43 protein-coding genes (1 of these 43 only partly in view) are annotated in these 45080 nt (G+C 72.7%); 21 read left to right on the top strand and 22 right to left on the bottom strand.

Features of this window, described 5'->3' with window-relative positions; genetic code table 11:
- Positions 1-132: 132 nt before the first annotated feature.
- On the bottom strand, positions 133-1230 hold the full coding sequence (locus tag ACZ7LY_RS26200) for a DUF5925 domain-containing protein (protein WP_471627161.1): 1098 nt from the start codon (positions 1228-1230) through the stop codon (positions 133-135).
- A 247-nt stretch (positions 1231-1477) separates the two neighbouring features.
- On the opposite strand from ACZ7LY_RS26200, the gene ACZ7LY_RS26195 reads away from it, so the two are divergent.
- Together ACZ7LY_RS26195 and ACZ7LY_RS26190 are read left to right on the top strand one after the other, a co-directional pair.
- A complete protein-coding gene (locus tag ACZ7LY_RS26195; RefSeq protein ID WP_471627160.1) occupies positions 1478-2287 on the top strand; it encodes an SGNH/GDSL hydrolase family protein in 810 nt (269 codons plus the stop codon).
- 692 nt (positions 2288-2979) lie between these two features.
- Positions 2980-3249 (top strand): hypothetical protein, encoded by a 270-nt coding sequence (locus ACZ7LY_RS26190; protein WP_471627159.1) that lies wholly within the window; start codon positions 2980-2982, stop codon positions 3247-3249.
- 452 nt (positions 3250-3701) lie between these two features.
- Here the strand turns inward: ACZ7LY_RS26190 and ACZ7LY_RS26185 are convergent, their stop codons facing one another.
- Together ACZ7LY_RS26185 and ACZ7LY_RS26180 are read right to left on the bottom strand one after the other, a co-directional pair.
- Entirely contained in the window at positions 3702-4484 is a 783-nt protein-coding gene (locus ACZ7LY_RS26185) for an ABC transporter permease (RefSeq protein WP_471627158.1), read from the bottom strand.
- Positions 4481-5464 (bottom strand): ATP-binding cassette domain-containing protein, encoded by a 984-nt coding sequence (locus ACZ7LY_RS26180; protein ID WP_471627157.1) that lies wholly within the window; start codon positions 5462-5464, stop codon positions 4481-4483. Before ACZ7LY_RS26180 ends, ACZ7LY_RS26185 begins: the two co-directional genes overlap by 4 nt.
- Before the next feature lie 63 nt (positions 5465-5527).
- On the opposite strand from ACZ7LY_RS26180, the gene ACZ7LY_RS26175 reads away from it, so the two are divergent.
- A complete protein-coding gene (locus ACZ7LY_RS26175) occupies positions 5528-6253 on the top strand; it encodes a TetR/AcrR family transcriptional regulator (protein ID WP_471627156.1) in 726 nt (241 codons plus the stop codon).
- Between the two features lie 12 nt (positions 6254-6265).
- Here the strand turns inward: ACZ7LY_RS26175 and ACZ7LY_RS26170 are convergent, their stop codons facing one another.
- The 3 genes from ACZ7LY_RS26170 to hmgA form a co-directional block, all read right to left on the bottom strand.
- Complete coding sequence (locus ACZ7LY_RS26170; RefSeq protein WP_471627155.1) at positions 6266-7480, bottom strand: type ISP restriction/modification enzyme; 1215 nt, start codon at positions 7478-7480, stop codon at positions 6266-6268.
- Positions 7481-7501: 21 nt separating this feature from the next.
- Positions 7502-8251 (bottom strand): GntR family transcriptional regulator, encoded by a 750-nt coding sequence (locus ACZ7LY_RS26165; protein WP_471627154.1) that lies wholly within the window; start codon positions 8249-8251, stop codon positions 7502-7504.
- Positions 8252-8595: 344 nt separating this feature from the next.
- A complete protein-coding gene (gene hmgA, locus ACZ7LY_RS26160; protein ID WP_471627153.1) occupies positions 8596-9921 on the bottom strand; it encodes a homogentisate 1,2-dioxygenase in 1326 nt (441 codons plus the stop codon).
- A 151-nt stretch (positions 9922-10072) separates the two neighbouring features.
- Here hmgA and ACZ7LY_RS26155 point away from each other — a divergent pair, with 151 nt between their 5' ends.
- The 5 genes from ACZ7LY_RS26155 to ACZ7LY_RS26135 all read left to right on the top strand — a co-directional run bounded on the left by ACZ7LY_RS26155 (position 10073) and on the right by ACZ7LY_RS26135 (position 16073).
- Positions 10073-10576, top strand: coding sequence for a hypothetical protein (locus ACZ7LY_RS26155; RefSeq protein WP_471627152.1), 504 nt, complete (start codon positions 10073-10075; stop codon positions 10574-10576).
- Between the two features lie 9 nt (positions 10577-10585).
- On the top strand, positions 10586-11203 hold the full coding sequence (locus ACZ7LY_RS26150; RefSeq protein WP_471627151.1) for a TetR/AcrR family transcriptional regulator: 618 nt from the start codon (positions 10586-10588) through the stop codon (positions 11201-11203).
- A gap of 153 nt (positions 11204-11356) precedes the next feature.
- On the top strand, positions 11357-12817 hold the full coding sequence (locus tag ACZ7LY_RS26145; protein WP_471627150.1) for a CitMHS family transporter: 1461 nt from the start codon (positions 11357-11359) through the stop codon (positions 12815-12817).
- A gap of 690 nt (positions 12818-13507) precedes the next feature.
- On the top strand, positions 13508-14896 hold the full coding sequence (locus tag ACZ7LY_RS26140; protein WP_471627149.1) for an aldehyde dehydrogenase family protein: 1389 nt from the start codon (positions 13508-13510) through the stop codon (positions 14894-14896).
- A gap of 94 nt (positions 14897-14990) precedes the next feature.
- Positions 14991-16073, top strand: coding sequence for a Zn-dependent alcohol dehydrogenase (locus ACZ7LY_RS26135; protein ID WP_471627148.1), 1083 nt, complete (start codon positions 14991-14993; stop codon positions 16071-16073).
- Between the two features lie 131 nt (positions 16074-16204).
- Here the strand turns inward: ACZ7LY_RS26135 and ACZ7LY_RS26130 are convergent, their stop codons facing one another.
- The gene (locus tag ACZ7LY_RS26130) at positions 16205-17182 is read right to left on the bottom strand and encodes an urea transporter (RefSeq protein WP_471627147.1); all 978 of its coding nucleotides are present in this window, start codon (positions 17180-17182) and stop codon (positions 16205-16207) included.
- 158 nt (positions 17183-17340) lie between these two features.
- Between ACZ7LY_RS26130 and ACZ7LY_RS26125 the strand changes: the two genes are divergently transcribed.
- Positions 17341-17838: a VOC family protein gene (locus ACZ7LY_RS26125; RefSeq protein WP_471627146.1), complete on the top strand. Its 498-nt coding sequence runs from the start codon at positions 17341-17343 to the stop codon at positions 17836-17838.
- Between the two features lie 25 nt (positions 17839-17863).
- On the opposite strand, the gene ACZ7LY_RS26120 is transcribed toward ACZ7LY_RS26125, so the two are convergent.
- The 3 genes from ACZ7LY_RS26120 to ACZ7LY_RS26110 all read right to left on the bottom strand — a co-directional run bounded on the left by ACZ7LY_RS26120 (position 17864) and on the right by ACZ7LY_RS26110 (position 20462).
- Positions 17864-18907, bottom strand: a complete 1044-nt coding sequence (locus ACZ7LY_RS26120) for a DMT family transporter (protein WP_471627145.1) — start codon at positions 18905-18907, stop codon at positions 17864-17866.
- 105 nt (positions 18908-19012) lie between these two features.
- Positions 19013-19765 carry an ArsR/SmtB family transcription factor gene (locus tag ACZ7LY_RS26115; protein ID WP_471627144.1) on the bottom strand — a complete coding sequence of 251 codons (753 nt, stop codon included), beginning with the start codon at positions 19763-19765 and terminating at the stop codon, positions 19013-19015.
- Between the two features lie 40 nt (positions 19766-19805).
- A complete protein-coding gene (locus ACZ7LY_RS26110) occupies positions 19806-20462 on the bottom strand; it encodes a TetR/AcrR family transcriptional regulator (RefSeq protein ID WP_471627143.1) in 657 nt (218 codons plus the stop codon).
- 63 nt (positions 20463-20525) lie between these two features.
- On the opposite strand from ACZ7LY_RS26110, the gene ACZ7LY_RS26105 reads away from it, so the two are divergent.
- The 3 genes from ACZ7LY_RS26105 (at position 20526) to ACZ7LY_RS26095 (ending at position 22795) form a co-directional block, all read left to right on the top strand.
- Positions 20526-21677, top strand: coding sequence for an acyl-CoA dehydrogenase family protein (locus ACZ7LY_RS26105; RefSeq protein WP_471627142.1), 1152 nt, complete (start codon positions 20526-20528; stop codon positions 21675-21677).
- Between the two features lie 68 nt (positions 21678-21745).
- A complete protein-coding gene (locus ACZ7LY_RS26100; protein ID WP_471627141.1) occupies positions 21746-22036 on the top strand; it encodes a YiaA/YiaB family inner membrane protein in 291 nt (96 codons plus the stop codon).
- 132 nt (positions 22037-22168) lie between these two features.
- A complete protein-coding gene (locus tag ACZ7LY_RS26095; protein ID WP_471627140.1) occupies positions 22169-22795 on the top strand; it encodes a TetR/AcrR family transcriptional regulator in 627 nt (208 codons plus the stop codon).
- A gap of 10 nt (positions 22796-22805) precedes the next feature.
- Here ACZ7LY_RS26095 and ACZ7LY_RS26090 read toward each other — a convergent pair whose 3' ends face one another.
- Complete coding sequence (locus tag ACZ7LY_RS26090; protein ID WP_471627139.1) at positions 22806-23267, bottom strand: MaoC family dehydratase; 462 nt, start codon at positions 23265-23267, stop codon at positions 22806-22808.
- 90 nt (positions 23268-23357) lie between these two features.
- Here ACZ7LY_RS26090 and soxR point away from each other — a divergent pair, with 90 nt between their 5' ends.
- Genes soxR through ACZ7LY_RS26075 form a run of 3 tightly spaced genes read left to right on the top strand, consistent with a single transcriptional unit; the run spans position 23358 to position 24749 of the window.
- On the top strand, positions 23358-23831 hold the full coding sequence (gene soxR / locus ACZ7LY_RS26085; RefSeq protein ID WP_471627138.1) for a redox-sensitive transcriptional activator SoxR: 474 nt from the start codon (positions 23358-23360) through the stop codon (positions 23829-23831).
- A gap of 58 nt (positions 23832-23889) precedes the next feature.
- Entirely contained in the window at positions 23890-24324 is a 435-nt protein-coding gene (locus ACZ7LY_RS26080; protein WP_471627137.1) for a helix-turn-helix domain-containing protein, read from the top strand.
- A complete protein-coding gene (locus ACZ7LY_RS26075) occupies positions 24321-24749 on the top strand; it encodes a DUF4180 domain-containing protein (protein ID WP_471627136.1) in 429 nt (142 codons plus the stop codon). The genes ACZ7LY_RS26080 and ACZ7LY_RS26075 overlap by 4 nt, the downstream gene beginning before the upstream one ends.
- A gap of 189 nt (positions 24750-24938) precedes the next feature.
- Here the strand turns inward: ACZ7LY_RS26075 and ACZ7LY_RS26070 are convergent, their stop codons facing one another.
- Positions 24939-25541, bottom strand: a complete 603-nt coding sequence (locus ACZ7LY_RS26070; protein ID WP_471627135.1) for a hypothetical protein — start codon at positions 25539-25541, stop codon at positions 24939-24941.
- A gap of 266 nt (positions 25542-25807) precedes the next feature.
- On the opposite strand from ACZ7LY_RS26070, the gene ACZ7LY_RS26065 reads away from it, so the two are divergent.
- Positions 25808-28663, top strand: coding sequence for a penicillin acylase family protein (locus ACZ7LY_RS26065; RefSeq protein WP_471627134.1), 2856 nt, complete (start codon positions 25808-25810; stop codon positions 28661-28663).
- An 83-nt stretch (positions 28664-28746) separates the two neighbouring features.
- Here ACZ7LY_RS26065 and ACZ7LY_RS26060 read toward each other — a convergent pair whose 3' ends face one another.
- Positions 28747-30072, bottom strand: coding sequence for an MFS transporter (locus ACZ7LY_RS26060; RefSeq protein WP_471627133.1), 1326 nt, complete (start codon positions 30070-30072; stop codon positions 28747-28749).
- A 128-nt stretch (positions 30073-30200) separates the two neighbouring features.
- The gene (locus ACZ7LY_RS26055) at positions 30201-31496 is read right to left on the bottom strand and encodes an exo-beta-N-acetylmuramidase NamZ family protein (protein WP_471627132.1); all 1296 of its coding nucleotides are present in this window, start codon (positions 31494-31496) and stop codon (positions 30201-30203) included.
- Between the two features lie 171 nt (positions 31497-31667).
- On the opposite strand from ACZ7LY_RS26055, the gene ACZ7LY_RS26050 reads away from it, so the two are divergent.
- From ACZ7LY_RS26050 to ACZ7LY_RS26040, 3 genes are read left to right on the top strand one after another with little or no spacing between them, the layout of a single operon-like run.
- Positions 31668-32441, top strand: a complete 774-nt coding sequence (locus ACZ7LY_RS26050) for an SDR family oxidoreductase (RefSeq protein ID WP_471627131.1) — start codon at positions 31668-31670, stop codon at positions 32439-32441.
- Positions 32438-34099: a class I adenylate-forming enzyme family protein gene (locus ACZ7LY_RS26045; RefSeq protein WP_471627130.1), complete on the top strand. Its 1662-nt coding sequence runs from the start codon at positions 32438-32440 to the stop codon at positions 34097-34099. The genes ACZ7LY_RS26050 and ACZ7LY_RS26045 overlap by 4 nt, the downstream gene beginning before the upstream one ends.
- Before the next feature lie 51 nt (positions 34100-34150).
- Positions 34151-34744: a TetR/AcrR family transcriptional regulator gene (locus ACZ7LY_RS26040; RefSeq protein ID WP_471627129.1), complete on the top strand. Its 594-nt coding sequence runs from the start codon at positions 34151-34153 to the stop codon at positions 34742-34744.
- Positions 34745-34763: 19 nt separating this feature from the next.
- On the opposite strand, the gene ACZ7LY_RS26035 is transcribed toward ACZ7LY_RS26040, so the two are convergent.
- The 7 genes from ACZ7LY_RS26035 to ACZ7LY_RS26005 all read right to left on the bottom strand — a co-directional run bounded on the left by ACZ7LY_RS26035 (position 34764) and on the right by ACZ7LY_RS26005 (position 40910).
- The gene (locus ACZ7LY_RS26035) at positions 34764-35489 is read right to left on the bottom strand and encodes a dienelactone hydrolase family protein (protein WP_471627128.1); all 726 of its coding nucleotides are present in this window, start codon (positions 35487-35489) and stop codon (positions 34764-34766) included.
- Positions 35490-36117: 628 nt separating this feature from the next.
- Positions 36118-37332, bottom strand: coding sequence for an acyl-CoA dehydrogenase family protein (locus ACZ7LY_RS26030; RefSeq protein WP_471627127.1), 1215 nt, complete (start codon positions 37330-37332; stop codon positions 36118-36120).
- 6 nt (positions 37333-37338) lie between these two features.
- Positions 37339-38385 carry a phosphotransferase family protein gene (locus ACZ7LY_RS26025; RefSeq protein ID WP_471627126.1) on the bottom strand — a complete coding sequence of 349 codons (1047 nt, stop codon included), beginning with the start codon at positions 38383-38385 and terminating at the stop codon, positions 37339-37341.
- A gap of 177 nt (positions 38386-38562) precedes the next feature.
- Positions 38563-38889, bottom strand: a complete 327-nt coding sequence (locus ACZ7LY_RS26020) for a DUF202 domain-containing protein (RefSeq protein ID WP_471627163.1) — start codon at positions 38887-38889, stop codon at positions 38563-38565.
- A complete protein-coding gene (locus tag ACZ7LY_RS26015; protein WP_471627125.1) occupies positions 38877-39269 on the bottom strand; it encodes a YidH family protein in 393 nt (130 codons plus the stop codon). Before ACZ7LY_RS26015 ends, ACZ7LY_RS26020 begins: the two co-directional genes overlap by 13 nt.
- Before the next feature lie 10 nt (positions 39270-39279).
- Entirely contained in the window at positions 39280-39783 is a 504-nt protein-coding gene (locus tag ACZ7LY_RS26010; protein ID WP_471627124.1) for an NUDIX hydrolase, read from the bottom strand.
- A 233-nt stretch (positions 39784-40016) separates the two neighbouring features.
- Positions 40017-40910, bottom strand: a complete 894-nt coding sequence (locus tag ACZ7LY_RS26005; RefSeq protein ID WP_471627123.1) for a DMT family transporter — start codon at positions 40908-40910, stop codon at positions 40017-40019.
- 505 nt (positions 40911-41415) lie between these two features.
- On the opposite strand from ACZ7LY_RS26005, the gene ACZ7LY_RS26000 reads away from it, so the two are divergent.
- Both ACZ7LY_RS26000 and ACZ7LY_RS25995 read left to right on the top strand, forming a co-directional pair.
- A complete protein-coding gene (locus ACZ7LY_RS26000) occupies positions 41416-42384 on the top strand; it encodes a hypothetical protein (RefSeq protein WP_471627122.1) in 969 nt (322 codons plus the stop codon).
- Between the two features lie 47 nt (positions 42385-42431).
- The gene (locus ACZ7LY_RS25995) at positions 42432-43979 is read left to right on the top strand and encodes an APC family permease (RefSeq protein ID WP_471627121.1); all 1548 of its coding nucleotides are present in this window, start codon (positions 42432-42434) and stop codon (positions 43977-43979) included.
- 102 nt (positions 43980-44081) lie between these two features.
- Here ACZ7LY_RS25995 and ACZ7LY_RS25990 read toward each other — a convergent pair whose 3' ends face one another.
- Positions 44082-45080 carry the 3' portion of an aldo/keto reductase gene (locus ACZ7LY_RS25990; protein ID WP_471627120.1) on the bottom strand. It continues 9 nt past the right edge of the window, so only the last 999 of its 1008 coding nucleotides appear in the window; its start codon lies beyond the right edge, outside the window; the stop codon is at positions 44082-44084.

Below are 45080 nucleotides of genomic sequence, written 5' to 3'. Positions count from 1 at the left end.
GGAGGTGGCGACGCAGTCGCCCCTCCAGGGGCGCGGGGAACTGCGCGACCAGCCACGACGAAAGTCGAGGAAACCCACCGGCCGGAGCCACCCACTTACCTAGGGGCGCGGGGAGAGCCGGGAAGGGCGTTCTCAGAGGTACAGGCCCGCCTCTGGGGAGGCCGTTCGAGGATCCGGCACTGCTGTCGGCGAGACCCCGCGGCGCAAGGCGTACAACTCCGCCAGAGTACAACCGTCCCGCCCGACCCCCTCCTCCGTGCCGAGCCACCCCACCGCCTCCCGCCGGGTAAGCGCCCCCACCTCGATCCGCGCAAGACACCGCCCGGGCCGCACCACCGCAGGATGCAACCGCTCAAGGTCCTCATTGGTGGTGACCCCGACGAGCACGTTGCGCCCCTGCCCGAGCAGCCCGTCCGTCAGATTGAGCAGCCGCGACAACGCCTGCCCGGCGGTGTGCTTCGCCTCCCCGCGGATCAGCTCGTCGCAGTCCTCCAGGAGCAGCAGCCGCCATCGCCCCTTGGCCGTGCCGTCGTCCTCCCCGATGGCGATGTCCATGAGGTAGCCGACGTCGGAGAACAGCCGCTCGGGGTCGAGGACGCAGTCCACCTGGCACCAGTCCCGCCAGGACCGCGCGAGCGTACGCAGCGCGGAGGTCTTGCCGGTGCCGGGCGGCCCGTGCAGCAGGAGCAGCCGCCCGGCGATGTCCTCGGGCCGGGTCTTCATCAGCCGGTCCATCGCGTCGGCGACCGGGGCCGTGTAGTTGCCCCGCACCTCCTCCCACGTACCGGCCGAGATCTGCCGCGTGGTGCGGTGCGGGCCCCGGCGCGGGGAGACGTACCAGAAGCCCATCGACACGTTCTCCGGCTGCGGTTCGGGCTCGTCGGCGGCGCCCTCGGTCGCGGCGGCGAGGACGCGCTCGGCGAGTTCGGCGCTGGTCGCGGTGACGGTGACGTCGGCGCCCCGGTTCCACCGGGAGACCAGGAGCGTCCAGCCGTCGCCCTCGGCGAGCGTCGCGCTGCGGTCGTCGTCGCGGGCGCTGCGCAGGACGCGCGCCTGGGGCGGCAGCAGCGTCGCGCCGGCCCGCACCCGGTCGATGTTGGCGGCGTGCGAGAACGGCTGCTCGCCCGTGGCGAAGCGGCCGAGGAACAGCGCGTCCACGACGTCGGAGGGCGAGTCGCTGTCGTCGACACCCAGCCGGACCTGCAACGCGTCGAAGGGGTTGGCAGACATGCCGCCATGATCCGGCACACGGGCGCCGCCCGCACGGCATTTGCGCAGCGCGCCCCCGGCGCCCGTACGGCGGGGAGCGCGCGTCTACGGGCGTAGCGCACGGCAGTTGGGGGTATGACCCGTCCGGGCGTCGCTCTGACATGTACCTGTAATCGAACGGCAGACGAATGTCAGGCGTGAGTACTTCCCGGTAACTGGGCTCCGTGGTACCACGGTTGCGGCAGAGATCCTGCTAAAAGGAGGTTCCATGAGACGTTCCCGATTTACGGCATACGTGACCTCGTTCCTCTTCGCCGCCACGGTCGCCCTCACCGGCGCGGGCGTGGCGCACGCGGCCGGCAGCGCCGCCCCCACCGGCTACGTCGCCCTCGGCGACTCCTACTCGTCCGGCGTCGGCTCCGGCAGCTACGACAGTGCGAGCGGCGACTGCAAGCGCTCCACCAAGGCGTATCCGGCCCTGTGGGCGGCGGCCCACTCACCCTCCAGCTTCGCCTTCACGGCGTGCGCGGGCGCTCGTACGGGTGATGTCCTCGCCAACCAGCTCGGCCCGCTCGGAGCCGGCACCGGCACCGTCTCGATCACCATCGGCGGCAACGACGCCGGCTTCTCCGACGTCATGACCACCTGCGTCCTCAACTCCGAGAGCACCTGTCTCGACCGGATCAACCAGGCACGCGCCTACGTCACTTCGACCCTGCCCGCCAAGCTCGACCAGGTGTACCAGGCGATCAAGGCCAAGGCTCCGAACGCCCGCGTCGTCGTTCTCGGCTACCCCCGCTTCTACAAGCTCGGCGGGTCCTGCATCGCGGGCCTGTCCGACACCAAGCGCTCCGCCATCAACAGCGCGGCCGACCTGCTCAACTCCACCACCGCCAAGCGTGCGGCCGACAATGGCGTCGCCTTCGCGGATGTCACCCCGGCCTTCACCGGGCATGAGATCTGCTCCGGTTCCGCCTGGCTGCACAGCGTCAACTGGACCAACATCGGCGAGTCGTACCATCCGACGGCCGCCGGGCAGTCGGGCGGCTATCTGCCCGTCTTCACGTCAGCGGCCTGACGGCCTGTCTTTGCGGCGCCGGTGAACGGTGGTGGCCCCCCGCCCGGGACTGAGGGTCACCACCGCGTGCCCTGGGGTCGTCGTTCACCTGCGGCCCGGTGGGTGGCTGGTCGCGCAGTTCCCCGCGCCCCTGGAGGGGCGGGGCTTCGCCACCTCCTCCCCTGGGGAGCTGGGGCGAAGCCCCGCTCCTCAGGGGCGCGGGGAACTGCGCAACGTTCAGGGCAGCGGGCCTCACCTCGATGACTCCCCAGGGGCGCGGGGAACTGCGCGCTCAGCCACGACGAGAGTCGAGGATGGCCACCGGGCGGGGCCGCCCACCCAAGCTGCTGGCGACCCCCGCCGCTGGACTCCCTGTCCCCTAAACACCCATCCGTACTGATGATCACGAGCCACGCGTGAGATCACCCACGTTCCCCGAACCCCCCGACACGCCGTCCAGGCCCCCGGCTTGACCTCACCCCACTCCTCACTCACCGTCACAGGCCCCCCGAAGCGCGCCGCATTCCGGACGGAAAGACGCCCAGCTTGTCCAACTCACCCTGAATTCAATCGAATTCGGAGAGTGACCGACAAGGGGGCGTCAACCCCAGGGCGGGGGAGGTGAATCCTGCGCCCGGGATACACGGGGGTGGCGATGGGGCGATAGGGTTAACCTGCCCGGGCCGGGTGCCCTCGTACGGGTGGGGAGTGACATGGAACAGATAACAGTGCGCAGCAGGCCACGAGTGCCTGCGATCACCTGCGGAAGCAGCGCGACCAGCTCGCGGCTCGACCGCCATCTCTCGGTGCTCGGCGGCCCCGCCGTCCCGCAGCGCGAGACGGTCGAGGCGACGACGCTGATGCGTGAGCTGACCGCGCGTGACGTCGCGCACGAGCGCAGTGGACGTCGCGCACGGGTGCGCCGCGTCTCGCTGTTCGCGCCCCTGCGGCGACTGCGCCGCTCGCTGTTCGGCGGCCACTAGGCGCTTCCCTTCGGATCAGGCCGGGCTCACGGATTCCGTGACCGGCCCGATCCGAAGGGCAGGCTCCAGGCCGCCCGACCGGCAGGGCCGAGGCCCGCGTCCCACCGCGCGCCACCAGGCGTACCGCCGCGCATCTTCGTGACCGTCATCCCCACGGCATGCGGCGGACGCCCCGGCGCGGGACAGGGCCGCGGGCCTCGGCCGTCTCCGGCCCCCCGACCCACCCCCATACGGCGCCGTACGGCTCACCCACACCCAGCGCCATCCGGCTCACCGGCAGCGCCGACTCCCAGCCCCTCCGGCGCTTGAGGAGCGGGGGCTGGGGCAGCGCCCCAGAGTGCCGGGTGCGAGGTGGCTGGTCGCGCAGTTCCCCGCGCCCCTGAGGGGGCTGGCCTCAGCGCCGACTCCCAGCCTCCGGCCCGGACGTGCCTGGCCCCCGGCGCCACACGAACTCACCCGCGCCCGCAGCGCCGTACGGCCGCCGGCGCGCACAGCAGGATCAGCGCCGCGCACCAGGCCAGCGAGCCCGCCACGGGATGCGCCACGGGCCAGCTCGCGCCGTGCGGCACCGGCGCGTTGCCGAAGAGGCCCCGTACCGCCGTGCACACCGCGCTGATCGGGTTCCACTCCGCGAGCGTGCGCACCCAGCCCGGCATCCCGTCCGTCGGGATGTACGCGTTCGACAGCAGCGGCAGCATGAACGTGGCGCTGCCCAACTGGCCCGCCGCCTCCTCGCTGCGCGAGAGGAGCCCGAGCAGCACGCCCACCCAGGTCGTGGCGAACCGGAACAGCAGCAGCAGCCCGAACGCGCCGAGCGCCCCCGCCACCCCGCCCTCGATCCGCCAGCCCATCGCGAGCCCCACGAGCACCAGCGGCACCAGGCCCACCGCCGCCGTCACGAGATCCGCGACCGCCTGCCCCAGCGGCACGGCCGCCCGGCTCACCGGCAGCGTCCGGAAGCGGTCCATCACGCCCCGGTGGGAGTCCTGCGCGGCGGTGAACATGCCGGTCATGACCCCGTTCGCGGCCGTCGCCACCAGCATCCCCGGCACGAGGAACGCCCGGTAGTCGGTGCCGGGCATCGCCAGCGCGGTCCCGAACACGTACCCGAAGAACAGCAGGAAGACGATCGGCATCGTCTGCGTCATGATCAGGATCGCGGGCGCGTGCCGGGCGCGCCGCAGATGGCGGCCCAGCATCGCCGTGCCGTCGTACAGGATCGCGGTGCTGCTCATGCGGCGGCCTCCTCGGTCGCGGGGGTGGCGGGGGAGCGGGTCGGGGTGAGGCGCAGGAACACCTCGTCGAGCGTGGGCGGGCGCAGCGTGGCGTCCACCACGGGCACGCCGGACGCGTCGAGTTCGCGGACCACGCGCGGCAGCGTGAGCGCCGGGTCGAGGGCGACCGCGCCGACCGTGCGCCGCTCGCCGTCGATCGCGGGGCGGGCGCCGGTGAGCTGGTCGAGGACGACGGCCGCCGCGTGCAGCGCGCGCTCGCCCGCGTCCTCGGCGACGACGACCTCGGCGTAGTGCCCGATCCGCGCCTTGAGTTCGGCCGGGGTGCCGGAGTGGGCGGCGCGGCCCTCGTCGATCAGGACGACCTCGTCGGCGAGCCGGTCGGCCTCTTCCAGGTACTGCGTGGTCAGCACGACGGTGGTGCCGGTACGGGACAGCTCGCGCACCGCGTCCCAGATGCCGGTACGGCTGTGCGGATCGAGGCCCGTCGTCGGCTCGTCCAGGAAGAGGACGGCCGGCCGCGTGATCAGGCTTGCGGCGAGGTCGAGGCGGCGCCGCATGCCTCCCGAGTACGTCCGTACGACCCGGTCGGCCGCGTCGGTGAGCGCGAACCGATCGATCAGCTCGTCGGCACGCGCGCGGGGCGCGCGCAGCAGGCGGGCGAACAGCCGCAGGTTCTCGCGGCCCGTCAGATCGTCGTCCACCGACGCGTACTGGCCGGTCACGCCGATGCGGCGGCGCACCTCCTGCGGCGCGGCGCGGACGTCGTACCCGGCGACGAGCGCGCGCCCCGCGTCCGGCCGCAGCAGGGTCGTCAACAGGCGTACGGCCGTCGTCTTGCCCGCGCCGTTGCGCCCGAGCAGACCGCAGACCGTGCCCTCCCGCACGGCCAGATCGAGCCCGCGTACGGCGTGGACGGCCTTCGTGCCAGTGCCGAAACGCTTCTCCAGACCTTCACTAAGTACAGCGTACGTAGAAGTCATGGCGACACCGTACCGCACTACGTACGGCGTACGTAACTACGATGGTGCGAGAGGTGATGATCCATGCCGGTCAAAGCGGCCGAACCCGCAGTGATCTGGGCGCGACCCGAGCGCGCCGGAAGGGGCCCGCGTCCCGCGCACAGCCGCGCGGACATCGCGGCCGCCGCCGTGCGCGTGGCCGACGCCGAGGGCATCGACGCGGTCTCCATGCGCCGCGTCGCCGCCGAACTCGGCATGGGCACGATGTCCCTGTACAACTACGTGCCGCGCAAGGAGGACCTGTACGAGCTGATGGTCGACGCCGTCAGCGCCGAGTACGACTACGCGGAGCCCACCGGAGACTGGCGCGCCGACATGCTCGCCCTCGCCCGGCAGGCCCGCGCGATGATGCACCGGCACCCGTGGATGCCGCGCCTGATGTCGCCCGTGTACGGCTTCAGCCCCAACGCCCTGCGCTACCTGGAGCACTGCCTCGGCCTGCTCGACCCGCTCGCCCTGCCCTACGGCACGAAGATGGAGCTGATCGCGGCGGTCACCGGCGTCGTCACCACGTACGTCGCCAACGAGATCGCCACCGAGGAGCGCACTCGCTCACTGCCCTGGAGCGCCGAGCAGGAGCAGGCGGTACGGATCGCCTACCTCGGCGGCCAGGTCGCCTCCGGCCGCTACCCGCGCCTCGCCGCGGCCTTCAGCGAGGACGCGGGCCCCATCGACCTGGAAGCCGTCTTCGAGCGCGCGCTGCGCAGGACCCTCGACGGATTCGCGGCGGAAGCGAGCGGAGCCGGATAGCGGCCCGGGGCGCTACAACAGGGCGAACTGGCCGCCCGGGCCCTCTTCTTGATGGCCGAGGACCGTCGCCGGGCGGCGCGCCGACGCGGGCACGGGCAGCACCCCGGCCGCCCGCAACGCCTCGGGCGTGATGAGGTCGTCGCCCAGCGCCTCGGTCAACTCGTCCACCTCGGCGGTCAGTTCGGCGAGCAGGGTCAGGACCGTCACCAGCTCCAGCAGCTCCGACGTCCACGCCTGCGGCCAGGACGCGGGACGCACCGCTGTCAGCGTGCCGCTCTCGCCCGGCGCGGTCCGCGCCGCGCACCACTCCTCGATCACCCGGGCCGCGCCCACCCGGAACTCCCAGGCCGCCTCCGACACCGGCGCGATCCGGCCCTCCCCGAGGAGCAGCGCCTCCTCGCCGGGGTCGTACGCCGGTGCGCCTGGCCGCGCGGGCAGCGGCGCGCGCACGTACGGGCGGCGGCCGCCGGGCAGCCTCGGGCGGTCGGCGCCCTCGCCGCGCAGGGCCGACCGCAGGGCCCGCGCGCCGAGTTCGACGCCCCGCCGCCACACGTCCGGGTCCGCGGGCAGCGGCACCCGGCACTCCTTGCCGTCCCGGGCCGCCGCCACCAGCACCCACGCGAACAGGTCCCGCTCCGACACCGGGTGCCCGTAGCCGGCGGACAGGTGGGCGAGCAGGCCCGGCGCCACGTTCGGCTCGGCGCCGCCGGGGCGCCGGTACAGCGGGCGGATCCGGCCCGGGCGCCCGTCGTACGAGCGGCCCCGGGGCAGCACCGCCGACGCCAGCACCGGCGGGGCCGCGCCCGGCTCCGGGGGCTGCTCCACGAGGAACAGCTGCGCCGCGTCCGCCACCCGCCACAGCTCCGGGCGCGCCGCGTCGATCAGGCGCTGGTCCGGGATGAGCCACCGCTCGTCGAAGGGGGCGTGCAGCAGCCGCACCGGTTCGGGGCAGGGCCCGAGCGTCCCGGCCAGCGGGCGGGTGCCGGCGCCCTCGACGCCGGGCAGCCGGGCCGCCGCCGTGTGCAGGGTGCGGGCCCGCGACTCCCCGAGCAGCGCCGCCCGCCGCGCCGGTCCCGCCGCGACGAACGTGTCCCAACGCGCCCTCAGCGTCGCCGCGTCCGGCGCGACCGGCCAGTCCCGGCCGAGGGTCAGCGGGGCCACGGACCACGGCATGAGGTCCGCGAGCGGTGTCGCGTGGATCAGCCCGTCGTTCGTCACGCCCGGCATGCTACGTCCCCGGCCGCGCCCTCAGTCGGCGTCCAGCGTCACCGTGAACGAGAAGCGGTCGCCGCGGTAATGGATCACCGCCACGTCGAGCACCCGGCCGTCCTCGTCGTACGTGATGCCCGTGTAGTGCAGGATCGGGCTCAGCAGCGGCACTTGCAGCAGGCGGGCCGTCTCCGGGTCGGCGAGGCGGGCCTCCACGGAGTCCGTGATGCGGCTGATCCGCACGCCCACGACATCGCGCAGCACCTTCGTCATCGGCCAGCGCACCAGATCGTCCACGTCCAGGCGGTCCGCCAGTTCGGGGCGCAGATAGTTGCGGGCGTGGTTCGTGGGCTCGCCCGTCTTCTCGTCGCTGCGCAGGCGGTGGTACGTGGCGACGGTCTCCGTCCCCGGGAACTGGTCCGCGTACGTCACCGGGACCGGGGCGGGGCCGTGGTCGAGCAGGCGGGTCGTCATGCCGGACTGCTGCGCCACGATCGCGTCCACCGAGCCCAGCAGGCGGACCGGGGCGCTCTGGTGGGCCTCCGGTTCGATGAACGTGCCGCGGCGGCGGTGCCGGGTGATCAGGCCCTCGTCCTCCAGCTCCTTCAGGGCCTGGCGCATCGTCAGTACGGAGACGCCGTAATGGGCGGCCAGTTGTTCCTCCGTGGGGAGGCGCAAAGGGTCCTGGGGGGAGCGGCCGAGTATGGAGGCGCGCAGGGACTGCGACACCTGATACCAGAGCGGCAGCTTGCGGTTCAGGACGATCGAGTCCGGGGCGAATGAGGTCACGGGTTCATCCGTATCGGTCCGGGCCCCCCATTTCAACCGGACGGTTCCTGTGAGCGGGTACGAGGGGCAGCCCCCTGGGGTCGCGGTTCACCTGCGGGTCCGGTGGTGGGCTGGCCGCGCAGTTCCCCGCGCCCCTATCGGGGCCCGGGGGAGGTGGCGACGTAGTCGCCCCTCCAGGGGCGCGGGGAACTGCGCGACCAGCCACGACGAGAGTCGAGGACGAAGAACCCACGGGCCGGCCCACTCACCTGGGGGCGCGGGGAACTGCGCGAGCAACCACGACGAAGCCGAAGACGAAAACCCACCCCAGGGGGCTGGGCCCACCCCGAACATGCCAGGCGCGGCTAAGCGCGGTAGTGGCGCTCCAACCCCCGCCACACCTCGTCATACCCCTCCTGCAAAGATCCCCCCAAAGCCTGCGCAGCAACCGTCACGGGCCACCGCGTCTCGAACATGAACGCCAGCCCGTCATCGACCTTCCGCGGCACCAGCTCAGCCGCGGAGGCCCGATCGAACGTCTCCCGGTCGGGCCCGTGCGCGGACATCATGTTGTGCAGGGAGCCCCCACCCGGCACGAACCCGCCCTCCCCGGCGGTCTTCGCGTCGTACGCCCCCTCGATGAGCCCCATGTACTCGCTCATGACGTTCCGGTGGAAGTACGGCGGGCGGAACGTGTCCTCGCCCACCAGCCACCTCGGCGCGAACACCACGAAGTCGACGCCCGCGAGCCCCGGCGTGTCCGAGGGCGAGGTGAGGACCGTGAAGATCGAGGGGTCCGGGTGGTCGTAGGAGATGGACCCGATGACGTTGAACCGCCGCAGGTCGTACACGTACGGGACGTGATTGCCGTGCCAGGCGACGACGTCGAGGGGGGAGTGGTCGTAGCGGGCGTGCCAGAGGTTCCCGCAGAACTTGTTGACGACGTCGACCGGGCGGTCCAGCTCGTCCTCGTCGTACGCGGCGACCGGCGCCCTGAAGTCCCGTGCGTTGGCAAGGCCGTTGGCCCCGATCGGGCCGAGGTCGGGGAGCTGGAAGGGCGCCCCGTAGTTCTCGCAGACGTACCCGCGCGCGGTGTCGTCGAGCAGCTCCACCCGGAAGCGCACCCCGCGCGGCACGAGCGCGACCTCGCCGGGGCCCGCCGCGAGCAGCCCGAACTCCGTGCGCAGCAGCAGCCCGCCGCGCTCGGGCACGATCAGCAGCTCGCCGTCCGCGTCGCTGAACACCCTTTCCGTCATGGAGGAGTTGGCGTGGTAGAGGTGGACGGCCATGCCGGTGCGCTGCGTCGCGTCACCGTTGCCGCCGAGCGTCCACAGGCCCGCCAGCCAGTCCGTGCCCGGCGCGGGCGCGGGCAGCGGGTCCCAGCGCCGCCGGTTGGGGTCGGGGACGGTCTCCGTGAAGGGGGCCGTGCGCACCGACCCGTTGTCGATCCGGGTGAACTCCGGGTGCGCCGCCGACGGGCGCACCCGGTACAGCCACGAACGCCGGTTGTGCGCGCGGGGCTCGGTGAAGGCCGTGCCGCTCAACTGCTCCGCGTACAGCCCGAGCGGCCCGCGCTGCGGGGAGTTGCGCCCCACCGGGAGCGCGCCCGGGACCGCCTCCGAGGAGTGTTCGTTGCCGAAGCCCGGCAGATACGTGAGGCTCTCGGCCGTCTTGCGTGCGTCCCCGCTCATCAACGCTCCCTCGTCCACAATTCCTATGCTCAACCGTAGGATTGCCCGGAGGCCCGCGCAAGAGGGCGCGGCGCACGGCCGACTCGTCCCTCTGACGTATTCCTCCTCGCGGCGGATCCGCGAACGTGAACAGTCCTCTACTGTCCGGGACATGCCGCGAAGACCAGGGCCCCGCGCCCTCGCCGCCGCCCTCCTGGCCTGCGCCCTGCTCACCGGCGCCACCGGCTGCGGCGACGCGCCGGGACCGCGCGGCGCCGGCACCCTCCTGGAGCGCACCGACGCCGAGGGCAACCGGCTGCGCCAGCTCCCCGCAGACGAGGCGCCCGAGGCCGGGTTGACGCTCACCCCCGACCCGGGCGGCGACGGCTTCGACGTACGGATCACGCTCCGCCGCTTCCGCCTCACCCCCGCCGGCACCGCGCCCCGGGCCGTCCACGGGCGCGGCTACGCCCGCCTCTACCTCGACGGCCGCTTCCTGGCCGGCGCCCGCACCCGCGACCACCGGCTGCCCGGCGCCGCCCTCAGCCGCGGCACCCACCGGCTCGCCGTGCGCCTGTACGCCGACGACCACACCGCGTGGGCCGTGGACGGCGAACCCGTCGAGGCCACCGCCGACCTCACCGCGTCCGGCACGGACGGCGCGCCCCCGCCGTAGGGTTGCCGCATGCACCGACCGAGCCACCCGACCTCCCTGCGCCGGGCCCCCGTTCAGCAGCGCAGCGCCGAGCGGCTGAGCCGGATACTCGACGCCTGCGCCGAACTCCTCGACGAGAGCGGCTACGAGGAGTTGAGCACCCGCGACGTCGCTCTGCGCGCCGACGTTCCCATCGGCTCGGTCTACCGCTTCTTCAGCAACAAACGCGCCCTCGTCGACGCCCTCGCCCAACGCAACCTGGAGCGCTACGCCGAGCGGGTCCGCGCCCGCCTCGCCACCGTCCCCGCCGACGACTGGCGCACCGCCATGGACGCCGTACTGGACGAATACCTCGCCATGAAGCGCACCGCGCCCGGCTTCGCCCTCGTCGACTTCGGCACCCAGATCCCCATCGGCGACCCCTCCGCCGAGCCCAACCACCGCGTCGCCGACACTCTCGGTGACCTGCTGCGCCCCCATCTGCGCCACCCGCAGGACGACGTGCTGCACCGCACGTTCCTCGTCGCCGTCGAGACCGCCGACGCCCTGGTCCGGCTCGCGTTCCGCCTCGACCCCGACGGCGACCCCGACGTCATCGCGGAGACACGGCAACTCCTGCGCGCCTACCTCGCCCGCATCCTCGACTGACCGGCCCCCTGGTCGTCACACGGCTGTGACCTGGAGTTTTGCGCTTATTGCTCGCGCGTCAACATCTTGTTAACGCGCGGAGACGGCCCCTAACGTCTCGCTGACCGCCACCCCCGGGCGGAAGTTCGACGGCGAACGATAGGAACCCACCCCATGCTGACGATCCTCGGATTCGTCATGATCGCCACCTTCCTGGTGCTCATCATGATGAAGAAGGTGTCGCCGATCGCGGCCCTCGTGCTCATCCCCGCGCTGTTCTGTGTCCTCGTGGGCAAGGGCGCCCACCTCGGTGATTACGTGATCGCCGGCATCGGTGACCTCGCGCCCACCGCCGCCATGCTCATGTTCGCCATCGTCTACTTCGGTGTGATGATCGACGTGGGCCTCTTCGACCCGATCGTGCGCGCGATCCTGAAGTTCGCGAAGGCCGACCCCGTACGCATCGTCGTCGGCACCGCCGTGCTCGCCGCGATCGTCTCCCTCGACGGCGACGGCTCCACCACCTTCATGATCACGGTCTCGGCGATGTACCCGCTGTACAAGCGCCTCAAGATGAGCCTCGTCGTGATGACCGGCGTCGCCGCCACCGCCAACGGCGTCATGAACACGCTGCCCTGGGGCGGGCCCACCGCCCGTGCCGCCACCGCGCTCAAGCTCGACGCCGGTGACATCTTCGTGCCGATGATCCCGGCCCTCGCCGTCGGCCTCGTCGCTGTCTTCGCCCTCTCGTACGTGCTCGGCCGCCGCGAGCGCAAGCGGCTCGGTTTCCTCTCCCTGGACGAGGCCACCGAGACGGTCACGGAGAGCGCCGACGAGAAGGTCCTCGTGTCCGCAGGCTCCGGCTCTGGTTCCGGCTCCGGCTCGGCCGCGGGCTCCGGCTCGGCCGCGGGCTCCGGCTCGGCCGCGGGCTCCGGCGGCGGTGTGGGCGGGGGCGACACGGCACCCTCGTACGAGAACGACGAGGGCGAGACGTTCGCCGGGCTCGACCCGCGGCGGGCGACCCTGCGGCCCAAGCTGTACTGGTTCAACGCCCTGCTGACCGTCGTCCTGCTCACCGCCATGATCATGGAGGTGCTGCCGATCCCGGTGCTGTTCCTGCTCGGCGCGGCGCTCGCCCTCACGGTCAACTTCCCGCACATGCCCGACCAGAAGGACCGGATCGGGGCCCACGCGGAGAACGTCCTCAACGTCGCCGGCATGGTCTTCGCCGCCGCGGTCTTCACCGGCGTCCTCCAGGGCACGGGGATGGTCGACCACATGGCCAAGTGGGTCGTCAGCGGTATCCCCGACTGGATGGGGCCGCACATGGCGCTCGTCACCGGGGTGCTGTCGATCCCGTTCACGTACTTCATGTCCAACGACGGCTTCTACTTCGGCATCCTGCCGGTGCTCTCCGAGGCGGGGGCCGCGCACGGGGTCTCCTCGCTGGAGATCGCGCGGGCGTCGCTTGTCGGGCAGCCGTTGCATATGTCGAGCCCTCTTGTGCCGGCGGTGTATGTGCTGGTCGGGATGGCGAAGGTGGAGTTCGGTGATCACACCCGGTTCACGGTGAAGTGGGCGGCGCTGACGGCGCTGGTCATCCTGTGTGCGGGGTTCCTCTTCGGAATCTTGTAAGCGGGGGTCGCTGGCGCTGGCGGGTCCCTGAGGTCGTCGTTCACCTGCGGGTGAGTGGAGGCTGGCCGCGCAGTTCCCCGCGCCCCTTATGGGACTGCCCCCTGAGGTTGGCCTTCACCTGCGGGCCGGTGGGTGGCTGGTCGCGCAGTTCCCCGCGCCCCTTCGGGGCACTACCGTGCGTGGTTGTCTGCGGGTGCGTGGGGCTTCTCGCGCAGTTCCCCGCGCCCCTGGAAGCGGGGCTTCGCCCCAGCTTCCCCAGGGGGGAGGTGGCGACGCAGTCGCCCCTCCAGGGGCGCGGGGAACTGCGCGACCAGCCACGACGAAAGTCGAGGAAACCCACCGGCCGGAGCCACCCACCCACCCCAGGGGCGCGGGGAACTGCGCGAGCGACCACGACGAAAGTCGAGGTAACCCACCGGCCGGAGCCACCCACCCACCTAAGGGGCGCGGGGAACTGCGCGACCTCAGCTACGAGCAGCCTCCGCCGGAGAACTCCCCAGGGGCGCGGGGAACTGCGCGAGCGACCACGGCGAAACCGTCAGTCGGAGGAGCCGCCCGAAGGGGCACCCCCCAAGAAACGCCGGGAACCGCCCGACCAGCCGCACCCCCAGCCCGTACATTGACCCTGGTGCTAGAAAACTATCGCCGCTAGTTTGGAGGGGACCGAGGACGCGGACGCGGAGGCGTGACATGAAGGCGCACGACGGGATGTACATCGACGGCGCCTGGCGCGCAGCGACGACCGACGAGAAGATCCCCGTACACAACCCGGCGACCGAAGAGGTCATCGCCCACGTCCCGGCGGGAACCCCCACAGACGTGGCCGCGGCGGTCAAGGCGGCCCGCACCGCACTCCCCGCATGGTCGACCACCCCACCCGCGGAGCGATCCGCCCGCCTGACGGCCCTCCGCGACCGCCTGGCCGCCCGCAGGGACGAGATCGCCGAGACGGTCACCGCGGAACTCGGCGCCCCCTTGAAGTTCTCCCAGACCGTGCACGCCGGCGTCCCCGTACTCGTCGCCGGCTCCTACGCCGAACTCGCCGCCACCCACCCCTTCGAGGAGAAGGTCGGCAACTCCGTCGTCTACAGCGAGCCGGTCGGCGTCGTAGGCGCCATCACCCCGTGGAACTACCCGCTGCACCAGATCGTCGCCAAGGTCGCCCCCGCGCTCGCCGCAGGCTGCACCGTCGTACTGAAGCCCGCCGAGGACACCCCGCTGACCGCGCAGCTCTTCGCCGAGGCCGTCCACGAGGCGGGCGTCCCCGCGGGCGTGTTCAACCTCGTCACCGGCCTCGGCCCGGTCGCCGGCGAGGCCCTGGCCGCGCACCCGGACGTGGACCTCGTCTCGTTCACCGGCTCCACCGCCGTGGGCCGCCGCATCGGAGCCGTCGCGGGCGGCGCCGTCAAGCGTGTCGCCCTCGAACTCGGCGGCAAGTCCGCGAGCGTGATCCTGCCCTCCGCCGATCTCGCCAAGGCCGTCGCCGTCAGCGTCGCCAACGTCATGGGCAACTCCGGCCAGACGTGCAGCGCCTGGACCCGCGTCCTCGTCCACGCCGACCAGTACGACGAGGCCGTGGACCTCGCCGCCGAGGCCGCCGCCAAGTACGCCGACCGCATCGGCCCGCTCGTCAACGCCAAGCAGCGCGAGCGCGTCCGCGGCTACATCGAGCAGGGGATCGCGGAGGGCGCCCGGCTCGTCGCGGGCGGCACCGACACCCCGCACGAGCGCGGCCACCACGTCCCGCCGACCGTCTTCGCGGACGTCACCCCCGGGATGACCATCGCGCAGGAGGAGATCTTCGGCCCCGTCGTCTCCCTGCTGCGTTACGCGGACGAGGACGAGGCCCTGCGCATCGCCAACGGCACCGTGTACGGGCTCGCCGGAGCCGTCTGGGCCGGTGAGGAGGACGAGGCCGTCGCCTTCGCCCGCCGCATGGACACCGGCCAGGTCGACATCAACGGCGGCCGCTTCAACCCCCTTGCCCCCTTCGGCGGTTACAAGCAGTCCGGCGTCGGCCGCGAACTGGGCGGCCACGGGCTCGCGGAGTACCTCCAGACGAAGTCCCTCCAGTTCTGAACTCCCGCCCCCGGCACTCCAGTTCCGGCCGCTTCGTTGCGAAAGCTCCGTTCCGGCCGTTCCGTTCTGACCGTTCTGAGGAGTCACGTACGTCATGGTCCGCGCCGCAGTTCTGCCCGCCGTCGGCTCCCCGCTGGAGCTGACCGACATCGACCTGCCCGACCCGGGCCCCGGTGAGGTCCGCGTCCGGCTGGCCGCCGCCGGCGTCTGCCACTCCGACCTCTCGCTCGCCGACGGCACGATGCGCGTCCCCGTCCCAGCCGTGCTCGGCCACGAGGGCGCCGGAACCGTCGTCGCCGTAGGAGAGGGCGTCGGCCATCTCGCGGAGGGCGATCAGGTCGTCCTCAACTGGGCGCCCGCGTGCGGCCGTTGCCACGCCTGCTCGCTCGGCGAGGTCTGGCTGTGCGCCGACGCGCTCGCGGGCGCGGGCCGCGTCCACGCCCGCCGTGCCTCGGACGGCTCCGACTTGCACCCCGGTCTGAACGTCGCCGCGTTCGCCGAGGAGACCGTCGTCCCCGCCGCCTGCGCCCTGCCGCTGCCCGATGGCGTCCCGCTCACCGACGCCGCCCTCCTCGGCTGCGCGGTCCTCACCGGCTACGGCGCCGTCCACCACGCGGCCCGCGTCCGCGAGGGCGAGAGCGTCGCCGTGTACGGGGTCGGCGGCGTCGGACTCGCCACCCTCCAGGCCGCCCGCATCGCCGGCGCCTCGAAGATCGTCGCCGTGGACGTGACGTCCGAGAAGGAGGACCTGGCCCGCCGCGCCGGCGCCACCGACTACGTCGTCGCCTCCGAGCGGACCCCGCGCGAGATCCGCGCCCTCACCGGCAAGCAGGGCGTCGACGTCGCCGTCGAGTGCGCGGGCCGCGCCGTCAGCATCCGCGCCGCCTGGGAGTCCACGCGCCGGGGCGGGCGGACCACGGTCGTCGGCATCGGCGGCAAGGACCAGCAGGTCACCTTCAACGCCCTGGAGATCTTCCACTGGGGCCGCACCCTCAGCGGCTGCGTCTACGGCAACAGCGACCCGGCCCGCGACCTCCCCGTCCTCGCCGCGCATGTCCGCGAGGGCCGCCTCGACCTCGGCGCCCTCGTCACCGAACGCATCACGCTCGACGGCATCCCCGCCGCCTTCGACAACATGGCGGCGGGCAAGGGCGGCCGCGCGCTCATCGTCTTCTGAGCCCCGGCACCCCCGGGACACCCGCATCGCCGGGGGCACCCCGCCCGGCCCCCCGCGCCAGGAACGCGTACGCCCCCGGCCGCCCCGCGAGGGGACACGCCGGGGGCGTCCGTACGGGAAAGCCGGCCTGGTCAGTCCCGCAGCCGCGTGAACGAGCGGGCCGCCGCGAGGAACACCAGCGTCGTCAGCACGAACGGCCAGGTGAACGTGTGTCCGCCCGAGGGCGCGAACAGCGCCGCCATCGACGCCGTCACCGCCGTCGCGGCCACGGCGCCCACCCCCGCGTACGCGAGCGTGATCCCGCGCGCCGGGAGGAACACCCCGCACAGCGCGAGCGCCACCAGCACCGCGTTGTAGCCCATCGTGCCGTCGGTGACCTGCGCGGCCGGGGCGCCCATGGCCCACGCCGCCGCGATCCCGACGACGCTGCCGAAGCAGGCGACCGCGCCGACCCGCCGGCTCGCCACGAAGAGGCCGGCGAGCAGCAGCGCGCCCACGTACCACTGCGGCATGAAGAAGATCTGCGAGAAGTTGCGGAAGAACGCCCGCCACAGGTCGTCCGGGCCGAGCGAGGTCGAACCGGCCGCCGCGTGCGTCAGCGCCGCCGGGTCGGGGCCCTCGTGCCAGACCCGCTGGAAGCCGGGCGCCGCGATGGTCAGCGCGCCCGCGAGCAGGCAGTACGGGAGTGTGAGGGAGGGCAGTTCCCAGGTCGCCAGGACGTTCACCACGGCCGCCGTGACGACCGTGACGACGACGCAGCCGAGCACCGCGACGAGCACCGTCGAGACATGCTCCGCGCCGAGGAACACCGCGCAGCACAGCGCCGTCAGACAGGCGTTGAACCCTTCGAGGCCGGTCGTGACACGGGTGCGGTCCACGCCGAGCGCGACCGCGGTGCCCGTACCCACGGCGGTGCCCACGAGCGCGTACACGCCGTACTCCCAGCCGGAGGCGAACATCGCCACGGCGAAGAAGAGACCGGCAAGTGCGCGGGGCAGAAAGGTGACTTGACCGTATCCGCGCAGCACCTGAAGACCGAACTGTCTGGAGCCGGACGCCCAACCGCCCCCGGATTCCCGGGCCGTCGAGCCATCGGCGATCCCTGCCATCCACCCCTCCCGGGTCACGGGCGTGCGGTCCACGCCAAGCCTGTGCACTGTACAGGTACTTCCTGAGGGGACGAGGGGCGGTCCGGGCGATGAGTTCCGCGGTTGCGGGCGGTCCTTCCTACGACAAGCCTGACCGTGAGCGACGAAGGAGACGCGTCATGACCACGTCCGACAGCCAGGGCCCCCGCGGCCCGCAGAAGATCCGTCCCTGCCTGTGGTTCGACGGCGACGCCGAGGAGGCCGTGGAGTTCTACGTCTCCCTCTTCCCCGGCTCCGAGATCCTCACCGTGCAGCGCTGGGGCGAGGAGGGACCCGGGGAGGCCGGCAAGGTCCTGACCATCGAGTTCCGCCTCGCCGGCACCGAGTACCAGGCGCTCAACGGCGGCCCCGAGTTCCACTTCACGGAGGCGATCTCGCTCTCCGTCGACTGCGCCGACCAGGCCGAGGTCGACACCCTGTGGGAGCGGCTGACGGCGGACGGCGGCGAGCCTGGCCCCTGCGGCTGGCTCAAGGACCGCTTCGGCCTGTCCTGGCAGATCGTGCCGCGCCGCCTGCCCGAACTCCTCGCGGACCCGGATCCGGCGCGGGCCGGGCGGGTGATGGCGGCGATGATGAAGATGGGCAAGCTGGACGTGGCGGCTCTCGAATCCGCGTGACCCCGCCGGATGCGGGGCGGGCGGGTCAGGAGGTCGTCGGCGCGTTCTCGCCGGCCCCGGAGGCGGCCGCCTCCGGGGCCGCCCCCGGGCCCGCCGTCGGGGCGGTTTCCGAGGTCGTCTCCGGGGTCGGCGTGGCCGTCGGCTCCGTGACCGCCGGCGCGGTCCGCGCGCGGGAGCGCGACACGGCCACGCCCGCCAGGCACAGCACGCCGCCGAGCAGCGTCAGCAGCCCCGGCACCTCGCCGAGGAACAGCCAGCTCAGCAGCACGACGATGGCGGGCACCGCGTAGGTCGTCGCGCCCATCTTCCCGGCGGGCGTACGGGCGAGAGCGAAGCTCCACGTCGTGAAGGCGAGGGCGGTCGGCACGACGCCCAGGTACACCATGTTGAGCGTCGCCGACAGCGGCGCCCGGGGCAGCTCCGACGCCAACTGCCCGGCGAACGGCAGACAGGCCGCCGCGCCGATGAAGCAGCTGAACGCCGTGATCTGCAACGGCGTGCCGTACGACAGGGCGGGCTTCTGCGCGACGACACCCGACGCGTACGCCACCGCCGCCAGCAGGCACAACACCACGCCGAGCAGGGAGGTCGAGCCGCTGTCGCCGCCCGAGGACCCCGAGGACATGGACAGGCCCACGACCGCGGCGCCCGCGAACGACACGGCCATGCCCGCCATCAGGCGCGGCGGCAGCCCCTCGCCCAGCAGCCGGGCGGCGAGCAGGGCCATCAGGATCGGGCCCACGTTCACCAGGAGGGCGGCCGTACCCGCGTCCACCAGCCGCTCGCCCCAGTTCAGGACCACCATGTAGCCGCCGAACCAGAGCAGCCCCGAGATCACGATGCCGCGCCACGCGCCGCGCGGGGGCAGCCCCTCGCGGCGGATCAGGACCAGCGCCCCGAGCACGACGGACGCGGCGAGCAGCCGGCCGAGGGCCAGTGCGCCCGGTGAGTAGGCGGCGCCCGCGCTGCGGATGGCGACGAAGGCGGAGGCCCAGGCGCACACGGTGAAACAGACGGCGCCGACGATCAGCGCGGCGGGGGAGCGGGTCAGGGCCCGGGGGGAGGTCATGCGGCCGAGTATAAGCGCGCAACTATTCGGTGCACACCGAAATATCGACCGCCCGCCGTCACCTCCCCCAGTCCCACGCCTTCGGGGGTCAGCCCAGCAGCCCGCTCAGTCCCACGCCTTCGGTGTCAGCCCCAGCAGTTCGGCGAACGCCCGCTCGCCCGCCGGCGTCACGCACAGGCCCCGGCCGCCGCCCTCGGGGCGCACCACCCACTCCAGGCGCAGCGCCTGCGCGCACAGCCGGGCGCCCGCCACCCCGCCGAGGTGGCGGCGGCGCTCCGTCCAGTCCAGGCAGGAGCTGGCGAGCGGGCGCCGCCCCCGGTGGGCGAGGTCGATCCCGGCGTCCGCGCACCACGCGAGGCCCGCCGGGGTCAGCTCGAAGACGCCCTCCGTACGCAGCAGCCCGCGCTCGGCGAGGGCGTCGGTCACCGCCATCCCGAGGCGCCCCGCGAAGTGGTCGTAGCAGGTGCGGGCGCGGGCCAGCGGATCGGGCGCCGCCACCACCGGCACGAGGTGCGCGGCGTCGCGGTCCGGTACGGCGTGCGAGGCGAGCGCGTCGATCAGGCGGGCCGTCGCCGTGTCGGTGATCCGCACATAGCTGTGCCGCCCCTGACGCTCCGTCACGCAGATGCCCGCGTCGAGCAGTCGGGTCAGATGCCCGCTCACGGTCGAGGGCGCGACCCCGGTGATCCGGGCCAGCTCACCGGCCGTCCACGCGCGCCCTTCGAGCAGCGTCATACAGATCGCGGCCCGGGTCTCGTCGGCCAGGGCGGCGGCGAACGCGGCGAGCCGGGCGGCGGGCGCGGGCGCGTCCGTGCCGTCCTCGGTGGGGGCTCCCGGCGCGGGGCGGAGGTCGGTCATACCCCCAGCATGCCGCAAGAGTTCGGCGGAGGCCGAACCGTCAGGCGGTCCCGGTGGCGGCGGGCAGGGCCGCGTACTGGAGCGCGAGTCCGTCGAGCAGGGCGGTCAGGCCCGTCTCGAACGCCCGGTCGTTGACGACCGTACCGCGCTCGGCCAGCAGGTGCGCCTGTCCGAGATGGGGGTAGTCGGCCGGGTCGTAGGCGTCCTCGTCGTCCACGAAGCCGCCCGCGAACGAGCCGATGGCGGACCCCATGACGTAGTACCGCATGAGCGCCCCGATGGACGTGGCCTGCGCCGGCGGCCAGCCCGCGTCCACCATCGCGCCGAACACCGCGTCCGCGAGCCGCAGTCCGGCGGGCCGCCGGCCCGGCCCCTGGGCCAGCACCGGGACGATGTTCGGATGCGCGCGCAGGGCCTCCCGGTAGGAGACGGCCCAGTCGCGCAGTGCCGTACGCCAGTCACGTGAGTCGCCGGGTTCGAACATCGACAAGTCGACCTGCGCGCTGACCGAGTCGGCGACGGCCTCCAGGATCTCGTCCTTGGTGGCGAAGTGGTTGTACAGCGAGGGCCCGCTGACACCCAGCTCGGCCGCGAGCCGCCGCGTGGACACGGCCGCGAGCCCCTCGGCGTCGACGAGAGCACGGGCCGCGCCGACGATGCGGTCGGTGCTCAGCAGGGGCTTGCGCGGTCGGGCCATGCGGCACATAGTAGGGCCGACAGCCGAAAACTAGCAGTGCTAATTTAAGTGTGGGAGCCGGCCATGGATCTGGAGCTGAGCGAGGAGCAGGAAGCCGTACGGCGGCTGGCCGCGGACTTCGTGGGCCGCGAGATCGCGCCGCACGTCGTGGCCTGGGACCGCGCGGAGGAAGTGGACCGCTCGCTCGTCAAGAAGCTCGGCGAGGTCGGCTTCCTCGGCCTGACCATCGACGAGGAGTACGGCGGCAGCGGCGGCGACCACCTCGCGTACTGCCTGGTCACCGAGGAGCTGGGGCGTGGCGACTCCTCGGTGCGCGGCATCGTCTCCGTCTCTCTCGGCCTGGTCGCCAAGACCGTCCAGGCGCACGGCAGCGAGGAGCAGAAGCGTGCCTGGCTGCCCCGGCTCACCTCGGGCGACGCCCTCGGCTGCTTCGGCCTGACCGAACCCGGCAACGGCTCGGACGCCGCGCACCTGACCACGCGCGCGGTCCGGGACGGCGACGAGTACGTCATCAACGGCACGAAGATGTTCATCACCAACGGCACCTGGGCCGACGTCGTCCTGCTGTTCGCCCGCTCCACCGACGCCCCCGGACACAAGGGCATCTCCGCGTTCCTCGTCCCCACCTCGACGCCGGGCCTGACCCGCAACACCGTCCACGGCAAGCTCGGCCTGCGCGGACAGGCCACGGCGGAACTGGTCCTCGAGGACGTCCGCGTGCCCGCCTCCGCGATGCTCGGCCCCGAGGGCAAGGGCTTCTCCATCGCCATGGGCGCGCTCGCCAAGGGTCGTATGTCGGTCGCGGCGGGCTGCGTCGGCATCGCGCAGGCGGCCCTGGACGCGGCCGTGGGCTACGCGGCCGAGCGCGAGCAGTTCGGCAAGCCCATCGCCTCGTACCAGCTCGTGCAGGAACTGATCAGCGACATCGCCGTGGACGTCGAGGCGGCCCGCCTGCTGACCTGGCGCGTCGCCGACCTCATCGACCGCGGCAAGGACTTCGCCACCGCGTCCTCGCAGGCCAAGCTGTACGCGTCCGAAGCCGCCGTGCGCTGCGCGAACAACGCCCTCCAGGTCTTCGGCGGCTACGGCTACATCGACGAGTACCCGGTCGGCAAGCTGCTGCGCGACGCCCGCGTCATGACGCTGTACGAGGGCACGAGCCAGATCCAGAAGCTCATCATCGGCCGCGCCCTGACCGGGGTGTCGGCGTTCTGAGCGACTGAGTACGCACCTAGGTAGCGGAGCGGATGTGACGGCGGCCACGCCCGCTCCATGCTGCTGCCATGAATGAGAACCCGGTCAAGCAGCAGTCCACGGCCGCCTTCTACGGCCAGGCCGTCGCCTCCTTCGCCGTCGCGCTCGCGGCGGTCGCCATCGGCGTCTACAGCCTCGACGTGAGCGGCTGGATCCGCGCCTTCCTCGCCATCTCGGTCCTGTACCTGACGACGTCCGCGTTCACCCTCGCCAAGATCATCCGGGACCGGCAGGAGGCCGGGCAGCTCGTCAGCCGGGTCGACCAGGCGCGCCTGGACAAGATCCTCGCGGAGCACGACCCGTTCAAGCCGGTCGCCTGACCCGTACCGCACGGCTGACTGCTTACCGCTCGCTGCTCCCCACTCACCGCGCCCGCGACAAGGCACGCTAAGCGGTCGCTCACCTCGGCGGGTATGGTGAGGCCACCGAGCCGAGAGGATGTGAGCGCAAGCATGACGCAGGACGGGCAGGACGCGGTCGACGAGATGCCGTGGTCCGAGGTCACCCCGGACGCGGCGCGCCGGCTGCTCGTCGCGGCCGTCGAGGCGTTCGCGGCGCGCGGCTACCACGCGACCACGACCCGCGACATCGCGAGCCGGGCCGGCATGAGCCCGGCCGCGCTCTACATCCACTACAAGACCAAGGAGGAGCTGCTCCTCCGGATCAGCCGCATCGGCCACGAGAAGGCGCTGGAGATCCTGCGCCGTGCCGTGGAGTCCGAGGGCACCGCGGCCGAGCGGCTCGCCGAGGCGGTCCGCTCGTTCGTCCGCTGGCACGCCGGCCACCACACCACCGCGCGCGTCGTCCAGTACGAGCTGGACTCGCTCGGCGAGGAGCACCGGCCCGGCATCGTGGCGCTGCGCCGGCAGAGCGACGCGGCGGTCCGCGAGATCATCGAGGACGGGGTGCGCTCGGGCGAGTTCGAGGTGCCCGACGTGCCGGGCACCACCCTCGCCGTGCTCTCCCTGTGCATCGACGTGGCCCGCTGGTTCACCGCGGAGGGGCGCCGCACCCCCGACGAGGTGGGCGCCCTCTACGCCGACCTCGTCCTGCGGATGGTCGGCGCGGTCGAGAGGTAGGGGCGGCGGCTCAGAGGTAGTAGCGGGAGACCGACTCGGCGACGCATACGGGCTTGTCGCCGCCCTCGCGCTCCACGGTGAACGCCACCGACACCTGGACGCCGCCGGGTACGTCGTCCACGTTCGTGATGACCGCCGTCGCCCGCAGGCGGGAGCCGACCGGCACGGGCGCGGGGAAACGGACCTTGTTCGTCCCGTAGTTGACGCCCATCTTCATGCCGTCCACGGTGATGAGCTGCGGCCCGAACAGCGGCAGCAGCGACAGCGTCAGATAGCCGTGGGCGATGGTCGTGCCGAAGGGACCGTCCTTCGCGCGCTCGGGGTCGACATGGATCCACTGGTGATCGCCGGTCGCCTCCGCGAACCGGTCGATGCGGGCCTGGTCGACCTCCACCCAGTCGCTGTACCCGAGCTGCTCGCCCACGGCGTTCCTCAGCTCGTCGACACCCTTGAAAACGCGCGGCTCCGCCATCTCCAGAGACCTCCCATCGGGTTGTCTAAGCGCTTGCTCAGACCGATCGCATGCTAACAACCCGCCGGTCACGGCACTAGGCTTCGGGGCGTGCCTCAGATCCCGGAGAAGATCCACGAACTCACCGTGGGCCAGTTGTCGGCGCGTAGCGGGGCGGCCGTCTCGGCACTGCACTTCTACGAGTCCAAGGGCCTGATCGCCAGCCGCCGCACCAGCGGCAACCAGCGCCGCTACAGCCGGGACACGCTGCGCCGCGTCGCCTTCATCCGTGCCGCCCAGCGAGTCGGCATCCCGCTCGCCACGATCCGCGGCGCGCTGGCCGAACTGCCCGAGGAGCGCACCCCCACCCGCGAGGACTGGGCCCGTCTGTCGGGGGCGTGGCGCTCGGAACTGGACGAGCGCATCAGCCAGTTGAGCCGCCTGCGCGACCATCTGACCGACTGCATCGGCTGCGGCTGCCTCTCCCTGGAGAACTGCGTCCTGTCCAACCCCGACGACGTCTTCGGCGACCGCCTCACAGGCTCCCGCCTACTCCCCGAACACAGAAACCCCCCGACCCCCTGACTGCACCCAAACTTCCCTTGAATTACCTCGCTCCGCCAGCGTGAGGTACCTTGAGGGAGTGGAGCAACGCTTCTACTCCCTCGAACAGGTCGCCGAACTGCTCGGCCTCCACGTCCGCACGGTCCGCGCCTACGTACGCGACGGCCGCCTGCGGGCCACCCAGGTCGGCCGCCGCTACCGCGTCACCCCCGCCGACCTGGAAGCCTTCACCGGCACGCCCGCCCCGGCGCCCGCCCCCGCGGGACGCCCGCACGCGGAGGCGTCCGTCATCGTGCAGATCGACGGCGTCGACCCCCAGGCGGCCATGCGCCTGGGCAACACCGTGGTGGCCGTCGCCAACAGCACGAGCGGCGACGGCTCCCGCGCCCGGCTGCGCGTGGAGACCTTCTACGACGAGGACCGCGCCGCGCTCAAACTCGTCGTGCTCGGCGGACTCGCCGAAGCCGCGGAACTGCTCAGGATCGTCGACACCCTGGTGGAGGACCCCCGATGACCGCGACCGACCCCCACGCGTCCACGCCCGACGCGACCACGCCCCACCCCGAAGCGGCGGGCGTACGCGACCTGGCGGGCGTGCCCGTCTTCTTCCCCGCGCCCGACGGCCCCCCGCTGGACAGCGAACGCGCCGCGCTCGACCTGATCGGGGACGCCGGCTACCAGGGCGCCGCCTGGGTCGCCGTCCCGGCCGCCCGCTGCGGCGACGACTTCTTCCGCCTGCGCACCCGCGTCGCCGGAGACGTCGCGCAGAAGTTCGCCAACTACCGCCTGGGCCTCGCCGTACTCGGCGACATCACCGCGCGGACCGCCACCAGCACGGCACTGCGCGACTTCGTACGGGAGAGCAACCGCGGCCGTCAGCTCTGGTTCCTGCCGGACGCCGCCGCACTGGAGACCCGCCTCGCCGACGCAGGCACCTGAGCGGCCCGCCCCTTGACCGGCCCGCCCCTTGGGCAGTCCGCCCTCTGGCCAGTCCGGCCCCTGACCGCGCCGCCTCCTGGGCGGTCCGACCTCTGACCGGTCCGCCCCCTGGGCAGTCCGCCCCCTGACCGGTCCGGCCTGCCCGCAGGGCCCGGGGGTGCGCCGCGTCCGGGCCGCACCCCCTCCGCGCTACGCCGAGACCAGCTGCCGCGCCCGCCGCGACTCCGCCAGCGCCTCGGGCGTCAGGACGGGCAGCGGTACGACGATGCCGCAGTGGGCGCAGACCGGCCCCGACGACGGCTCGTGCGCCAGATCGTGCTGCCAGACCAGGCCCCGGTCGCCGCACACCGGGCAGCAGTCGCCCGGCTCGCGCTCCAGCGCCGCGATCAGCCGCCGCAGCACCTCGGCCAGCGGCCCGCTCGGATGCACCGACGGATCGTCGCACCAGGCGACGCCGAAGCCGCCCCAGGTCAGCCGGTGCCAGTCGTCCACGCTGCCCGGCCGGCGCAGCCCGTCATGCTTCTCCCGGCGCCGCCGCTCGGCGAACTCCACCTCGTACGCGAGCCACACGGCCCGCGCCTCCTCCAGCTCCTCCAGGGCCGCGACGAGCCGCGCCGGGTCGGGGGAGCGGTCCTGCGGGCCGAACCCGGCCCGGGAGCACAGATGGTCCCAGGTCGCCCGGTGCCCGTAGGGAGCAAATCTCTCCAGGCACTTGCGCAGCGAGTAGCGCCGCAGTGCCAGATCGTTGCGCGGATCGCGCACCTGTCTTGCCAGACTCCGGAATCCAGCCATCGCCCTGCACCTCCGTCACACGTACGTCGGCGTCGCCGCGGTCGAGAAGCGACGTTGCCGAGTAGACGTATCGACACGCGAATCGGATCCCTCCGGGGGCCGGATCGTCCCGCCCGCCGCCGGGCGGGGGCCGCTGCCGTGCCCCCGGGGGCCGGGGAGTCGATGCGTGGTCCCTGTGGTGATCCTGAAAACGTGACGCATGTTCACCTTCTGCCCTGGGCTAACCGCCGGTAACGTCCGGCTCACCATCGTCGGGAGGAACAGGCATGCGACGACGCATCCCACGAACCACCCAGCACAGAAGCCTGTTGAGGAGAGCTACGGCCGCCGCGGCGCTCGTGCTCACCGCCGGGCTGCTCTCCCCGCTCTCGACGGCCTCGGCCGCCGACGAACCCGTACCGGTCATCGATTACTGCAAGGACCAGTGCGCGGACATCCTGCCGCCCGGAACGAACGGCAGCGCCACGCTTGCCGAGATCCTCGGCAACAAGCTGCTCGGTACGCAGCCCGCGCACGCCGATGATCAACTCGGTCCCTACGACGCGCTCTCCTCCGGGTATCCCGCTCTCACGGACGACACGCTCACGAATTTCTTCAACGACTCCTCCTTCGGCGTACCGGACGGTCAGGTCGGTTCCGTCACCCGCCCCCGCGACGATGTGACGATCACCCGTGACAAGAAGAACGGCGTACCCCACGTCAAAGGTTCCACGCGCTACGGAACAGAGTTCGGCGCCGGCTACGCCGCAGGTCAGGACCGCCTCTGGCTGATCGACCTGTTCCGGCACATCGGGCGCGGCGAGCTGACCTCCTTCGCCGGCGGCGCCCTCGCCAACCAGGGACTTGAACAGGAGTTCTGGCCGCAGGCCCCCTACACCGAGGACGATCTGCAGAAGCAGGTCGACTACATCAGGTCCAGCGGCGGCGAGCGCGGCAAGCAGGCCATGGACGACGCCCAGGCGTACATCGACGGCCTGAACGCCTACCGCGACAAGGCCAAGAAGGGCCGCTACTTCCCCGGCGAGTACGTCCTCACCGGCAAGATCGACGCCATCACCAACGCGGGCGAGATCCAGCCCTTCAAGGTGACCGACATGATCGCGCTGGCCTCCGTGGTCGGCGGCCTGTTCGGCAACGGCGGAGGGGGAGAGGTCGACGCGGCCCTCTCGCTGCTCAAGGCGCAGCAGAAGTACGGCGTCGAGAAGGGCACCGCGCTGTGGGAGTCCTTCCGCGGCCGCGACGACCCGGAGGCCGTCACGACGATCCACGACGGCACGTCCTTCCCGTACGGCACCAAGCCCGCGAAGGCGCGCGGCCAGGCGCTGCCGGACGCGGGCTCGGTCGCACGCGAACCGCTCGTGTACGACCGCACCGGCTCCGCCGCGACCGCCGCGAAGTCCGGCACGGTCGCCGAGGACCCGGTGAAGGCGCCGAAGAGGCTCAAGCCGCTCCAGGGCATGTACGACGACGGCGTGCTGCCCGCCGACCTGTTCCGCGACTCGGCGTCCAAGAAGGGCATGTCGAACGCGCTGCTCGTCTCCGGCAAGCGCACCGCGTCCGGCCACCCGGTCGCCGTGTTCGGCCCGCAGACCGGCTACTTCGCGCCGCAGTTGCTGATGATGCAGGAACTCCAGGGCCCCGGGATCAGCGCGCGCGGCGTCTCCTTCGCGGGCGTCGGCATGTACATCCAGCTCGGCCGGGGCCAGGACTACGCCTGGTCGGCGACCTCGGCGGGCCAGGACATCACCGACACCTACGCCGTCCGCCTGTGCGAGCAGGACGGCGGCAAGCCGACCCGCCAGTCCACCTCGTACGTCTACCGAGGTACCTGTACGCCGATGGAGAAGCTGGAGCGGACCAACTCCTGGAAGCCGACCGTGGCCGACTCCACCGCCGCCGGCTCCTACCGGATGCAGGTCTTCCGCACGAAATACGGCATCGTCACGCACCGCGCGACCGTCGACGGCGAGCCCGTCGCCTACACCGCGCTGCGCTCCACGTACCGCCACGAGGCCGACTCCATCATCGGCTTCCAGATGCTGAACGACCCGTCCTACGTGACGGACGCCGCGTCCTTCCAGAAGGCGGCCCAGCACATCAGCTACGCCTTCAACTGGTTCTACGCCGACTCACGCGACATCGCCTACTACAACAGCGGCGACAACCCCGTGCGCGCCGACGGCGTCGACATGGCGCTCCCGGTCAAGGCCGAACCCGCCTACGAGTGGAAGGACTTCGACCCGGCCGCCAACACCGCCGTCCTCACCCCGCCCGACCAGCATCCGCAGTCGGTGGACCAGGACTACTACATCTCCTGGAACAACAAGCAGGCCAAGGGCTTCACCTCCGCCAACTTCAGCCTGGGCGCCGTGCACCGCGCCGACCTGCTCGACGGCCGCGTCAAGAAGCTGACCGAGCAGGGCGGCGTCACCCGCGCCTCGCTCACCCAGGCCATGGAGGAGGCCGCCGTCACCGACCTGCGCGGCGAGCAGGTGCTGCCGGAACTGCTCCGCGTCATCCGCAGCAAGCCCGTGGACGACCCGCAACTGGCCAAGGCCGGGCAGCAGTTGGAGGCGTGGCGCAAGGCGGGCGCGCAGCGCAACCAGACGTCCGCCGGCTCGCACACGTACGCCCACCCGGACGCCGTGCGCCTGATGGACGCGTGGTGGCCCCGGCTGATCGAGGCGGAGTTCAAGCCCGGCCTCGGCGACGACCTGTACCAGTCGCTCACCGGGCAGCTCAGCGTCGACGAGTCGCCGTCCGCCGGACACGGGCCCACCGGATCGCACGCCGGGTCGGCGTTCCAGTACGGCTGGTGGGGCTACGCCGACAAGGACCTGCGGTCCGTCCTCGGCGACGACGTGAAGGGTCCGCTCGGCGCTGAGTTCTGCGGCGGCGGCGACCTGTCCGCATGCCGGGACGCGCTGCTCACCACGCTCGGCCAGGCCGCCGCCGAACCGGCCACGAAGGTCTATCCCGGCGACGATCTGTGCAAGGCGGGCGACCAGTGGTGCGCGGACACCATCAACCAGCGCGCGCTCGGCGGCATCACCCACCGCACGATCCAGTGGCAGAACCGCCCGACGTACCAGCAGGTCGTGGAGTTCCCGGCCCACCGGTGACCCCGCGTATCGGCCGGCCGGCCTCCGGCTGACCTACGGCTGACAGGGTGGCCCCCGGCGTTCCCGCGCCGGGGGCCACCCTGTCAGCCGAGTTCGCGCTCGCGGGTCTCCGGCAGCGCCAGCACGCACAGCAGCGAGACGACCGCCATCGCGCTCACGTACCACCCCACCGACGACGAGCCGAACGCGCCCTGGAGCCGGGTCGCCACCAGCGGCGCCACCGCCCCGCCGAGCACTCCGCCCAGGTTGTACGCGAAGGACGCGCCGGAGTAGCGCACGCGCGCCCCGAACAGCTCGGGCAGATACGCGCCCATCGGGCCGTACACCACGCCCATGCAGAACAGGGCGCCGCCGAGCGCGAGCGCGATGAGCACGGGCCGCCCGGTGTCCATCAGCGGGAACAGGACCAGGCCCCACACCACCGCGAGCGCGGACCCGGCCAGCACCGAGCGGCGCCGCCCGCCCGCGTCCGAGCGCGTCGCCGCCAGCCAGGTCCCGGCCGCGAGGAAGAGGCACGCCACCAGCGACACCGCGAGCATCGTGCCGCGCGGCACACCGAGCGTGGCGGTCCCGTAGGCGAGGCAGTACGTGGTCGCCGTGTAGAACAGGCCGTACGCGACGACCATGCCGCCCGCGCCGAGCAGGATCTCCTTCGGATGGCGCCGCAGCACATCCAACGCCGGTGCCCTGGAAGCCTCCTGATCGGCCATCACCCGCGCGAACACGGGCGTCTCGCTGATCTTCAGCCGGACGAACAGGCCGACCGCCACCAGCAGGAACGACAGCAGGAACGGCACGCGCCAGCCCCAGGAGCGGAACGCCGCGTCCGACAGCGTCTCCGACAGCAGCCAGAAGATGCCGGTCGCCGCGAAGAAGCCCACGGAAGGCCCGAGTTGGGGGAACGCGGCGAACAGGCCCCGCTTGCCGCGCGGCGCGTGCTCCACCGCGAGCAGCGCGGCCCCGCCCCACTCGCCGCCGAGCCCGACGCCCTGGAGGAAGCGCAGCAGCACGAGCAGGACCGGCGCCCACACTCCGAGCGTGCCGTACCCGGGCAGCAGCCCGACGCACGCCGTGGACAGGCCCATCAGGAGCAGCGACGCCACCAGCACCGACTTGCGGCCGATCCGGTCGCCGAAGTGCCCGAAGACCAGCGAGCCGATCGGCCGGGCCGCGAACGCGACGGCGTACGTGGAGAAGGAGGCGAGGGTCGCGTTGAGTGAGGACAGATTCGGGAAGAACGCCTTGTTCAGCACGAGCGCGGCGGCCGTGCCGTACACGTAGAAGTCGTAGAACTCGATGGCGGTGCCGATGAAGCTGGCGACCGCGACGCGGCGCAGGCTCTCCGGACGGGACGTCGTGGGGGAGCCGGACGGGACCGCGTCCTGCCTGGTGGAGTCGTCTTTGAGCACGTCTGGCACTGTCGCGGTCGGTGCATTGTGCAGTCAATCCCCGAGACGGGTCGTCCCGGGGTGTGAGACGGGGGAGCGTGCGCCGTTCGCGCTCCCCCGAGAGCCGCGTCCCCGTGCGGGGGCGGCGCCTACTTGTACGTCAGATAGCGCGCCCTGACCCGGCGGAACGCGGCGAGTTCGTCCTGCCAGCCCGCGACCACCTCGGCGGTGGAGGCGCCCGCGTCGATCATCGTGCGCACCCGCGTGGAGCCCGTCAGCTTGTCGATCCAGTTGTCGGAGCGCCAGGTGAAGTCCTTCCACACCGCCTTCGCCGTCACCAGCAGGCCGACGCCCGTGCGTACCGGGTCGAAGGCGTCCCGGTCGTGCACATGGATCTGCACGCCGCCGACCGTCTTGCCCTGGAACTTCGAGAACGTCGGCGCGAAGTACGCCTCCCTGAAGTGCACGCCGGGCAGGGCCAGTTCGTTCGCCGCGTCCGCCCAGCGCGCGTCGACGCCCTCGGCGCCGAGGAGTTCGAAGGGGCGGGTCGTGCCGCGCCCCTCGGACAGGTTCGTGCCCTCGAACATGCAGGTGCCCGCGTACACCAACGCCGTGTCGGGCGTGGGCATGTTGGGGCTCGGCGGCACCCACGGCAGGTTCGACGCGTCGTAGAAGTCGCGCCGCCGCCAGCCGGTCATGCCGACCGTCGTCAGCTCCACCGGCTTCGCCAGATACTCCCCGTTGAACAGGCGGGCCAGCTCCGTCACCGTCATCCCGTGCGCCTGCGCGATCTCCCGGCGGCCCACGAACGTGGCGAACTCCTTGTGCAGCACGGGCCCGTACGCGCCCCGGCCCGTCATCGGGTTCGGCCGTTCGAGCACGACGAACCGCTTCCCCGCGAGCCGCGCCGCCTCCATGCAGTCGTACAGCGTCCAGATGTACGTGTAGAAGCGCGCGCCCACGTCCTGGATGTCGAAGACGATCGTGTCCACGCCCGAGGCCGTGAAGATGTCGGCCAGCGCCTGACCACTCTTCAGATACGTGTCGTAGACGGGGAGTCTGGTCGCCGGGTCGTCGTAGCGGCCCTCCGAGCCGCCCGCCTGCGCGGTGCCCCGGAAGCCGTGCTCCGGCCCGAACACCGCCTTCAGGTCCACGCGCGCGTCCGCGTGCATGACGTCCACGATGTGCCGCACCTCGCGCGTGACGCCCGTCGGGTTGGTCACCACGCCGACCTTCTGGCCGTCCAGCAGCGCGTACCCGTCCGCCGCGAGCCGCTCGAAACCGGTGCGCAGCCGCCCGCCGGGCGCGCCCTCCGCGCCGGCCGCCCCCGGGACGCCGGCCGCCCCCGGCGCGCCGTCCGCCGCTCCCGCCGTGCCCGCGCCCGCGCTCAGCGCGCCCGCCACGCCCGCGCCGGCCACGAGCAGCTTCCGTCTCGACACGTTCATCCAGGTACCTCCGTGATCATCGGAACTGGCATGGCCATGCACGTTAGCCCGCGTTCCCGCGCCGGGGAACGCACCGCGCGTGGATCTTCACGCGGGGGCGCGGGCCGACCCCTTCCCCGGCTCCATACCGACTGGTTAGTCTGCTCAGGCAACCGGAGCCGAAGGAGACCGATGGTGCACAGCCCGCAGTCACTGGAAGGCCGGCATGTCGTCGTGACCGGAGCGGGAGGCGGCATCGGTGCCGCGCTCGCCCGCCGGTTCGCCGCCGCCGGGGCCCGCGTCGTCGTCAACGACCTCGACGCGGACAAGGCCGCGGCCGTCGCCGCCGAGATCGGCGCGCGGGCCGTCCCCGGCGACGCCTCCGCGATCGTCGACGAGGCCCGTGACGCCCTCGACGGAACCGTCGACGTCTACTGCGCCAACGCCGGACTCGCCTCCGGCGGCACCGAGGCCGCCGACGAGGACGTGTGGGCCGCCGCCTGGGACGTCAACGTCATGGCGCACGTCCGCGCCGCCCGCGCCCTGCTGCCGCAGTGGCTGGAGCGCGGCAGCGGCCGGTTCGTCTCCACCGTCTCCGCCGCCGGACTGCTCACCATGGTCGGCGCCGCCCCCTACAGCGTCACCAAGCACGGCGCGTACGCCTTCGCCGAGTGGCTGTCCCTCACGTACCGCCACCGCGGGATCAAGGTGCACGCCATCTGCCCGCAGGGCGTGCGCACCGACATGCTGACCGCCGCCGGATCCGCCGGCGAACTCGTCCTCGCGCCCACCGCCATCGAGCCCGAGACCGTCGCCGACGCCCTGTTCACGGGCATGGCCGAGGACCGCTTCCTGATCCTGCCGCACCCCGAGGTCGCCGACTACTACACCGCACGCGCCGCCGCCCCCGACCGCTGGCTCGGCAACATGAACCACCTCCAGCAGAAGTGGGAGGCCGCCCGATGAGCGACTCGATCTACGCGGCGAAGCCCTGGCTGGCCGTCCTCGACGACGCCCAGAAGGCCCCCGTCACCCCCGCCGCCACCGTCGTCCACGCCTTCGCCGACGCCGTCCGCCGCGCCCCTGGCCGCACCGCCCTCGCCTACTTCGACGGCCGCCTCACCTACGCCGAGACCGACGCCCTCTCAGACTCCGTCGCCGGCCACCTCGCGGCTCGGGGCCTGGCCCGCGGCGACCGCGTGGCGATCATGCTGCAGAACTCGCCGCACTTCGTGATCGCCCTGCTCGGCGCGTTCAAGGCGGGCGCGGTCGTCGTTCCCGTCAACCCCATGTACAAGTCCGCCGAGGTGGCGCACGTCCTGCGTGACGCCGAAGTCAGCGCGCTGGTCTGCGCCGACCGCGCCTGGGAGGCGTATCTGCGCGACGCCGCCGCCGACTCGCCCGTCCGCATCACCCTCACCGCCTGCGAACGCGACCTCCAGACCCGCGACGACCCCCGCGTCCTCGCCTTCGAACGCGTCGAGCCCGCCCCCGCCGACGCCGACGACCTGCTCGCCGTCGCCCGCCAGGGCCTGCCCGCGCCCGCCGGCCGCGACCTCACCGGCGACGACATCGCCCTCATCAGCTACACCTCCGGCACCAGCGGCACCCCCAAGGGCGCCACCAACCTGCACCGCAACATCACCTACAACGCCGAACGCCAGCACAAGGGCCTCGGCCTGCCCGAAGGCGCCACCTACTTCGCGCTCGCGCCCCTCTTCCACATCACCGGGCTCGTCTGCGAACTGGCCGCCTGCGTGGCGAGCGCCGGCACCCTCGCGCTCGCCTACCGCTTCGAACCCGGCGTGGTCCTCGACGCGTTCGCCGAGCACAAGCCCGCCTACACCGTCGGCCCCTCCACCGCCTTCATGGCCCTCGGTGCCCGCCCCGAGGCCACCCGCGAGCACTTCGCGTCGTTCCGCTCGCTGTCCTCGGGCGGCGCGCCGGTGCCGCCCGCGCTCGTCGAGAAGTTCCGCGCCGCCTACGGCCCCTACCTGCACAACGGGTACGGGCTCACCGAGTGCACCGCGCCCTGCGCCAGCGTCCCGCCCGGCGTCGAGGCACCGGTCGACCCGGTCTCCGGCACGCTCGCCGTGGGCGTCCCGGGGCCCGAGACGGTCGTCCGGATCGTGGACGACCAGGGCGCGGACGTGCCCTTCGGCGAACACGGGGAGATCGCCGTACGCGGCCCGCAGGTCGTCCCCGGCTACTGGCGCCGCCCCGACGCCACCGCCGAGACCTTCCCCGGCGGCGAACTGCGCACCGGCGACATCGGCTTCATGGACGCCGACGGCTGGCTCTACGTCGTCGACCGCAAGAAGGACATGATCAACGCCTCCGGCTTCAAGGTCTGGCCGCGCGAGGTGGAGGACGTCCTCTACACCCACCCCGCCGTCCGCGAGGCCGCCGTCGTCGGCATCCCCGATGCCTACCGCGGCGAGAGCGTCAAGGCGTACGTCAGCCTGCGTCCCGGCGCCACCGCCACCCCCGGGGAACTGTCCGCGTACTGCGCCGAGCGGCTCGCCGCGTACAAGTACCCGCGCGAGGTGGAGGTCCTGGGCGAGCTGCCGAAGACGGCGAGTGGGAAGATCCTCCGGCGGGAACTGCGTTCCCCCCAGGCATAGCGAGCGGTGCGCGGCATGGCCACGTACAACGGAGAAAGGCAGGTGGCGGCAGTGCCCAGGACGACGGACGGCGACGGCACCCCCGTCCCGCAACGGCTCCTCGCGGTCGCCACCCGCCTCTTCGCCGAGCGCGGCTACGACCGTACGTCGGTGCAGGAGATCGTGGAGGCCGCGGGCGTCACCAAGGGCGCCCTCTATCACTACTTCGGGTCCAAGGACGACCTGCTGCACGAGGTGTACGCGCGCGTGCTCCGGCTCCAGCAGGAACGCCTGGACGCGTTCGCGGACGGGGACGCGCCCGTCGAGGAGCGGCTGCGCGCCGCCGCCGCCGACGTCGTCGTCACCACGATCGACAACCTCGACGACGCGGCCATCTTCTTCCGCTCCATGCACCACCTCAGCCCCGAGAAGAACAAGCAGGTACGGGCCGAACGGCGGCGCTACCACGAGCGGTTCCGCGCGCTCATCGAGGAGGGCCAGCGCACCGGCGTCTTCTCCACCGAGCCGCGCGCCGACCTCGTCGTCGACTACCACTTCGGCTCGGTCCACCACCTCTCCACGTGGTACCGCCCCGACGGCCCCCTCACCCCGCAGGAACTCGCCGACCAGCTCGCCGACCTGCTGCTGCGCGCGCTGCGCCCCTGATCCGGGCCCGGGTCCCTGGTCACGCGGTCACGGGCAGGCACTCCGCCAGCAGCGCGACCACATCGTGCCAGGCCCGCCGCGCGTGCCCGGGGTGGTAGCCGACGCCGGGGACCGTGGGGTGGTCGACCGTCGGGTGGTGGAAGGCGTGCAGGGCGCCGCCGTAGACCACGATCCGCCAGTCCGCGCCCGCGGCCCGCATCTCGGCGGCGAACGCGGCGCGCTGCGCGGGCGCCATGATCGGGTCCTCCGAGCCGACCCCGGCCCACACCGGGCAGCCGATGCGTTCCGCCTCGCCCGGGCGGCCGGTGGTCAGCGCGTTGAGGGTGCCGATGACGCGCAAGCCGGCGCCGTCGCGGCCGAGTTCGAGGGCGATGGCGCCGCCGGTGCCGTAGCCGATCGCGCCGATCCTGTCGGGGTCCGTACGGGGTTCCGCGCGCAGCACGCCGAGGGCCGCGTGGCCGATCTCCCGCATCCGGGCGGGGTCCGCGAGCAGGGGCATGCAGCGGTCGAGCATCCGCTCCGGCTCGCCGAGGTAGCGCCCGCCGTGCAGATCGAACGCGAGCGCCACATAGCCCAGTTCGGCGAGGGCGTCCGCGCGGCGCCGCTCGACGTCGCTGAGGCCCATGCCCTCCGGGCCTACCAGCACGGCGGGGTGGGGGCCCGCGCCGGCCGGGAGTGCGAGGTGCCCGCTCATCGTCAGGCCGTCGGCCGGGTAGCGCACCGTGCGCGTGGTGATCGTCGTCATGCCGCCGACCGTAGTGACCGGCCGCTGGACGCGGGGCGGTCTCTGCTCCGGGCAGATCGGGGTGTCCGTCCGGGCGGGCCTTTGTGGGTTCACCTGCGGGCCGGTGGGGCTTCCCGCGCAGTTCCCCGCGCCCCTGTCGGGGCGCACCTGTGCGTGGTCACCTGCGGGCCGGTGGGTGGCTGGTCGCGCAGTTCCCCGCGCCCCTTCGGGGCACGACCGTGCGTGGTTGTCTGCGGGTGGGTGGGGCTTCTCGCGCAGTTCCCCGCGCCCCTGAAGCATGCACTTCGTGCAGCTTCCCCTTGAGAGAAGCGGGGCTCCGCCCCAGCTCCCCAGGGGGGAGGTGGCGACGCAGTCGCCCCGACAGGGGCGCGGGGAACTGCGCGACCAGCCACGACGAATGTCGAGGATCCCCACCGGCAGAGCCACCCACCTGCCTAGGGGCGCGGGGAACTGCGCGCTCAGCCACGACGCGAGTCGAGGATCAAGATCACGGGCAGGCCCACTCACGCAGGGGCGCGGGGAACTGCGCGAGCGGCCACGATGTACCCGCAGGTACAAGCTCACGGGCAGGCCCCCTCACCCACCGTGGGCAACTGTGGGCTCAGCCTGATGAAACCGGCAGACGGAGTCACGCGTACGCACGGAGTTCTCGGCGAGCCAGAGAGCGCTGGTGGACTTCGTCCGGCCCGTCAGCCAACCGCAGGGTCCTCGCCCCGGCCCAGAGCTCCGCCAGCGGATAATCCTGCGAAACCCCACCCGCCCCGTACAACTGCACCGCCTTGTCGATGATGTCGACGACCGTACGAGGCGTGGCGATCTTGATGGCCTGGATCTCCGTGTGCGCCCCCCGATTCCCCACCGTGTCCATCAGCCACGCCGTCTTCAGCACGAGCAGCCGCAACTGCTCCACCGCCACCCGCGCGTCCGCGATCCACTCCTGTACGACCCCCTGCTGGGCCAGCGCCTTGCCGAAGGCGGTCCGCGCGACGGCCCGCCGGCACATCAGCTCGATCGCCCGTTCGGCCATGCCGATGAGCCGCATGCAGTGGTGGATGCGCCCCGGGCCGAGGCGGGCCTGCGCGATGCCGAAGCCGCCGCCCTCCTCACCGATGAGGTTCGACACCGGCACCCGCGCCCCGTCGAAGACGACCTCCGCGTGCCCCCCGTGCCAGTGGTCCTCGTACCCGTACACCGTCATCGCCCGCCGCACCTCGACGCCAGGCGTGTCGCGCGGGACGAGGACCATGGACTGCTGGCGGCGGATGTCCGGCCCGTCGGGGTCGGTCTTGCCCATGACGATGAAGATCCGGCAGTTGGGGTTCATCGCGCCGGAGATGTAGAACTTCCGGCCGGTGATGACGTAGTCGTCGCCGTCCCGCTCGATGCGCGTCGTGATGTTCGTGGCGTCGGAGGAGGCGACCTCCGGCTCCGTCATGGCGAACGCGGAGCGGATCTCCCCGGCGAGCAGCGGCTCCAGCCACTGCTTGCGCTGCGCCTCCGAGCCGAACTGGGCCAGCACCTCCATGTTCCCCGTGTCGGGCGCCGCGCAGTTCAGGGCGGTCGGCGCGAGCTGCGGGCTGCGGCCGGTGATCTCGGCGAGCGGCGCGTACTGGAGGTTGGTGAGGCCCGCGCTGTGCTCCGCGTCGGGCAGGAACAGGTTCCACAGGCCCTGCCGGCGCGCCTCGGCCTTGAGGTCCTCGACGACGGCCGGGGTCTCCCAGGGTGAGTCGAGCGCGGCCCGCTGCTCGGCGGCGACGGCCTCGGCCGGATACACGTACGCGTCCATGAACGCGAGCAGCCGCTCCCGCAGTTCCTCGGTACGCGCGTCGAATGCGAAGTCCATGGTGGGTCAGCCTTCCTGGAGGTGGCGGGGGGTGCGCAGGGTGTGCAGGCCGTGCTCGATGAAGACGGGGACCAGCTCGCCGATCCGGTCGAAACCGGCGCCGACGGTCTGCCCGAGGGTGTAGCGGTAGTGGATGCCCTCCAGGATCACGGCGAGCTTGAACCAGGCGAACGCCGTGTACCAGGACACCGCCGACACGTCCCGCCCCGAGCGCCGCGCGTACCGCTCGATCAGCTCCGCGGGCTCGGGGTGCCCGGCGGCGGAGGCGGTGGTCGAGATGGGGGAGTCGGGCAGTTCGAGGCGGGCGCTGTACATGACGAGCAGCCCGAGGTCGGTCAGCGGATCGCCGAGCGTGGACATCTCCCAGTCGAGAATGGCCTTGATCCGGTCCACGCCGTCCGCGTCCTGGCGTACGAGGACGTTGTCGAGGCGGTAGTCGCCGTGCACGATCGTCGGCGCGGGGGAGTCGGGCAGCGCCGCGCCGAGGGCGTCGCGCAGTGCGTCGATGCCGGGCAGCTCGCGGTTGCGGGACGCCTCCAACTGCTTGCCCCAGCGCCGCAGTTGCCGTTCGAGGAAGCCGTCGGGGCGGCCGAAGTCACCGAGCCCGACCGCGGCCGGGTCCACGGCGTGCAGATCGACGAGCGTGTCCACGAGGCCGAGCACCGCCGCCCGGGTCCGCTCGGCGCCCAGCGGCGCCAGCTCGGCCGCCGTGCGGTACGGGGTGCCGTCGACGAACTCCATCACGTAGAACGGCGCGCCCAGCACCTCCTCGTCCTCGCACAGCAGCAGCGGCTCGGGCACCGGTACGTCCGTCGGGTGCAGCGCGGCGATCACCCGGTGCTCGCGCCGCATGTCGTGCGCGGTGGCGAGGACGTGCCCGAGCGGCGGCCGCCGCACCACCCAGCGTCCGGTCCCGTCGCTCACCTCGTACGTGAGGTTGGAGCGCCCGCCCTCGATGAGCCGGCCGGTCAGCGGGCCGCTCACCAGGCCGGGCAGCTCCCGGTCGAGGTGGGCGCGCAGCCGGTCGAGGTCGAGACCTGGGGGGTGACTCATCGCGGTCCTCCGGAGTCGGGAACGAGGCGTGGAACAGCAATGCCCCTCATCATGCCGACCAGTCGGTATGTCGTCCAGTGGCCCGCGCGAAAGTGATCGTCCCGACAGTCTCGGAGTCCGGGAGGCCCGCACGCCCCACGGTGCCCGACCGCGCCGCCCACCGGAAGAGGGCGCCCGCTACACCACCAGCAGCGCCGCGCACACCGCGAGCGCGACCACGCACCCGATCGCCACGGCGGCCTGCCCGCGCGTCAGCAGCGGGGGCCGCGCCTCCTCACGGGCGAGCCCGGTGATCCGCCGGTGCGCCACGGCGAGGAACCCCAGCCACATCAGCAGGCACAGCGACCCCGCCAGCACCCGGACCGGCCCGAGCGTGCCGTGCAGGGCCGTCTTCGCCGCCAGCAGGGCCGCGACCGTGCACGACAGCGTCGTACGCCGCCACGCCAGCCGGGTCCGCGCGGGCTGCAACCCGGGATCGCGTACGGGCCCGCTCACCCCTCCCAGCCCAGGAACACCACGACGATCATCGCCACCGCCACCAGCGCCACCACCACGCTGAGCAGCGCCGGGAACCGCGACACCGGCAGGTCGTCGCCGCGCCGCATCGCCCGCTCGCACCGCACCCAGTGGCTCACCGCCCGCAGCGCGCACAGCACGCCCGCCGCGAGCAGCGCCAGCGCGAGCCCGACCCGCCAGCCCCAGCGCAGGTCCGGCAGGAACTGGTCCACGGCGAAGCCGCCGCCGATCAGCGCGAGGGCGGTGCGCACCCAGGCGAGGAAGGTGCGCTCGTTGGCGAGGGAGAACCGGTAGTCGGGCGTGTCGCCCTCGTCCCTGATCCGCTCCGGGGCGAACCAGAGGCGGATGTCGCGTACGAAATCGATCACCCGCGAGACCCTACCCGCGGGCCGCCCGCCACCGCCGGTACGCGGCGAGCCCGTCCGGCGTCCACTGCCACTCGCCGAGCCGGCGCTCCAGTTCCGCGGGGCTGAGGAAGGCGTGCCAGCCGATCTCCTCCGCCTGCGGCCGTACGGGCCCCGCGCAGACCACCTCGTACACCGCGGACCACCAGGAGTGCCCGGTGGCCTCGTCCTCGTACAGGAACTTGAAGAGGAAGTCGGGCTGCGGCAGGCCGCTGACCCCGAGTTCCTCCTCGGCCTCGCGCAGTGCCGCCTGGTCGTACGTCTCGCCGGCGCCGACGACTCCGCCGACGAACATGTCGTACAGCCCCGGGTAGACCTGCTTGGTCAGCGTCCGCCGATGGACGAAGACGTCCCCGCCGGGGTCGCGGGCCAGCACGAACGCGCACCGGTGCCGCAGCCCGCGCGCGTACGCCTCGGTCCGCCCCACCTGCCCCACGACCCGATCCGCCAGATCAACAACATCCACCACTTCATCCACCCCCTCACCCTAGAACCCCACCCAAGATGAACCCCCTCAGGGGCGCGAGGAACCGCGCACAGAGCACGAGTCGCCCTCGACCGAGAAACCCCGCCCCGGCAGAACCCCCTAAGGGGGCGCGGGGAACTGCGCGACCAGCCACGACGCACCCGCACACGAACGATCCCGGACGGAACCCCACGCCCCCAAAGAACGCCGCCCCCGCTGAACCCCGGCCCGCCAAAAACCCGCCGCTAGACCCCGGCCCCGACAGAATCCCGCCGCCCGCCGGAGGCCCCCGCCGGCATGGCCGGATGCAACCCCAGCAACACGATCCCCGCCACGATCGCCGCGAGCCCCGCCGACTCCCACGCCAGCGCCCCCGTATCCGTACGCAACCGGTCCCCGAGGAACCCCACCCCGCACACGATCCCCGCGAGCGGCTGCGCCGCCGTGAGCGCGGGCAACGACATCCGCAGCGGCGCGGTCTCGAACGCGCTCTGGACGAGCACCAGCCCGCTGACCCCGAGCAGCAGCACCGCGTACGGCTGCCACCCCGAGAACAGCTCCCCCCACCCCCCGGAGGAGAACCGCTGCCCGCTGACCCGCGTGAGCGCGTCCTGCACCCCGTACAGGAGCCCCGCCGCGACGGCGAGCAGCACCGGCCCGGCGCCCATCCGCGCCCGCTTCGCGCCCGCGGCGAGCAGCAGCGCCCCGCCGACCATCACCCCGATGATCAGCCAGTGCCGCAGCGGACCGGCGACCGCGCCGCCGCCACGCGGCTGACCGGCGACGATGAACGCGGTGACGCCGCCCGCGAGCAGCGCGAGCCCGGCCCAGCCCTGCCGGCCGAGCGGCTGTCTGGTCTGGTGGCGCGAGAGGGCGAGCGCGAACAGCAGGTTCGTGGCGAGCAGCGGCTCCACGAGGGAGACCTCGCCGTGGCCGAGGGCCAGCGCCCCGAGGACCATCCCGCACACCATGAGGCCGATCCCCGCGAGCCAGCGCGGCACCCGTACGAGGTCGACGAGGAGGCGGGGGGAGAGGAAGTCGCTCAGCGGGGCGCGCGCCGCCGCGTTCTGCTGGAGGACGAAGCCGACGCCCAGGCAGCAGGCCGCGCTCACGGCGAGGACGAGTACGAGAACCGACACGCTGCGCACCTTCGGTGACGCGGGACAGAAAGGCGGGTACGAGGCCGACGATAGCGCCCCCGGCCGCCTCCCGCCCCACGAGTGCCCAGGGCGTGTCCGCAAAGTCCCGTCGTCGTCCGAAGGACGGCCCTGCGGCGTCTGGTGCGTGCTCTCGGCGTGCCGGGTGCAAGGCCTCGTACTGGATGTACTTGGCCTTACGCCCGGTGCGGCGAGAGTGCGTGCCAGGCGTCGCGGGGCAGGCGGGACTTTGCGGACACGCCCTAGGGGGCGGACGCCGACACCGGACCGCAACATACTCGTGTCACTGGCGCAAGTGCGCAGCTCAGAACTGTCCTTGAAAGATCCAAAATGTTAACTTCCCGCGTTGTGGCCCGAGTTGGTGAAGTCCGTCACGGGACCACCCTTGACGCGGAGCACCGCGTACCGCTTTGCTGTGCGTGATCATTACCGGCCCTTGACCCAGGCCGGCCGACCTCAGGTGAAAAAAGTAGGAGAAGGACCCGCGGTGTCCCCACCCCCTCCTCCCCTCGGACGCCCCCGGAAGAAGTCCGCGCACTCCTTCGACCCCGCGCTCGACGACGCCGACCTCGTCGCCGCCCGCACCGCGCTCGCCCAGGGCCGCTGGACCGAGGCCCGCTCGCTGCTCGCCGCCACCGGGCAGGACTGGGACCGGCGCGGGCACCGCGTGCTGGGGCTCGCGCAGGAGCCCACCGCGACCGCCTGGGTGCGCGACTGGAGCCTCGCCGAACCGGAGTCCACGGACGCCCCGGTCCTGCTGGCCTGCGCCGGGGTGCACCGGGCCGTCGCCGGGCGGATGCGCCCCGACAAGGCCCGCGACGCCTGTCTCGCCGCCGCGGCCCTCGTGCCCGACGACCCCACCCCCTGGCTCGGACTGCTGCTCCTGGAGCGGGAGTTGGGGCGTGAGGAGGACGTCGTACGCCTCTTCGACGAGATCCGGCTCCGCCACCCCGTGCACCACCACGCCCACCATCTGATGGTCGGCCGGCTCGCCGAGCGGCGCGCCGCCGCCGGCCAGGACCCGCTGCACGAGGTGTACGACTTCGCCGCCTGGGCCGCCGAACAGGCGCCGCCCGGCTCGCCGCTCGCCGTGCTGCCGGTCGTCGCGCACGCCGAGCGCTACCGCGTGCTCGCCAAGGCCGGCAGCGAGGCCCCCGACCCGGTCGCCTCCGGGCACTGGGCGGGCCGCCGCGCCCGGCTCGTCATGAAGTCCGCGCTGGACTGGTGGCTGGAGTGGGGCGACCCCTACGAGCGCTCGGGCGGCGCCCATCCGCGCGGCCGGATCGACCTCAACTTCCTCGCGCACGCCGCGTTCTGCGCGGGCCGCGCGGCCGAGGCGGCGGCCCTGTTCCACCGCATCGGACCGCACGCCACCGAAGCCCCCTGGTCCTACCCGGACCGGGACCCGTACGAAGCGTTCCGTGCCGCGCGCAGTGCCGCGCTCGGCACGGCGTAGCCACCGACCAGCACCTCCGAGGACAGAGCGAAAGGGGCGATCCCGCGATGACGACGGGGAGTTCGAGCACCACCGGTGACAGAGCCGCCGTGGCCGGCGAGCCGGGCATCAACACCTACCTGGGCGAGGAGAGCGCGCTGCGCGCCGGCCGGCTCGGGACGGCGGGCCTGCTCCTCTCGGTGCTGGCCGCGACCGGCCCGCTGATGGTCGTCGCCGGTGTCATGCCCACGACCTTCGCGGTGATGGGCGTCGTCGGCCAGCCGCTGCTGTTCCTCATCCTCGGCATCGTCCTGACCCTGTTCAGCGTCGGGTACGCCGAGATGAGCCGCCACGTGCACAACGCGGGCGCCTTCTACGCGTACATCTCGCGCGGCCTCGGCCCGAGCGCGGGCGCCGCCGCCGCCCTCGTCGCGCTCCTCGCCTACAGCGCGCTCCAGGTCGGCATCTACGGCATGTTCGGCTTCGAGGTCGCGGGCCTCGTCCAGCAGTACCTGGACGTCGAACTCGCCTGGTGGATACCCGCCCTGATCGCCGTGCTCGCCGTCGGCGCGCTCGGTCTGCTGAAGATCGACGTCAACGCCAAGGTGCTCGGTGTGCTGCTGCTCATCGAGGTCGCCGTCGTGGTCGTCTTCGACATCGCGGCCATCGGCGACCCCGGCAGCCAGGGCCTGTCCCTGCACGCCTTCAACCCCGAGACCCTGTCGGGCGTCGGCCTCGGCACCGCGCTGTGCTTCTGCATCGCCGCGTTCACCGGCTTCGAGCAGGCGCCCGTGTACGCCGAGGAGACCAGCCGCCCGCACATCCTCGTGCCGCGCGTGATGTTCATGGCGGTCGGCGGCGTCGCCGTCTTCTTCGCCATCAGCTCCTGGGCGCTGACCGTGGCGACCGGCCCCGCGCACATCGTCGGCCAGGCCCGCAAGCAGTCCGCCGGCCTGCTGTTCGGGCTGACGGGGGACCGGCTCGGCGGCACCTTCACCGACATCGTCCACGTCCTCTTCGTCACCGGCATGTTCGCGGCGCTGCTCAGCTTCCACAACGTCGTCGCCCGGTACGCCTTCGCCATGGGCCGCGAGGGGCTGCTGCCCGCCACCTTCGGCCGCACCAACACCGCGAGCGGCGCGCCCGGCACCGGCTCGGTCCTCCAGTCGGTGATCTCGCTCGCCGTCGTCCTCGTCTTCGCCGTCACCGACAGCGGCCCGGCCGGCGACCCGACCGCGCCGGTGCTCCGCCTGTTCACCTGGGGCGGCAACGTCGGCGCGCTCGGCATCATCCTGCTCATGGCGACCGCGTCGCTCGCCGTCATCGCCTTCTTCACCAAGCGCGGCGCCGCCGGTGCCCAGAAGTGGCGGCTGCTCGCCTCCGGCGCGGCGGGCCTCGCCCTGCTGGTCATCGCCGGGTACACCGTCAAGGACTTCGACGTCCTCGTCGGCTCGGGCCCCGACTCCGCGCTCAACTGGGCGCTGCCCGGCGTCATCGTCCTCGCCGCGCTCGCCGGGGTCGTCCACAGCCGCGTCCTGCGCGCCCGCAACCCGCGGGCCCACGCCCGCATCGGGCTCGGCAACGAGGCGTTCCAGCTGGAGAAGAAGGCCGGCTGACGCACGCGCCACGGCGGTACGCGGACGGGCGGCACCCCCGGAGTGGGGGCGCCGCCCGTCCGCGTACCGCCGTGAGTCGGCCGGCTCAGACCGGCCCGGGCCTCACCAGGCGAACGCCTCCGGGGACGGGCCGGGGCCAGGGAAGATCTCGTCCAGCTCCGTCAGCAGCGCCTGCGGCAGCTCCAGGCCCACGGCCCGCACCGCCGACTCCAGCTGCTCGCCGGTGCGCGGGCCGACGATGGGGCCGGTGACGCCGGGCCGGGTCAGCAGCCAGGCCAGGGCCACCTCGCCGGGCTCGAGGCCGTGCGCGGCGACCGCGTTCTCGTACCGCTCGATCCGCGACCTGACCTCCGGGTCCGCGATGCCGGCGGCGGAGCGGCCCATCAGGGTGCGGGAGCCGACGCCCTCGCGCTGCTTGCGCAGGGCGCCGCCGAGCAGGCCCTGATGCAGTGGCGACCAGGCGATGACCCCGACGCCGTACTCCCGCGCGGCCGGGATGACCTCCATCTCGGCGCGCCGCTCGAAGAGGTTGTAGAGGCACTGCTCGCTGACCAGGCCCATGCGGCCGTGGCGGGCGGCGGTCTCGTTGGCCTGGGCGATCTTGTAGCCGGGGAAGTTCGATGAACCGGCGTAGAGGATCTTGCCCTGCTGGACGAGGACGTCCATGGCCTGCCAGATCTCGTCGAACGGGGTGTCCCGGTCCACGTGGTGGAACTGGTAGAGGTCGATGTGGTCGGTGTTCAGACGGCGCAGCGACGCCTCGACCGAGCGGCGGATGTTGAGCGCGCTCAGGCGGACGTGGTTGGGCCAGGTCTCGGCGGTGATGGGGGCGGCCGGGTCCATGTTGCCGTAGAGCTTCGTGGCGAGGACGACCTTGTCGCGGCGGTCGCCGCCCTGCGCGAACCAGGAGCCGAGGATGCGCTCGGTGGCGCCGCGCTCGTCGTCGGTGCCGTAGATGTTCGCCGTGTCGAAGAAGTTGACGCCCGCGTCGAGCGCGGCGTCCATGAGGGTGTGGCTCTCCTTCTCGTCGGTCTGCCCGCCGAAGTTCATCGTGCCGAGCACGAGCCTGCTGACCTTGAGTCCGGTGCGTCCGAGCTGCGT

Source organism: Streptomyces sp. NPDC107550, assembly GCF_055639095.1.
The sequence above is the reverse complement of the archived record's forward strand: the minus strand, read 5'-3'. Positions and strand labels throughout refer to the sequence as shown.

Coding starts and splice junctions, on each gene's coding strand:
- ACZ7LY_RS26180 (WP_471627157.1), bottom strand. CDS start 5,464: ATGACTTCTACGTACGCTGTACTTAGTGAAGGTCTGGAGAAGCGTTTC.
- ACZ7LY_RS26145 (WP_471627150.1), top strand. CDS start 11,357: ATGCTGACGATCCTCGGATTCGTCATGATCGCCACCTTCCTGGTGCTC.
- ACZ7LY_RS26035 (WP_471627128.1), bottom strand. CDS start 35,489: ATGACGACGATCACCACGCGCACGGTGCGCTACCCGGCCGACGGCCTG.
- ACZ7LY_RS26095 (WP_471627140.1), top strand. CDS start 22,169: ATGACGCAGGACGGGCAGGACGCGGTCGACGAGATGCCGTGGTCCGAG.
- ACZ7LY_RS26055 (WP_471627132.1), bottom strand. CDS start 31,496: ATGAACGTGTCGAGACGGAAGCTGCTCGTGGCCGGCGCGGGCGTGGCG.
- ACZ7LY_RS26115 (WP_471627144.1), bottom strand. CDS start 19,765: ATGACCGACCTCCGCCCCGCGCCGGGAGCCCCCACCGAGGACGGCACG.
- ACZ7LY_RS26135 (WP_471627148.1), top strand. CDS start 14,991: ATGGTCCGCGCCGCAGTTCTGCCCGCCGTCGGCTCCCCGCTGGAGCTG.
- ACZ7LY_RS26170 (WP_471627155.1), bottom strand. CDS start 7,480: ATGCCGGGCGTGACGAACGACGGGCTGATCCACGCGACACCGCTCGCG.
- ACZ7LY_RS26110 (WP_471627143.1), bottom strand. CDS start 20,462: ATGGCCCGACCGCGCAAGCCCCTGCTGAGCACCGACCGCATCGTCGGC.
- ACZ7LY_RS26025 (WP_471627126.1), bottom strand. CDS start 38,385: ATGAGTCACCCCCCAGGTCTCGACCTCGACCGGCTGCGCGCCCACCTC.
- ACZ7LY_RS26155 (WP_471627152.1), top strand. CDS start 10,073: ATGCCGCGAAGACCAGGGCCCCGCGCCCTCGCCGCCGCCCTCCTGGCC.
- ACZ7LY_RS26130 (WP_471627147.1), bottom strand. CDS start 17,182: ATGGCAGGGATCGCCGATGGCTCGACGGCCCGGGAATCCGGGGGCGGT.
- ACZ7LY_RS26120 (WP_471627145.1), bottom strand. CDS start 18,907: ATGACCTCCCCCCGGGCCCTGACCCGCTCCCCCGCCGCGCTGATCGTC.
- ACZ7LY_RS26070 (WP_471627135.1), bottom strand. CDS start 25,541: ATGGCTGGATTCCGGAGTCTGGCAAGACAGGTGCGCGATCCGCGCAAC.
- ACZ7LY_RS26075 (WP_471627136.1), top strand. CDS start 24,321: ATGACCGCGACCGACCCCCACGCGTCCACGCCCGACGCGACCACGCCC.
- ACZ7LY_RS26190 (WP_471627159.1), top strand. CDS start 2,980: ATGGAACAGATAACAGTGCGCAGCAGGCCACGAGTGCCTGCGATCACC.
- ACZ7LY_RS26030 (WP_471627127.1), bottom strand. CDS start 37,332: ATGGACTTCGCATTCGACGCGCGTACCGAGGAACTGCGGGAGCGGCTG.
- hmgA (WP_471627153.1), bottom strand. CDS start 9,921: ATGAGCGGGGACGCACGCAAGACGGCCGAGAGCCTCACGTATCTGCCG.
- ACZ7LY_RS26175 (WP_471627156.1), top strand. CDS start 5,528: ATGCCGGTCAAAGCGGCCGAACCCGCAGTGATCTGGGCGCGACCCGAG.
- ACZ7LY_RS26050 (WP_471627131.1), top strand. CDS start 31,668: ATGGTGCACAGCCCGCAGTCACTGGAAGGCCGGCATGTCGTCGTGACC.
- ACZ7LY_RS26185 (WP_471627158.1), bottom strand. CDS start 4,484: ATGAGCAGCACCGCGATCCTGTACGACGGCACGGCGATGCTGGGCCGC.
- ACZ7LY_RS26065 (WP_471627134.1), top strand. CDS start 25,808: ATGCGACGACGCATCCCACGAACCACCCAGCACAGAAGCCTGTTGAGG.
- ACZ7LY_RS26195 (WP_471627160.1), top strand. CDS start 1,478: ATGAGACGTTCCCGATTTACGGCATACGTGACCTCGTTCCTCTTCGCC.
- ACZ7LY_RS26100 (WP_471627141.1), top strand. CDS start 21,746: ATGAATGAGAACCCGGTCAAGCAGCAGTCCACGGCCGCCTTCTACGGC.
- ACZ7LY_RS26105 (WP_471627142.1), top strand. CDS start 20,526: ATGGATCTGGAGCTGAGCGAGGAGCAGGAAGCCGTACGGCGGCTGGCC.
- ACZ7LY_RS26090 (WP_471627139.1), bottom strand. CDS start 23,267: ATGGCGGAGCCGCGCGTTTTCAAGGGTGTCGACGAGCTGAGGAACGCC.
- ACZ7LY_RS26200 (WP_471627161.1), bottom strand. CDS start 1,230: ATGTCTGCCAACCCCTTCGACGCGTTGCAGGTCCGGCTGGGTGTCGAC.
- ACZ7LY_RS26150 (WP_471627151.1), top strand. CDS start 10,586: ATGCACCGACCGAGCCACCCGACCTCCCTGCGCCGGGCCCCCGTTCAG.
- ACZ7LY_RS26045 (WP_471627130.1), top strand. CDS start 32,438: ATGAGCGACTCGATCTACGCGGCGAAGCCCTGGCTGGCCGTCCTCGAC.
- ACZ7LY_RS25995 (WP_471627121.1), top strand. CDS start 42,432: ATGACGACGGGGAGTTCGAGCACCACCGGTGACAGAGCCGCCGTGGCC.
- ACZ7LY_RS26125 (WP_471627146.1), top strand. CDS start 17,341: ATGACCACGTCCGACAGCCAGGGCCCCCGCGGCCCGCAGAAGATCCGT.
- ACZ7LY_RS26140 (WP_471627149.1), top strand. CDS start 13,508: ATGAAGGCGCACGACGGGATGTACATCGACGGCGCCTGGCGCGCAGCG.